General features: G+C 59.8%; 54 protein-coding genes and 1 riboswitch (2 of these 55 running past the window's edge). Of the genes, 31 read left to right on the top strand and 23 right to left on the bottom strand.

The window, feature by feature from the left end; all coding sequences use genetic code 11:
- Positions 1–373 carry the 3' end of an RNB domain-containing ribonuclease gene (locus tag B097_RS0101030; RefSeq protein WP_018580677.1) on the top strand. It extends 1,022 nt beyond the left edge of the window, so only the last 373 of its 1,395 coding nucleotides appear in the window; the start codon falls outside the window, past its left edge; it ends in the stop codon at positions 371–373.
- Here B097_RS0101030 and B097_RS0101025 read toward each other — a convergent pair.
- On the bottom strand, positions 370–1,626 hold the full coding sequence (locus tag B097_RS0101025; protein WP_018580676.1) for a galactokinase family protein: 1,257 nt from the start codon (positions 1,624–1,626) through the stop codon (positions 370–372). The genes B097_RS0101030 and B097_RS0101025 overlap by 4 nt on opposite strands.
- 90 nt (positions 1,627–1,716) lie before the next feature.
- On the opposite strand from B097_RS0101025, the gene B097_RS0101020 reads away from it, so the two are divergent.
- Positions 1,717–1,923, top strand: a complete 207-nt coding sequence (locus B097_RS0101020; RefSeq protein WP_018580675.1) for a hypothetical protein — start codon at positions 1,717–1,719, stop codon at positions 1,921–1,923.
- A gap of 39 nt (positions 1,924–1,962) precedes the next feature.
- On the opposite strand, the gene B097_RS0101015 is transcribed toward B097_RS0101020, so the two are convergent.
- On the bottom strand, positions 1,963–3,618 hold the full coding sequence (locus B097_RS0101015) for a CYTH and CHAD domain-containing protein (protein ID WP_018580674.1): 1,656 nt from the start codon (positions 3,616–3,618) through the stop codon (positions 1,963–1,965).
- A 66-nt stretch (positions 3,619–3,684) separates the two neighbouring features.
- Between B097_RS0101015 and B097_RS0101010 the strand changes: the two genes are divergently transcribed.
- Genes B097_RS0101010 through B097_RS0101000 form a run of 3 tightly spaced genes read left to right on the top strand, consistent with a single transcriptional unit; the run spans position 3,685 to position 8,393 of the window.
- A complete protein-coding gene (locus B097_RS0101010; protein ID WP_018580673.1) occupies positions 3,685–5,013 on the top strand; it encodes a glutamine synthetase family protein in 1,329 nt (442 codons plus the stop codon).
- A 13-nt stretch (positions 5,014–5,026) separates the two neighbouring features.
- Positions 5,027–8,062: a bifunctional [glutamine synthetase] adenylyltransferase/[glutamine synthetase]-adenylyl-L-tyrosine phosphorylase gene (locus B097_RS0101005; RefSeq protein ID WP_018580672.1), complete on the top strand. Its 3,036-nt coding sequence runs from the start codon at positions 5,027–5,029 to the stop codon at positions 8,060–8,062.
- A 40-nt stretch (positions 8,063–8,102) separates the two neighbouring features.
- Positions 8,103–8,393, top strand: coding sequence for a hypothetical protein (locus B097_RS0101000; RefSeq protein ID WP_026254211.1), 291 nt, complete (start codon positions 8,103–8,105; stop codon positions 8,391–8,393).
- A 16-nt stretch (positions 8,394–8,409) separates the two neighbouring features.
- On the opposite strand, the gene B097_RS0100995 is transcribed toward B097_RS0101000, so the two are convergent.
- Positions 8,410–9,783, bottom strand: a complete 1,374-nt coding sequence (locus B097_RS0100995; protein WP_018580670.1) for an MFS transporter — start codon at positions 9,781–9,783, stop codon at positions 8,410–8,412.
- An 80-nt stretch (positions 9,784–9,863) separates the two neighbouring features.
- On the opposite strand from B097_RS0100995, the gene thrC reads away from it, so the two are divergent.
- The 3 genes from thrC to B097_RS12245 are packed head-to-tail and all read left to right on the top strand — an operon-like array spanning position 9,864 to position 12,428.
- Entirely contained in the window at positions 9,864–11,309 is a 1,446-nt protein-coding gene (thrC, locus tag B097_RS0100990; protein ID WP_018580669.1) for a threonine synthase, read from the top strand.
- Between the two features lie 31 nt (positions 11,310–11,340).
- A complete protein-coding gene (locus B097_RS13775; RefSeq protein WP_018580668.1) occupies positions 11,341–11,475 on the top strand; it encodes a hypothetical protein in 135 nt (44 codons plus the stop codon).
- A complete protein-coding gene (locus B097_RS12245; RefSeq protein WP_244911201.1) occupies positions 11,475–12,428 on the top strand; it encodes a trypsin-like serine protease in 954 nt (317 codons plus the stop codon). Before B097_RS13775 ends, B097_RS12245 begins: the two co-directional genes overlap by 1 nt.
- Positions 12,429–12,654: 226 nt before the next feature.
- Here B097_RS12245 and B097_RS0100975 read toward each other — a convergent pair whose 3' ends face one another.
- Positions 12,655–13,389, bottom strand: coding sequence for a hypothetical protein (locus B097_RS0100975; protein WP_018580666.1), 735 nt, complete (start codon positions 13,387–13,389; stop codon positions 12,655–12,657).
- A 112-nt stretch (positions 13,390–13,501) separates the two neighbouring features.
- Between B097_RS0100975 and B097_RS0100970 the strand changes: the two genes are divergently transcribed.
- Positions 13,502–14,029 (top strand): NUDIX hydrolase, encoded by a 528-nt coding sequence (locus B097_RS0100970; protein ID WP_018580665.1) that lies wholly within the window; start codon positions 13,502–13,504, stop codon positions 14,027–14,029.
- A gap of 18 nt (positions 14,030–14,047) precedes the next feature.
- Positions 14,048–14,758, top strand: a complete 711-nt coding sequence (locus B097_RS0100965; RefSeq protein WP_018580664.1) for a PIG-L deacetylase family protein — start codon at positions 14,048–14,050, stop codon at positions 14,756–14,758.
- A 6-nt stretch (positions 14,759–14,764) separates the two neighbouring features.
- Here B097_RS0100965 and B097_RS0100960 read toward each other — a convergent pair whose 3' ends face one another.
- Positions 14,765–15,664, bottom strand: coding sequence for a hypothetical protein (locus B097_RS0100960; protein WP_147287048.1), 900 nt, complete (start codon positions 15,662–15,664; stop codon positions 14,765–14,767).
- The gene (locus tag B097_RS0100955) at positions 15,661–16,173 is read right to left on the bottom strand and encodes a cutinase family protein (RefSeq protein WP_147287046.1); all 513 of its coding nucleotides are present in this window, start codon (positions 16,171–16,173) and stop codon (positions 15,661–15,663) included. Before B097_RS0100955 ends, B097_RS0100960 begins: the two co-directional genes overlap by 4 nt.
- A gap of 142 nt (positions 16,174–16,315) precedes the next feature.
- On the opposite strand from B097_RS0100955, the gene B097_RS0100950 reads away from it, so the two are divergent.
- Positions 16,316–16,744, top strand: coding sequence for a pyridoxamine 5'-phosphate oxidase family protein (locus B097_RS0100950; protein WP_018580661.1), 429 nt, complete (start codon positions 16,316–16,318; stop codon positions 16,742–16,744).
- A gap of 72 nt (positions 16,745–16,816) precedes the next feature.
- Here the strand turns inward: B097_RS0100950 and B097_RS13415 are convergent, their stop codons facing one another.
- From B097_RS13415 to glnA, 3 genes are all read right to left on the bottom strand, one after another.
- Positions 16,817–17,500, bottom strand: a complete 684-nt coding sequence (locus B097_RS13415) for a type II toxin-antitoxin system death-on-curing family toxin (protein ID WP_018580660.1) — start codon at positions 17,498–17,500, stop codon at positions 16,817–16,819.
- On the bottom strand, positions 17,497–17,646 hold the full coding sequence (locus B097_RS13410; protein WP_155879205.1) for a hypothetical protein: 150 nt from the start codon (positions 17,644–17,646) through the stop codon (positions 17,497–17,499). Before B097_RS13410 ends, B097_RS13415 begins: the two co-directional genes overlap by 4 nt.
- Positions 17,647–17,836: 190 nt before the next feature.
- A complete protein-coding gene (gene glnA / locus B097_RS0100940) occupies positions 17,837–19,273 on the bottom strand; it encodes a type I glutamate--ammonia ligase (RefSeq protein ID WP_018580659.1) in 1,437 nt (478 codons plus the stop codon).
- 139 nt (positions 19,274–19,412) lie between these two features.
- On the opposite strand from glnA, the gene B097_RS0100935 reads away from it, so the two are divergent.
- Positions 19,413–19,889 carry an RDD family protein gene (locus B097_RS0100935; RefSeq protein ID WP_018580658.1) on the top strand — a complete coding sequence of 159 codons (477 nt, stop codon included), beginning with the start codon at positions 19,413–19,415 and terminating at the stop codon, positions 19,887–19,889.
- Between the two features lie 50 nt (positions 19,890–19,939).
- Entirely contained in the window at positions 19,940–21,529 is a 1,590-nt protein-coding gene (locus B097_RS0100930) for an aspartate:alanine exchanger family transporter (protein ID WP_018580657.1), read from the top strand.
- A 261-nt stretch (positions 21,530–21,790) separates the two neighbouring features.
- On the opposite strand, the gene B097_RS0100925 is transcribed toward B097_RS0100930, so the two are convergent.
- From B097_RS0100925 to sucB, 7 genes are all read right to left on the bottom strand, one after another.
- Entirely contained in the window at positions 21,791–22,579 is a 789-nt protein-coding gene (locus B097_RS0100925; protein WP_018580656.1) for a DUF4191 domain-containing protein, read from the bottom strand.
- A 76-nt stretch (positions 22,580–22,655) separates the two neighbouring features.
- Positions 22,656–23,705, bottom strand: a complete 1,050-nt coding sequence (gene lipA, locus B097_RS0100920; protein WP_026254210.1) for a lipoyl synthase — start codon at positions 23,703–23,705, stop codon at positions 22,656–22,658.
- Positions 23,706–23,750: 45 nt separating this feature from the next.
- Positions 23,751–24,542 (bottom strand): lipoyl(octanoyl) transferase LipB, encoded by a 792-nt coding sequence (lipB, locus tag B097_RS0100915; protein WP_018580654.1) that lies wholly within the window; start codon positions 24,540–24,542, stop codon positions 23,751–23,753.
- 11 nt (positions 24,543–24,553) lie between these two features.
- Positions 24,554–24,943, bottom strand: a complete 390-nt coding sequence (gcvH, locus tag B097_RS0100910) for a glycine cleavage system protein GcvH (protein ID WP_018580653.1) — start codon at positions 24,941–24,943, stop codon at positions 24,554–24,556.
- Positions 24,944–24,947: 4 nt separating this feature from the next.
- Complete coding sequence (gcvT, locus tag B097_RS0100905; RefSeq protein WP_018580652.1) at positions 24,948–26,018, bottom strand: glycine cleavage system aminomethyltransferase GcvT; 1,071 nt, start codon at positions 26,016–26,018, stop codon at positions 24,948–24,950.
- Positions 26,019–26,026: 8 nt separating this feature from the next.
- Positions 26,027–28,891, bottom strand: a complete 2,865-nt coding sequence (gcvP, locus tag B097_RS0100900; RefSeq protein ID WP_018580651.1) for an aminomethyl-transferring glycine dehydrogenase — start codon at positions 28,889–28,891, stop codon at positions 26,027–26,029.
- A gap of 148 nt (positions 28,892–29,039) precedes the next feature.
- Positions 29,040–31,181 carry a 2-oxoglutarate dehydrogenase, E2 component, dihydrolipoamide succinyltransferase gene (gene sucB, locus B097_RS0100895; RefSeq protein ID WP_020573050.1) on the bottom strand — a complete coding sequence of 714 codons (2,142 nt, stop codon included), beginning with the start codon at positions 31,179–31,181 and terminating at the stop codon, positions 29,040–29,042.
- Positions 31,182–31,319: 138 nt separating this feature from the next.
- Here sucB and B097_RS0100890 point away from each other — a divergent pair, with 138 nt between their 5' ends.
- Complete coding sequence (locus tag B097_RS0100890) at positions 31,320–31,712, top strand: hypothetical protein (RefSeq protein ID WP_018580650.1); 393 nt, start codon at positions 31,320–31,322, stop codon at positions 31,710–31,712.
- A gap of 4 nt (positions 31,713–31,716) precedes the next feature.
- Here B097_RS0100890 and B097_RS0100885 read toward each other — a convergent pair whose 3' ends face one another.
- On the bottom strand, positions 31,717–33,186 hold the full coding sequence (locus B097_RS0100885; protein WP_018580649.1) for a leucyl aminopeptidase: 1,470 nt from the start codon (positions 33,184–33,186) through the stop codon (positions 31,717–31,719).
- Between the two features lie 93 nt (positions 33,187–33,279).
- On the opposite strand from B097_RS0100885, the gene B097_RS0100880 reads away from it, so the two are divergent.
- A complete protein-coding gene (locus B097_RS0100880) occupies positions 33,280–34,383 on the top strand; it encodes a branched-chain amino acid aminotransferase (protein ID WP_026254208.1) in 1,104 nt (367 codons plus the stop codon).
- Between the two features lie 77 nt (positions 34,384–34,460).
- Here B097_RS0100880 and B097_RS12235 read toward each other — a convergent pair whose 3' ends face one another.
- Positions 34,461–35,465 carry a nicotinate-nucleotide--dimethylbenzimidazole phosphoribosyltransferase gene (locus tag B097_RS12235; protein WP_018580647.1) on the bottom strand — a complete coding sequence of 335 codons (1,005 nt, stop codon included), beginning with the start codon at positions 35,463–35,465 and terminating at the stop codon, positions 34,461–34,463.
- A 51-nt stretch (positions 35,466–35,516) separates the two neighbouring features.
- A complete protein-coding gene (locus tag B097_RS0100870; RefSeq protein ID WP_018580646.1) occupies positions 35,517–36,242 on the bottom strand; it encodes a DUF3043 domain-containing protein in 726 nt (241 codons plus the stop codon).
- Positions 36,243–36,416: 174 nt separating this feature from the next.
- On the opposite strand from B097_RS0100870, the gene B097_RS0100865 reads away from it, so the two are divergent.
- On the top strand, positions 36,417–36,761 hold the full coding sequence (locus B097_RS0100865; protein ID WP_018580645.1) for a HesB/IscA family protein: 345 nt from the start codon (positions 36,417–36,419) through the stop codon (positions 36,759–36,761).
- A gap of 102 nt (positions 36,762–36,863) precedes the next feature.
- On the top strand, positions 36,864–37,565 hold the full coding sequence (locus B097_RS0100860; RefSeq protein WP_018580644.1) for a DUF1266 domain-containing protein: 702 nt from the start codon (positions 36,864–36,866) through the stop codon (positions 37,563–37,565).
- On the opposite strand, the gene asnB is transcribed toward B097_RS0100860, so the two are convergent.
- Positions 37,562–39,490 carry an asparagine synthase (glutamine-hydrolyzing) gene (asnB, locus tag B097_RS0100855; protein WP_026254207.1) on the bottom strand — a complete coding sequence of 643 codons (1,929 nt, stop codon included), beginning with the start codon at positions 39,488–39,490 and terminating at the stop codon, positions 37,562–37,564. The genes B097_RS0100860 and asnB overlap by 4 nt on opposite strands.
- 528 nt (positions 39,491–40,018) lie before the next feature.
- Here asnB and ctaC point away from each other — a divergent pair.
- The 6 genes from ctaC (at position 40,019) to qcrB (ending at position 46,393) form a co-directional block, all read left to right on the top strand.
- Positions 40,019–41,113 (top strand): aa3-type cytochrome oxidase subunit II, encoded by a 1,095-nt coding sequence (gene ctaC / locus B097_RS0100850; protein ID WP_018580642.1) that lies wholly within the window; start codon positions 40,019–40,021, stop codon positions 41,111–41,113.
- 20 nt (positions 41,114–41,133) lie between these two features.
- Positions 41,134–41,565, top strand: a complete 432-nt coding sequence (ctaF, locus tag B097_RS0100845) for an aa3-type cytochrome oxidase subunit IV (RefSeq protein ID WP_018580641.1) — start codon at positions 41,134–41,136, stop codon at positions 41,563–41,565.
- Positions 41,566–42,036: 471 nt separating this feature from the next.
- The gene (gene ctaE / locus B097_RS0100840) at positions 42,037–42,657 is read left to right on the top strand and encodes an aa3-type cytochrome oxidase subunit III (RefSeq protein ID WP_018580640.1); all 621 of its coding nucleotides are present in this window, start codon (positions 42,037–42,039) and stop codon (positions 42,655–42,657) included.
- Positions 42,658–42,708: 51 nt separating this feature from the next.
- The gene (qcrC, locus tag B097_RS0100835) at positions 42,709–43,554 is read left to right on the top strand and encodes a cytochrome bc1 complex diheme cytochrome c subunit (protein ID WP_018580639.1); all 846 of its coding nucleotides are present in this window, start codon (positions 42,709–42,711) and stop codon (positions 43,552–43,554) included.
- Positions 43,551–44,774: a cytochrome bc1 complex Rieske iron-sulfur subunit gene (gene qcrA, locus B097_RS0100830; protein WP_018580638.1), complete on the top strand. Its 1,224-nt coding sequence runs from the start codon at positions 43,551–43,553 to the stop codon at positions 44,772–44,774. The genes qcrC and qcrA overlap by 4 nt, the downstream gene beginning before the upstream one ends.
- Positions 44,774–46,393, top strand: a complete 1,620-nt coding sequence (gene qcrB, locus B097_RS0100825) for a cytochrome bc1 complex cytochrome b subunit (protein WP_018580637.1) — start codon at positions 44,774–44,776, stop codon at positions 46,391–46,393. Before qcrA ends, qcrB begins: the two co-directional genes overlap by 1 nt.
- Positions 46,394–46,517: 124 nt before the next feature.
- Here qcrB and B097_RS0100820 read toward each other — a convergent pair whose 3' ends face one another.
- Genes B097_RS0100820 through B097_RS0100810 form a run of 3 tightly spaced genes read right to left on the bottom strand, consistent with a single transcriptional unit; the run spans position 46,518 to position 50,384 of the window.
- Entirely contained in the window at positions 46,518–47,468 is a 951-nt protein-coding gene (locus B097_RS0100820) for a LacI family DNA-binding transcriptional regulator (RefSeq protein ID WP_018580636.1), read from the bottom strand.
- 46 nt (positions 47,469–47,514) lie between these two features.
- The gene (locus B097_RS0100815; protein WP_018580635.1) at positions 47,515–49,005 is read right to left on the bottom strand and encodes a DASS family sodium-coupled anion symporter; all 1,491 of its coding nucleotides are present in this window, start codon (positions 49,003–49,005) and stop codon (positions 47,515–47,517) included.
- 20 nt (positions 49,006–49,025) lie between these two features.
- A complete protein-coding gene (locus B097_RS0100810) occupies positions 49,026–50,384 on the bottom strand; it encodes a class-II fumarase/aspartase family protein (protein ID WP_018580634.1) in 1,359 nt (452 codons plus the stop codon).
- 536 nt (positions 50,385–50,920) lie between these two features.
- A riboswitch (cyclic di-AMP (ydaO/yuaA leader) is annotated at positions 50,921–51,099 on the top strand.
- A 10-nt stretch (positions 51,100–51,109) separates the two neighbouring features.
- On the opposite strand from B097_RS0100810, the gene B097_RS0100805 reads away from it, so the two are divergent.
- The 8 genes from B097_RS0100805 to B097_RS0100770 all read left to right on the top strand — a co-directional run.
- Complete coding sequence (locus B097_RS0100805; RefSeq protein ID WP_018580633.1) at positions 51,110–51,853, top strand: C40 family peptidase; 744 nt, start codon at positions 51,110–51,112, stop codon at positions 51,851–51,853.
- A 308-nt stretch (positions 51,854–52,161) separates the two neighbouring features.
- Positions 52,162–53,208: a C40 family peptidase gene (locus B097_RS0100800; protein WP_018580632.1), complete on the top strand. Its 1,047-nt coding sequence runs from the start codon at positions 52,162–52,164 to the stop codon at positions 53,206–53,208.
- A gap of 12 nt (positions 53,209–53,220) precedes the next feature.
- On the top strand, positions 53,221–54,336 hold the full coding sequence (locus B097_RS0100795; protein ID WP_018580631.1) for a glycosyltransferase family 4 protein: 1,116 nt from the start codon (positions 53,221–53,223) through the stop codon (positions 54,334–54,336).
- A gap of 43 nt (positions 54,337–54,379) precedes the next feature.
- On the top strand, positions 54,380–55,351 hold the full coding sequence (locus B097_RS0100790) for an ROK family protein (protein WP_018580630.1): 972 nt from the start codon (positions 54,380–54,382) through the stop codon (positions 55,349–55,351).
- An 11-nt stretch (positions 55,352–55,362) separates the two neighbouring features.
- Positions 55,363–56,097, top strand: a complete 735-nt coding sequence (locus tag B097_RS0100785; RefSeq protein ID WP_018580629.1) for a lysophospholipid acyltransferase family protein — start codon at positions 55,363–55,365, stop codon at positions 56,095–56,097.
- 129 nt (positions 56,098–56,226) lie between these two features.
- A complete protein-coding gene (locus B097_RS0100780) occupies positions 56,227–57,387 on the top strand; it encodes an acyltransferase family protein (protein ID WP_018580628.1) in 1,161 nt (386 codons plus the stop codon).
- 6 nt (positions 57,388–57,393) lie between these two features.
- Positions 57,394–57,606, top strand: a complete 213-nt coding sequence (locus tag B097_RS12230; protein ID WP_018580627.1) for a hypothetical protein — start codon at positions 57,394–57,396, stop codon at positions 57,604–57,606.
- Positions 57,607–57,641: 35 nt separating this feature from the next.
- Positions 57,642–57,671, top strand: partial view of a polyadenylate-specific 3'-exoribonuclease AS gene (locus B097_RS0100770; RefSeq protein ID WP_018580626.1) — the beginning only. Its footprint extends 483 nt past the window's final position; the window shows 30 of its 513 coding nt (coding positions 1–30); its start codon is at positions 57,642–57,644; its stop codon lies off the right edge, out of view.

Below are 57,671 nucleotides of genomic sequence, written 5' to 3'. Positions count from 1 at the left end.
CCTGATCGATCGTTACGCTACCGAGGTCTGCCTGGCCATTTCCGCTTGTTCCGAGATCCCGGAGTGGGTCACCGCGGATGCAGCCCAGGTGGCCAAGACGATGGGGCGAACCTCCCAGCTGGCCAACGCGGTGGATCGCGCCTGCCTCAACCTCACCGAGGCCACCGTGTTGCAGCCGTGGGTGGGGCACAACTTCGATGGGGTGGTATTGCTTTCCGACGAAGGCCGCTCCACGTGTCGCATCTTTGTCAATGACCCGCCGGTGCTCGGCGAGTCTGTGGGGCATCCCGCCGAGGGCACCGAGACCAAGTTTTCGCTGATCAGGGCCGATGTTGAGGACCGTGAGGTCAGGTTCGCCTGGCCAGCAGACTAGGGCTTATCGACGAGGCCTGCCACCTGTCCGCGTGCGATGGGGAAGACGTGGAAGCCGTCGTCGGCAAGATCGGCCGCGAAGTTCTTGGACTTCTGGATGGGTGTAAAAGCGATGACTGCCTGGCTCATGCCGGCGGCTGCGGGTCGTGCGGCGACTGCTCCGCGTAGTGACATCAGTTGTACCAGCTCGTCAGGGGTTTCCAACCCGTGGGTGTGATACGGGGTGTCCAGCAGGTGGAAGAGGTCTTTGGTGTTGCGGGAGCGCAGCGCCTTGGCAACGGCGAGTGCGCGCAGCGTTTCGTTCTCGCTGAATTCTAGCCACGCCTTCGCCTCATCCACGGTGGGCATGCCTTCGGTGCCTTTAACCTGGCGGACTGCTTCGAGCCATTCCACGGTGCGCGGGGTAGCGTCCGGGATGGAGCGCAGCGAGTCGGTTCCGAAGTTCTGGCAGGCCTTGGTGATGAACGTACGACGATCGGCGATCACTTTGGCTTGAGAATCGTCGGCCTTGCCCAAGTCCTTGGCCACGGCGAAAACGTCCACGCCGGCGCGTTCCGGGTGGGGTGCTTGGGTGACGGAGCCATCGGCGTAGTCGATGACGGAGACGGTTTCGCCCTTGCCGCGCAGTGCGGTGGTGTGGCGGGCGCGCAGCACCGGCATCGAGGAGTACTGGTCCACTGCCTGGGTGCAGACTTCGGCGATGCGGCTGCGCAGAGGGGCTTCGTCGATATCGTCGTTGTCGGCCAGCAACGCCAGTGCGAGTGCGACGTCGGCGGCGTACATCGCTCCGAGGCCAGCGCCCAAAGGAATGTCGGACTCCACCGTGATGTTCAGGCCCGGGGTATCACGGGTCAGCATCTGGCGGCTCATCAACGTGTTAATGATTCCGCCGAAGCGTGTAGCGATTCCCAGCTCCTCCAGCACGGGTTCCGGTTCGGCGTCTGGGTCGGAGTGGCGGGCGGTCGCCCGTTCAGCGATGGCAGCCAAGGTGGTCTCGTCGTTAAGTTCCGTGCCATTGGCGGTGCGGAAAGTGACGCGGAGGGTGTCGTCGTCACGCGCGGAGAAAGCGACGGCGGCGCGCAGGTCCGACAATCCGACGATGGTCACGCCACCGTAGTGGTCGACGTTTTCGCCGATCAAGAGCCAGGTGGCGGGGGCGTCGGCAATCTGTGTCGGTGCGGTTCCGGTGAGTTCCTGGTGGGTGGCAGTGACGCGGTCAGCAGGGGAGGTGTCAGGGGCGGACCACAACGGCATAATAAACAGCTACCTTTCTTCGGACATGTACTGGCCCCCACACTACCAACGCTGGCGGGTACAGTGGAGGGCAAAAATAAAGGAGGAACTATGGCAGAGAAGTTTTATTACGACACCAAGACCGGCGAGGTCACCCAAGGCAAAGAAACCAACTGGGACGACCGCATGGGCCCCTACGACACCCGCGAAGAGGCCGAAAACGCGATGAAGATCGCAAACGAACGGACCAAGGCCGCCGACCGCAAGGACGAAGCCGACGACAACTGGGGCGAGCCGGCCTCCTGGGAAAAGAACTAGGGAAAAGAACTAGAACCTGCGGCGCCGGCCCGTTAGCGGCTAGCGCTTCTTCTTTTTCTTGTTCTTGATGCGGTCGAATGCCCGCTTGATATCGGCGATGACGTCGCTGTAGCCCTCCAAGGCTGCGGCGGCGTTTGTCATTTCTACCTGGTAGAGCATGCCGTAAGCGAAGGTGTCCTCACCGCGTTCGGCAGCGTCCTGCGCCAGACCGTGCAGGCGGTCGCGGGCGGTGACGGCGTCTTGGAAATCGCCTAGCTGGGACTGGAGCGTCTTGCACGCCTTGGCCAACTTGCCCGTCTTCAGCGAAGATGCCTCGCCCACCGCTTCGGCAGCGTAGCGCAGTTTCTTGGCGGTCTTGCGGGTGTCGTGGACATAGTTCTCGCGCTCATGCAGGGGAAGTTCTGGGTTGTCGTAGTTTTCCTGCACGCGGCCGTGGCGCTTCATTAGCTTTTTGTAGGCTTCCGCCAGCGAGGAGTAGAGCACCTCGGCGGTGCCGACTGGGTCAGCTGCGCCAGCTGCTGCGCCAGCTGCTGCGCCAGCTGCTGACGCAGCCGACTCGGCCGACACCGCCGACGCAGCCGACTCGGCCGACACCGCCGACGCGTTGGCGATGAGGTGGTCGATGGAATCCAGCAACGCCAGGTAGCGGTCCGAATCAAGGGCGCGGACAATGTCGGCGTGCGCGGCCTCGTACTCCTTGCGCATGTCATCGTGGATGTGGGCGCGGGCGGTGTCGTCGATCAGCCCAGTCGGGTCGGAATCGAGCAGGTCGTGGAAGCGTTCCTCCACTACTTCCGCGTCGCGCGCCACGCCGAGTACGCGCGCCAACTCCTTCAACTCGTTTTCAATGTGGCGCATCTGATCATGGGCCAGCACGCCTTCAAAAGTTTCCAACTGGCTGCGCAGCTCGCGGGTGGCCACGCGCATCTGGTGCACGGAATCCCACTCGTCGCGACGCACCTTCGGGTCCCACTCGATCAAGGAGTCACGGTTCGCCTTGATGGCCTCCACCACTGCGTAGGCGGGGTCCTCTTCATCCAGGGGCTCGCCGGCCAGGTGCGGTGGTAGGGGAGCGGACTCCACCGTGTCGCCCAACGCCGCGACCAGCTTCGAGGGGCTGGCAGACACCCGCGCCCCAGCCGAAATCAGGTGGGTGGTGGCGTTGCGGATCAGCTCAGTGCCTTCCTTGGTGCCGGGCATCTCTCCGGCTAGCTCTACTTCCCATTCGCGCCACGTCTGCTTCTGGCCGCCGGGCAGCAGGGACCAGGCGGTCACCCGGTCATCGCAGAACTCTGCAACGGGGGCGCCGGTATCGTTGAGAAGCGTGACCTCGCGGCGGTTATTGTCCACCTGGGCGATCGGCTCCAGCGGCAGGTTGCGCACAATCGCGCGCACCTGGGAAAGAATTTCGGGCGGGATCTCCGCCGGGTCGGTCGGTTCCGCCCCCAGCTCCAACCGGCCTTGGCTGGCCGGCATCTTGATGTGCCAGCCGTCATCTTTCCCGCCGGTGCGTCGTCTTAAAGTGATCTTGGCGCGGGTCAAGCGCAGGTCGCGGGTGTCGTAGTAGATGGCGGACAGGTGCTGCTCGGACGCCTCGCCCTCGGCGGCGACAGCGTCCAGGGCGGTCAAATCGGGGGTGGGGGTGGTGTCGTCGACGGCGAACTTCGCCTCAACTTCCAAAAATCCGTGTGTCATGGGGTCCTGCCTTTCGGGGTGCTTTTCCCATAATGCTAGTCGGCGCGAAACGCTACAGTCGGAGGTATGAATAGCCAACAGGAATATGTCCTTAGCACGGTTGAAGAACGTGGTATCCGATTCATCCGCCTCTGGTTTACTGACATCTCCGGCTCGCTGAAGTCTGTCATGATGAGCCCCAGCGAACTGGAAGGCGCGTTCGAGGAGGGCGTGGGTTTTGACGGTTCCTCCATCGAAGGCTTTTCCCGCATCAGCGAATCCGACACGCTGCTTTTGCCGGACCCCTCCACCTTCCAGATCCTGCCTTTCGACGCCGACGAGCCGGACCTGATTTCCGCGCGCATGTTTTGCGACATTTCCATGCCGGACGGCAACCCGTCCTTTTCCGATCCGCGTCACGTGTTGCGCCGTCAGGTGGACAAGGCTGCCGACGAAGGCTTCACCTGCAACGTGGGCCCAGAAATTGAGTTCTACCTGGTCAGCCGCGAGGATAAGGAGGAACCGGTCGACGACGGCGGCTACTTTGATCAGTCAGCGTATAACCGGGCGCCGAAGTTTCGTCGTGAAGCGATTCACGCCCTGGAGGCCATGGGCATCACCACGGAGTTTTCCCACCACGAAACCTCGCCGGGCCAGCAGGAGATCGACCTGCGGCACGCGGACGTGCTGACCATGGCCGACAACGTGGTCAGTTTCCGCTACCTGATCAAGACGGTGGCGGCGAATTCCGGCGTGCGCGCCACCTTCATGCCCAAGCCATTCCAGAAGCATGCGGGATCTGCGATGCACTCCCACTTCTCCCTCTTCGAGGGCAACGCCAACGCCTTCCATGATCCGGATGATGAGATTTCGCTGTCGATTACGGGCCGCCGTTTCATCGCGGGAATCCTGGTGCACGCGCACGAGATTTCCGCGGTGACTAACCAGTTCGTCAACTCCTATAAGCGCCTCGAGTTCGGCGCGGAGGCGCCGACCGCCGTGACCTGGGGTGTGTCCAACCGCTCGGCGCTGGTGCGCGTGCCGACGTACCGCCTGAACAAGCCCGCATCACGACGAGTGGAAGTGCGCTCCCCAGACTCTGGGGCCAACCCCTACTTGGCCTACGCCGCCATCTTGGCCGCGGGGTTGAAGGGGATCCGTGAGGAATACCCGCTGTCCGAACCCGCCGAAGACGATGTTTTTGCACTGACGCGCCGGGAACGCCGCGCCCTGGGCTACCGCGACCTGCCCGGCAGCCTGGATGAGGCGCTGCGCCACCTTGAAAAGTCTGAATTCATGGCGGAGGTGCTCGGCGAGCAGGTCTTCGAATACTTCCTGCGTTCCAAGTGGCGCGAATGGCGCGAGTACACCGACCAGATCACCGAATGGGAATTAGCCACCAACTTCAATATCTAAAGGAGCGATCGCTGTGGCACGCAGCAACCAACCATCCCCGGCCGTGCTGGGCCTGTCCAGCGAGCACGCCGCCGCCGACCTAGAGGCCTTAGGGTGGGACAGCGCCGCCATCCTCTGGACCCTCGCGGGCAGCGGTGACCCTGACCTCGCCTTAAATAATGCCCGCCGCTTACGCGACAACCTCGGCGCGGGCTACGGGGAGCTCTTGCAGGCGCTTCACGACGACGACACCTTCCGCACCCGTTTCATGGCGCTGCTCGGTGGATCCACCGCGCTGGGCGATCACCTGGCGGCGCACCCCGAACTATGGCGGGAGCTGCAGCGCCCTCGCCCCACGCGCGGGGAAATCTTCCAGGCGATGCTCGGTTCTGTCGGCGTGCAGGGGACGGGGCCGGGGACCTACCGCGCCGGGCTGGAGGGTAAGGACGCTAAGAACGCGCTACGGATGGCGTATCGCACGCTGATGATGCGCGTGGCCGCGGCCGACCTAGCCGGAACCTTTGCCGCGCGCAAAGGCTACGGGGCCGATGCACCGCGCGTCGAGTTCACCGAGGTCACCCAGTTGCTCACCGATATCGCCGATGCAGCACTGACCGCCGCCCTGGCCGTGGCGGTGCGCACCGTCTACGGAGACGAGGAACCAGACACTCGCCTGGGCGTGATCGCCATGGGGAAGTGCGGCGCGCAGGAGTTGAACTATATCTCTGACGTGGACGTCATCTTCGTCGCCGAACCCGCCACCACCAAGGCCACGCGCCTGGCCAGTGAGTTCAACCGCATCGGTTCCTCCTGCTTTTTCGAGGTGGACGCGAACCTGCGGCCCGAAGGCAAGTCCGGCGCCTTGGTCCGCACGGTGGAATCGCACGTGGCCTACTACAAACGCTGGGCTGAGACCTGGGAGTTCCAGGCACTGCTCAAGGCGCGCCCCATGACGGGCGACATGGAACTGGCCCACGAATACAAGCAGGCCATCGACCCGATGGTCTGGGAGGCCTCCACCCGCGACAGCTTCGTCGACGACGTGCAAGCCATGCGCCGCCGCGTGCTGGACAACGTGCCGCCGGACATGCGCGACCGCGAGCTCAAACTGGGCAACGGTGGCCTGCGCGACGTGGAGTTCGCCGTCCAGCTGCTGCAGCTAGTGCATGGGCGTTTCGACGAATCCCTGCGCGTGCTCAATACGGTGAAGGCGCTGCAGGCACTGTCGGACGGTGGCTATATCGGGCGTGACGACGCCGCCAGTCTGATCGAGGCCTACGAGTTCTTGCGCCTCCTCGAGCACCGCCTGCAGCTGCATCGTTTCCGCCGCACCCACGCGCTGCCCGCGGAGGATGACGTGGCGGCGCGCAAGTGGTTAGCTACCACCGTAGGGTTCACGGCCACGGTGACCAGAAGTGCCGTGGAGGAGATGGAGAAGCACCTGCGGGAGGTCCGCCGCCGCGTGTCCAACCTGCACGCGAAGCTGTTCTACCGCCCACTGCTGAACTCTGTGGCGCAGCTCAGCACGGATGCCGACGAGGCCTCCTTGAGCCCCGATTCAGCGAAGCTGCAGCTGGGCGCCCTTGGCTACAAGCATCCAGACCGCGCGCTGGAACACCTCAACGCCCTGGCCAAAGGGTCGAGCCGCAAGGCAAAACTGCAGGCCATCTTGTTGCCCACGCTCATGGAGTGGCTCGCCGCAACAGCGGACCCGGACGCCGGCCTGCTCAATTACCGCAAGCTGTCCGATGCAGCGTTCGACCGCACGTGGTTTTTGCGCATGCTTCGCGATGAGACGATCGTCGGCAAGCGCCTCATGACCATCCTGGGTACCTCGCCCTATACTGCGGACCTGATCATTCGCGCGCCGGACGTCGTAAAGCTGCTTGGCGACGGTGCGAAGCGCCCCAAGCTTCTGGATGCCGCTCCGGATCAGGTGTACAAGGCGATCATTTCTTCGTCGAAACGCCATCAAGACCCGGATAAGGCGGTCGATGTGGCGCGTGCTTTACGACGATCGGAGCTGGCGCGCATTGCGTCTGCCGATCTGCTGGGGCTGATCGACGTTCGCGAAGTGTGCGACGAACTGACCTGGGTGTGGCGTGCCGTGCTGCAGGCCGCGCTTCTTGCAGAGGTCCGCGCTGACCTGGTTGAACGTGGGGCGGAGGAGCCGCTGGCGCGGATCGCGGTGATCGGGATGGGGCGCCTGGGTGGTAATGAGCTGGGCTACGGTTCTGACGCGGACGTGATGATCGTGGCCGAACCTGCCGATGGAGTCGACGAGCCGGAGGCGCTGAACTGGACCACGAAGATCGTCGACCAGCTGCGCCGGCGCCTGGCGAAGCCGTCTGGGGATCCCGCCTTGGAGGTGGACCTTGGGCTGCGGCCGGAGGGCAGGTCGGGGCCTGTGGCGCGCACCATCGCGTCCTATGAGCGCTACTACAAGGAGTGGGGTGGCGTGTGGGAGAAGCAGGCGCTGCAACGCGCTACCCACGTGGCCGGTGATGAGGAATTGTCGACGCGGTTCCTGCAGACCATCGATAAGTTTCGCTACCCCTCGGGCGGGGCTAGCGAGGCCGATATCCGCGAGGTGCGCCGCATCAAAGCCCGGGTGGACAATGAACGCCTCCCGCGTGGCGCCGACCGCAACACCCACACCAAGCTGGGCCGCGGCGGCCTGACCGACGTGGAGTGGACCGTCCAGCTGATCACCATGATGCATGCCGACGAGTACCCCCAGCTGCACAACACCTCCACCTTGGAAGTGCTCGATTTCTTGGCCTCTGAGGAAGCGGCGGAGATCATCGACGCGGAGCAGGTGGAATCCTTGAAGGCTGCCTGGCTGCTGGCCACGGATGCCCGCAACGCCTTAGTGCTGGTGCGTGGTAAGCGTACTGATCAGTTGCCTAGCCCTGGGCCACAGTTGGCCCAAGTCGCCGGTGCTGTGGGTTATGATCCGCACAATAACCAGGAGTTTCTTGAGGACTACCTGCGCACTACGCGGCGCGCCCACCGCGTGGTGGAGGAAGTATTCTGGGGTGAGGAGCCGACGTTCGAATTCGAGGAGTAGGGGCCGTGCGCTGCGCCTCAAGCGTGCCTAGCATGGGGGCATGGCTGTAAATATGACAATCAACCTCGAAGACGCAACCTTTTCTGACCTTGTGGCCCTCGTGCAGGCCGCGGAGGTGGCAGGCGTGGACAAGCTGGCACCGCTGAAGCTGGAGGACTCCACACTATCGATCACCGTGACCACGCCCGGAGTCACGCGCTTCGGCGCGGACCAACCTCCAAGCCAGGGTGCCAACACGCAGCCGGATTCGGTGGGGCAGTTGGGGGATGCGGCGATCCGCAGCGTGATCGATATTTTGACGGGCAAGCAGGAACCACCGCGCCACAACTAACCTCCGGTGGGCGGGGTTAATCGTCGTGACGCGGCTCCTGCTCATCGACGATGACCACGGGGCCAGACGACGCGCGGGCCGCCTCGCCGCGCTTGAGAATCACCCGTGATGTGATCAGGCCGATCATGCCGATACCCCACACGACGAACACGGCAAGCCAGGCGAAGCGGAAATCGGCCCACTGGTACTCCAGCCCGTGGGAGGAGTAGTCCAGCAGCAGGCCCATCAACTGGGCGGCGAGCATCCCTGCGATGAAGCCACCCATGTTGGCCATTCCGGTGCCGGTGGCGACCACAGCGCGGGGCAGTTTCTCACGCACGGAATCGAAACCGTAGTTCGCGGCGGGGGTGAGAATGCCGATGAATAGCTGCATCACGATCACGGCCGCTAGGGTGCGCGGGGTCGGTGACCAGAAGAACACCACCCATCCGACGGTATGCACCAGCGAAAAGAAGATGCCGGCAAGCTCGCGGCGTTGCCCCGCGCGTGAGGACACCATGCCCATCAGCGGGCCGGCCAGGATCGTCACCGCGGTGTTGACCACAAGGACGATGCCGGCGACGGCCTCAGAAAGGCCCATGCCCAGCGTCATCAGAGGTACGCCCCACAACAGGGAGAAGACCAGCATGTAGACCATGGACACCCAGTGCAGGAAGAAGGCCTGCCAGCACACCGCGGAGCTAAACACGGTCTTCAACGAGCTGGACAGGCTCATGCGTTCTGCGCGTTGGCGAGCGGCGTTCTCCATGGCCTCGCCAGGCGAGCCCTCAGGCGCATCCGACACGGCAACGATGGCGGCCAAGCAGACCAGTACGCCAACCGCGCCTAGGCTCAAAAACGCGACGGTCCAGCCGGAGGTGTTCAGCAGCCACAGGAAGGGAACCGCGGATAGGAACTGGCCGATCTGACCTGCAGCAGAGGTGAGCTGGGTAAACAGCGGCGTTTTCTTCATGGGGAACCAGTAGGGCAAGATCCGCATGACGGAGAGGAAGCCGGTGGCGTCGCCAAGCCCGATCAGGACGCGGGCACCGATAGCGACCCAGTAGCTCGTCGTTAAGCCCAAGATCGTCTGCCCGGCAGCCATGATCAGCGCGCCGACGACCAGCATCTTCCGGGGACCGAAGCGGTCGATGAGCAGCCCCATCGGGATCTGCGCCAACGCGTATACGCCGATCTGCACCGCGGTAAACACGGCGATGCGCGACGCGTCCACGTCGAATCTTTCGATGGCGTCCACGCCAGCCACGCCGAAGGATGTGCGGCCCAAAATCGCCACGATGTACACGGCCAGCGCCGCCAACCACACCGTGAGGGCCTTCGTGGTGACGACTTCGCGCGGGTCCGGGCGCGATCCCGGTGTGGGCTCTGGTGTGGACGAGGAAGATGACATATCGTGCAACCCTAGTCCCGTCCCGCAATTACGCCAGCCAGGTGCCCCGCACGGGAGGCCGGCCACGTAAGCTAGTCACCGTGGATTACATTTCAACTCGCGATTCTTCCCGCACCCCATACAAGTTCACCGACATCCTGCTTGGCGGCCTCGCCCCTGATGGCGGCCTGTACATGCCGGTGAGTTACCCGGAGCTTAACGACGACACCCTGACCCAGTGGCGCGCGCTACTGGAGGAGAAGGGCTACGCGGAGTTGGCAGCTGAGGTGCTGAAACTCTTTATCGACGACATCCCGCACGAGGACATCGAAGCGATCACGGCGCGCGCTTACCGCACCCCGAAATTCAACACCGAGGAGATTGTGCCGGTCACGCGTGTCGACGAGCACCTGTTCATCGCGCACCTGTCGGATGGGCCGACGGCCGCTTTCAAGGACATGGCGATGCAGCTGCTGGGCGAACTGTTTGAATATGAGCTGGGCCGCCGCGGCGAGACCATTAATATTTTGGGCGCGACTTCGGGCGATACCGGTTCCTCTGCTGAGTACGCAATGCGCGGGCGCACCGGCATCCGCGTATTCATGCTGACCCCGGCCGGGCGGATGACGCCCTTCCAGCAGGCGCAGATGTTCGGCCTGGATGATCCGAATATTTTCAACATCGCCCTGGACGGCGTGTTTGATGACTGCCAGGATGTGGTCAAGGCAGTCAACGCTGACGCGGAGTTTAAGAAGAAGTACCGCATTGGTGCGGTCAACTCGATTAACTGGGCGCGTCTGTTGGCGCAGACCGTGTACTACATTTCCACGTGGCTGCGCGTGACTGACTCGAATGATCAGAAGGTCTCCTTCAGCGTGCCCACCGGTAACTTCGGTGATGTGTGCGCCGGCCACATCGCACGCCAGATGGGTCTGCCGATCGACCGCCTGATCGTGGCCACCAACGAAAATGACGTGCTGAATGACTTCTTCACCACCGGCAAGTACATCCCGCGTTCCGCCGCTGAAACGCTGGCGACATCCTCGCCGTCGATGGACATTTCCAAGGCGTCCAACTTCGAGCGTTTCGTGTATGACCTGCTGGACCGTGACGCGGTACGTATCGATGAACTCTTTGGCACGGCCGTGAACACGGGAGGGTTCTCGCTAGAAGACGATGCAACCTTGAACAAGGTGCGGGAGGAATTCGGGTTCTACTCCGGAAAGTCCACCCACTCTGACCGTGTGGCCACCATCAAGGACACCTTCGACCGCTTCGACATCATGATCGACCCGCACACCGCGGACGCCGTGAAGGTTGCGCGCGATTGGCAAGATGACACGGACACCCCGATCGTCGCCCTGGAGACCGCCCTGCCAGTGAAGTTCTCCGAGACCATCGTGGAGGCGACCGGGCAGGAACCTGAGACCCCGGAGCGCTTCGCCGATGTCATGGACGCTGGCCGCTTCGTCACCGATCTTCCCAACGATGCCGAGAAGGTGAAGGGATTCATCGCAGATTCCATCGCTAACTCGGACGTGAAATAGACAGCCCACGTACCAGAAAGGAACCAGCCTCATGGCACAGGAACAGTTTGCTGGACCCGAATACTTCACCGAGTTTGATCCAGAGAAGTTCGTGCGCGACCTGAAGATTCAGGCCGAAGAAGAAAAGAAGGACAAAGAGCAGAAGGCCAAAGAGCAAGGGGAATAGTGTCTGCCGCACGACATCGAGCAGGGGGCGACCAGTCCGGAGACAGGCTGACCTTATGGACTGCTCTGGCCGTGGTGGTCGCATTTGTCGTGGCCATCGTCGTGTGGTTAGGGGTAAGCACCCACGATAAAACCACGCCGACAGCCGAAGAAGCAGCGGCAATGCAGGCGGCACAGACCCCGCCGCCCGTGAACCCGGACATCATCCCCGAGTCCACTGTGCTGAGCCCGGCCGTTGCCCCGTGGGCTCCGGGCACTCTGATCCAGTCCACAAGTTTCTACCCAGAGCCGGGCGAGCCTTTCACCGCCCAGTCCTGCACCGTGGCCTTTAGCTTTACCGGTGAGGACGGACGCGCCTACGCGGTGACGGCGGGGCATTGCGGCAACGTCGGTGATTTGGTCTGGCCGACGAACGCGACCACCGCCAGGGACTACAGGGTAGAAGTGGGCACCTACGTCTATTCAGGCATGCACTCCGACGACTTATACGACGGGTACAAGGTGGACATCGGCATCATCGAGATCACCGATACGGAACGTTTCATGGATGTTGTCGGCGACCCGATCCCCACGGGCCTCGTGCGCGAACTCCACACCGAATTAGTGGACGTGTGCAAAACCGGCGGCACCACAGGCTACACGTGTGGACAGTTCGATCATCCCGACGGCGTTCAGATCGTTACTAACGACGATGGATCCACCATCGAAACAACTGGAGATTTAGCGACCGTCTGTGCCGCCAAGGGTGACTCTGGCGGACCCGTTTTTACCGAGGTCAACGGGCGCGCCGCGATCATCGGCGTGGTTTCTGGAACCGAGGCCGGCCTCAACGTGGATGATTGCGCCAGTGAAGAAGGCCAGAACATGATCATGGCGTACACCAACATGGATGCCACCTTCGACGTGATTAACCGAGTGGTTCCCGACGCCGCCTGGGTGGAACAACCCTGGTAGTACCTCACCCCGCGCGGTTTCTCCGCGTAGGGCTCCCGTATTTGCAAACCGATATAGTCCTCGGCCCATACTGCGTGAGGCCATTACGTTTTCAATAAGCGACCCGCACTATGTGGCGAGGACTATATCGGTTTGCGGGTTTGGGAGGGGAAGTCGAGCACTATGTGGCGAGGACTATATCGGTTTGCGCGAAAGTGGGGGCGCGGACGGAGGAGAGGGGAACCGATTACTTGTTCCAGCGGCGGTCGAAGGCTTCGTTGGCTGGTGATTCCTCGCGCTGGGGCTTGCCACCGTTTTCAAAGTCGACGACTTGGACAGATTCGGGGCCGTACAGGTTCAAAGAGACCAGTTCGATGTCCTTGTGTCCCGTGATAGCGGTCCACTTGTTCTCAATGGCGGCCTGCTCTGCTGGGGTGTCGGCGAACCAGGTGTAGAAGACGTGCTTGTCGTGGTTGCTGCCGGGCCAGTCGCGGATCGCTAAGGAATCGGCATCTGTTTCGATGGCATCGGTGATCATTTCGGCGATGTGTTCCGGGGGCAAGGAGCTGAAGCAGAATCCCCAGAAGTCCAGCTGCATGTTGTTCGGGGTCTCTAAGGCGAGGTTGGTCAGGCAGGTGCTGTTGAGCAGCTGGTCGATGTGCAGTGCAAGAGTTTGCGGATTGGCCACTGCCGTCTCGGTGAGAACACCTTCGAGGAGGAGTCCGGAGTCGGTTGACACTGCGGCGGGATCGTCGATAAGGGCCGTGTTCACCAAACCTAGCGTGGCCTTCGCGTCCGTGGGAAATTCGGGGGCGGGGGCCGCTTCCTCTTCTTTGGGGGCGCGTGTGGTTTTGCTGGAGGCCTCGTGGTTGACAAGTGTGATGATCAGGATGATCGCCAGGATCACCAAGATCCCGTAGCCCAGCACGAACGCCGCCGTGGGAATGCGGCGACGTTGTGGGGGCTGCGGTGCAGTGCTCATATTAGGTGGAAGTTTAGCGCAAGAACTGCGCTGCCTTGGCAACGCAAGGCCTCAACTAGACTGGTGTGCGTCTCACCCCGCCTAGAACCGCAGAAAGGTTTCCGTGTAGGTTATGCCGATTCCAGAGTTCATCGTCGAAACGCGAAAAAAGATTGGGCACGATCCGATGTGGATCCCCGCCGTGACAGCTGTCGTGCTGCGCGATTCCACCGACGATTCGCCGTGGGCCACCCCGGAGGTGCTGCTGGTACGGCGCGCCGACAACGATGCGTGGACGCCCGTGACCGGAATCTGCGACCCAGGGGAGGAGGCGCACGTGACGGCAGCGCGCGAAGTAGAGGAGGAAACCCGCATTAAGGCGACTCCGGCAGCGCTGTTGGGGGTGGGTGCGATCGGTCCTGTGGTGCATGACAATGGTGATCAGGCCAGCTACCAGTCCATCGCTATCCGCCTGGAGCCTGAGGATCCCGCCGCGGAGCCAGCGGTGGGCGATGATGAATCTGTTGAGGTGGGCTGGTTTTCTATTGCGCATATGCCGGTGAAGGATCCGCAGTTCCGCTTGATCATTGCTGATGCGGCGGCGCAGCGGAAGCATCCGCAGGCGTTTCGTCCGCGCATGGGCTTCACCAAGCGGAACTAAGCTCGCTACAATGGGGTCATGACAACAAATTCACCAGAAACCCTTACCGCTTTAGATACCACCGGCGTGGACCGCATCCTGTGCGTGGTCGCCCACCCGGATGACTTGGAATACGGCATCTCCGCAGCAGTGGCTGCCTGGACTAATGCCGGGATCACCGTGGACTACCTGCTGCTTACCGCCGGCGAGGCCGGAATGCAGCGCCCGCCGGAGGTGGTCGGACCGCTGCGCGCCCAGGAGCAGCGAGCGGCCTGCGACATCGTGGGCGCCAATGAGCTGCGCATTCTCGATTTCCCCGACGGTCTAATGGAATACGGCATTCCCGTGCGCCGCGCGATCGCCGAAGTGATCCGCGAACTTAAGCCCGATTGGGTGGTCACGTCCAACTTCGATCTGGAGGTACCGTGGGGCATCAACCACGTTGACCACCGCGTGACGGGCGAAGCCACCGCAGACGCCATCCGCGACGCCGGCAACAAGTGGCTTTTCGACGACCTCGGCGCCCCACACGCGGCCAGCAAGTTTTTGATCGGCGGGGTCGCAGATCCCACCCACTACGTCGATGTGGAAGGCGAATTTTTCGACAAGGGTGTTGAGTCCTTGGCTGCTCACAAGGAATACCTCGCCGACCTACCTGATCACCCCAGCCCGCAGGAAGTGTTGGAGGCCGTGACGCGCCCGGCTGGCGATTCGGAGTGCGCAGTCTGCTTCAAGGTCTGGGACATGTAGGCGGGGTTAGTCGTCGTGAAGCACCCCGTGGGTGACGGCCTCCAGCCATCGTTGCACGTAGCCTTGCCCGTGGAGGCCCTCGATGAGGTTGCCGCCTTTGTAATAACTCATGTGTTTCAGGCCGAAATCGCCCGCGAGCTGCGCGGTAACCACCGTGTTGGCTCGCTTCGGATCAGCAAGGGCTGCGTCCAATCCCGTGGTGGTGGCCACCGCGTTCATCAGCGCCGACGTTGCCTCACGCGTGGCGTATTGGCGCGCCTCGGTGGGTGTGGTCACCCGCGGGAGGTGGCCTGCATAAGAGACGTCTTTGTAGAGGGTTTCGGTGGCTTCGAGGGCATAGAGCGTATCGACGATCACCCTGATCCATGCGGCTGTATCCGGGGCGGAGTCCTCAAAAATTCCAGCGATGGCCTCTAGGAGCTCGCCTAAATATTCGGCGGTCACGGCCTTGTGCATGAGGTTGGGTAACGCGGAAATGGTGATGAGGCCGAAAAACTCAGCCGGTGTCAGCCCGTTGCCAGAATGCGTGTAGGCGATATCGCCGTAATTGGCGAGCTCCACGATGATCGCCGCGATCGCCGAGATCTGGGCTGGACCCATACCGGAAGCCTCGATGGCCTCTTCTAGCTCCACGCCGCTGAGGACCTGGTCCAGAAAATCCTTGAGAATGGGGCCCGACTGCATATCGCCAGGGCCTTCCATCTCAATGCGCGAAGCGTAGCCCGCGACCGCTTGGATTAAAGAGTCGTGGGGTGCGGAGCACGACAAGTCGCCCGAGTTGCACAGCGAGAACACTTTGCCCTCAAGGCCTGCGAAATCACGCTCACGCGGACCTGCCATTCCTTCCCGTTCGTGGTGCACGCCGGTTCCGCCACCATTGATGATCTCCCCGTTGCGGCCCATCACGTCAGGTGGGACGGGTCCGTACAGGTGTGAGGTTGCAGGTTCGGTGGGGTGCTCGTCGATACGCGCCCGCCCACCACCGCGGCACCTTGGGAATATCCGGAGAAGATGAATTTCGTGTCAGGACAGGATTTGGCAATCATCTCCACCTCGCCGATGGCAGTGTCGATGCCAGCCATGCGCGATTCTCCGAACGTGGACATTTCGAAGCCGAACTCATCGCCATGCAACGCGCTGATCGCCCCAAGAGAACTGGGGTAGGAAATGTTGTAGCCGCCGACATTGCGCGCCCCGAAAGTCTGCTGCAGCTCGTCGGCGGGGTTAAAACCATTGTCGAAAATCGGTTGGGGCACCGGGGTGTGGAAGCGTTTCGACATAACCGTGCCACCGGCTTGCAGCAGATGCAGCGGCCGGCACGAGGCTTGAATTTCTATGGCTTGAGCTGGTGCGACGCCAAGCTGGGCCGCGAGGATGAGCGCTACGGCCGCACTGCTTAATCTGGCCAGCTTCACGCGGGCGCCTTTCGTCGATACGTGCTTTCAGGGGAGTATAGGTGACCCTGCCGGTGCTTTGTCGAACTCAGCGATTAACAAATATAGGGGTAGAAATTGGCGATCGTCCCCAATAGCCTCACGCAAGTGACACAATAGACCTATGGCTAATAATGAAGAACCAATCACAGTCCTGTCCGACGAAGAATCCCTTGAGCGTATGGCGAGCCAGACCTTTGGTCGCCTAGTTGTGCAGCTCAAGGATGACGTGGAGATCTTCCCGGTGAACTTCGCGATCCACGAGGGCAAGTTCTACTTCCGCACCGCTGAAGGCACGAAGCTTTTCGGTGCCGCCCGCGACTCCAACCTCATCCTGGAAGCCGACAACGTTGACCACGAGGCAGGGGAGGCGTGGTCCGTCATCGTCCGCGGGCCTTCGCGCATTCTGACCAAGGCCGACGAGATCCTCGAAGCCGAAGAGTACGGCGTGAAGCCTTGGATCCCCACCCAGAAGTACAACTTCGTGGAGATCACCCCGCGCACCATCTCTGGGCGCGAGTTCCAGCTTGGTGAGGAACCGGAGCGCTACTAAAGCGCTACTTATCGACGACGCCCCGTGCCCTGGTGCGGCGTGGGGCAGCGGGGGCGTCGGAGATTCAACGGGTTAAATGCCGTTGGCAAGATCGGAATGATGGAGAAAACCCTGAACAGATAGCTCGAAGCTGCGGACTGTTTCGCTGTTATCTCGATGCTCAACAAGCGAGTAAATATGCTTAGCAAAATTCCTTGCTTCGGCGGGTGTCATAACAATTTTTAAAATTGAAGAATCTAGGTTGGCGAGATAAACGTAAACTAATGAAGTGCCGTCTGGGATTTTTCCCACCCCGACCATAGATTGTCCGAATTCCGATAGATTTCGCGAAATTTGAAACCCAGCGGGTAGCTTTCCGTAAATACCTAGCTGCGGATAAACGAATTGATGGAGGGTGTCAGCTATCTCTTCAATACTGCATCTACCTAGGGCAACACGGTGAACGAGGTCTTCGGCAGCATTGGTATTTAGCGGATTTGTGAAGCTGCCGATTGCATGATTCAGTCTTAGCATCAGCCAACAGCTCGCCCAGGCAGTGCGCTTATTTCCGTCGGCAAGAGTCTGAGTTGTTGCGAATGAATGGAGGAGCGCAGAAGCTTTTGTCCAAAGAGTCGGGAAAGCTTCTTGACCGAAGTACATCGTGGCAGGCCGAGCGACATTCGCTTCGAACTGGGCAGGTTGGGTTATGAGCGGCTCAAAACCGCAAGCAGCGGTGCCGGCGACAATGACATCGTCGCCGGACAGATAGTCGATCATGCCAGCCGTTTATTGAGTTCAGCAGACCATGCTGCGACCTCTTCACTGAGTTCTTCAATAAGAAGACGGCGAGCATCTGGAGTAGGTTCTAAATCAGTGGTATCTGGCTCGACCCGAATTTTCGCTATTTGGTCCGGAGTGCCCATTTTCTCATCTCCTTTCAGATATGTAATCAACATCCAGTTTAAAGGCTGGTACGTCGAATGACAACCAAGTCTTTCACGATCTGAAGGGAAGCCTAACGGGGCTCAATAGGGAGAAACTCCCCGTTAGATGTTGTCTAATTTCTTAGCCCGGTAAATGAGGGGGCTGTCCACCCACGGCAACCCCCGCAACCTAGCAATCGAAGTACAGCTCAAACTCCAGCGGAGTAGGGCGCACGCGTGCCGGCTGGATCTCGTTTTCGTACTTCATGTTGATGTACGTCTCGATCAGGTCCTGGGTGAACACGTCGCCTTCGGTGAGGAACTCGTTGTCTTCCTGCAGCGCAGCCAGCGATGCCTCTAGGGAGGTTGGCGCCTGCGGGATGGACTTCGCTTCCTCCGGTGGCAGCTCGTAGAGGTCCTTGTCCACCGGCTCGTGTGGTTCGATGCGGTTCTTGATGCCGTCCAGGCCAGCCATCAGCATGGCAGCAAAGCCCAGGTAGGGGTTGCCCGATGGGTCTGGTGCGCGGAACTCGATGCGCTTCGCCTTCGGGTTGTTGCCGGTGATCGGGATGCGCACGGCCGCAGACCGGTTGCGCTGGGAGTACACCAGGTTGATCGGGGCTTCGTAGCCCTTCACTAGGCGGTGGTAGGAGTTCAAGGTGGGGTTGGTGAACGCCAACACAGCACCGGCGTGCGCCAGGATGCCGCCGATGTACCAGCGGGCGATGTCGCTCAAACCGGCGTAACCGGATTCGTCGTAGAAGAGCGGCTCGCCGTCCTTCCACAGGGATTGGTGGACGTGCATGCCAGATCCATTGTCGTTGGCCAGCGGCTTCGGCATGAAAGTAGCCACCTTGCCGTACTGCGCTGCGGTCTGCTTGATCACGTACTTGAAGGACTGCAGATCGTCCGCCGCCGCCAGCAGGGTGTTGAAGCGGTAGTTGATCTCATTCTGCCCAGCGGTACCCACCTCGTGGTGGAAACGCTCCAAGTGGAAGCCGTTGTCGCGCAGGTTCTTTGCCATGGCGTCGCGCAGTTCCAACGTCTGATCGTACGGTGGAACAGGGAAGTAGCCGCCCTTCACACGGGTCTGGTTGCCCAGGTTCGGGGTGCCTGCCAGGGTGGTGTCGTTGCCGCGGTTCCACCAGCCTTCGTCGGAATCCACCTCATAGAAGGATTTGTTGGTGTCCGTGAAGTACTTCACCTTGTCGAAGATGAAGAACTCGGCCTCCGCGCCCATGGAGCAGCTGTCGGCGATGCCGGTGGACTGCAGGTACTCCTCCGCCTTCAGCGCCACGTTGCGCGGGTCGCGGGAGAACGGCTCGCGGGTGAAAGGATCGTTGACGAAGAACTTCATGTTCAGCGTCTTGGTAGAGCGGAACGGATCGATTTTGGCGGTTGCTGGATCCGGCAGCAGGATCATGTCGGACTCGTCGATCGTCGTAAAGCCGCGTATCGACGAACCATCGAACGCCAGGCCCTCTTCGGCTGCCTCCTCGTCGAATTCGCTGGCGGGCAAGGAGAAGTGCTGCTCGATGCCGGGGACATCGGTGAAGCGCACGTCGATAAATTCGACGTCTTCGTCCTTCATAAACTGGATCACGTCGCGCGCGGACTGAAACGTCATTACATTCTCCTGGGGCTTGCGGAAAGGGTACAGATATACTGTTTCCCGATTCTACAAACCAACCGCCGCCACGTCACAAAAATTTTGGCCGCTAGATATGGTTTTCAACACACTAAGTGTCCCGACTAGGCTTACACGCATGGCACAAGAAAAGCGCAGCTGGCTCGACGGACCCCAGATCGCGGGCGAGCACGACGACCCCCACGCACCTGGTAAGTGGCCCGGCGAAAGGATCGGGCTGCCTGAGACTGGTTCCGGCGCCCAAGCCTCCGTGGCTCGTCGCGCGGGCGCCGTAATGATCGACTGGGTTGTTGCGTCCATCATCGCCAACTTCTTGGTCTCCTTCACCTCGGTGCACATCGGCCGCGCTGGCACCCCCCTTTTAGTGTGGTTCATTATGGGAGTCCTCTGCGGCTGGCTCTTCGCGCGCACGCCCGGAATGGCGATTTTGGGCATGGGTGTTGCGCGTATCGACGTTCCCGGGGCCCAAGTGGGGCTGTGGCGTGCGGCGGTCCGCACTCTGTTGACCGCATTCGTGCTGCCTGCGGCCATGGTAGACACCGATGGGCGTGGTATGCACGATCGCGCGACTGGTACTACGGTTATACGTAGTTAAGCAAAACTTATGACACACCGCGTTTAAACTGAAGAGAAAGACAAGAGTCCGTGCTGCAGGCCCTCGCCGACAACCAGATCCTTCTACTAGCCCTCCTGGTGGGGTTGGGCATGTTGGTCGCACGGTTCCGCATCAAAGGAATCTCCCTGGGCGCGGCCGCGGTGCTGTTCGTCTCCCTGATTCTTACCGCCTATGCCTCCACGCAGGGGGTGGAGCTGCAGCTGTCCCACGACATTTCCACGTTGGGTTTGGTGCTTTTCGCTTTCTCCATCGGCATTACATCGGGGCCGAACTTCTTCCACACCCTGCGTACCTCTGTCGGTGAACTGGTGGGCTACGTGGTGGTCCTCGTCGTTACGGCTGCCGCGGGCCTAGGCGTGGGGCGGCTATTGGGCTTGGACATTGCGACGATCGCCGGTACCTTTGCCGGCGCAGTGACGAACACCCCGGCGTTGTCTGCTGCTGGCACTTCCTCGGGTGATGCTGCGGCCGCGACTGTTGGCTACGCGATCGCTTACATTTTTGGTGTGTTGGGCATGCTGGCCTTCGCGCTGCTGGCGCTAAGTAAACGCCGCGGGGATACCGACGCGCCAGACCCCGTGCTCAATCGCACGATCCTGGTGGAGCGCACCGACCGTCCCGTAGTCGAGGACGTGCAGAATTACGTCGGATCGGAGATGGTCTTTTCCCGTATCCAGCACGGCGCAGGCGGCACCATTGAGATCCCGCATGTGCACACCCCGCTGGATTATGGCGACTTGGTCACCATCGTTGGTACCGAGCACCAGATGAACCAAGCCATCGAGTACCTGGGTAAGCCGTCGAAACGCTCCCTGATGCTCGACCGCAAGGACCTCGACTTCCGACGAATGACCCTCTCCAATTCTGCGCTGGCGGGCAAATCGGTGCGCCAGATCGATGCTGAGATCGGGGAGCGCTTCGGTGGCTATACCTCCCGCATTCGCCGTGGCGATACAGACAAGGTCGCTGAGCAAGCGGAAAAGCTGCAGCTGGGTGACCGAGTGCGCATCGTCGCCCCGCACGAAAACATGGGGGAGATCGCTAATTACTTCGGCGACTCCTCCCGCGGGCTGACAGACATTAACCCCGTGGCCTTGGGCTTGGGCTTGGCGCTGGGTATTTTCCTTGGTGGTATTGCCATTCCGCTGCCAGGGGGAGGCACGTTCGCCATCGGTGCTGCGGCTGGTGCCCTGCTGGTTGGTTTGGTTTTTGGTCGTGTTGGTCGCATCGGTGCCTTTGTCACCGCTATCCCGCAGACCACCTGTGCGGTGTTGTCGGAACTTGGCTTGCTGATCTTCCTGGCAGCCGCCGGCACCACGGCGGGCGCGCGGATCCTGGACGCTTTCTCCGGCGGCTCCTGGCTGTCGATCCTGATCCTCGGCGCGGTGATTACCGTCATCTACGGTGCCGGTCTTTTCGTGGTGATGCGCTACATGTTCCGCATGGGCGGCACGAAACTGTCGGGCTTCCTCGCGGGTGCACAAACCCAGCCGGCTGTGCTGGCGTTCTCCAACGACCGCACCGGTGCCGATCCGCGCGTGGCCCTCGGCTACGCCATGGTGTACCCGGTGGCGATGATCGCCAAGATCCTCGTGGCCCAGGTCCTCGGCGGGTTCTAACGTTCCTCTGCGGCCCCGCGCTGCTGACCTCTTTTCTGCAAACCGATATAGTCCTCGCTACATAGTGCGACTAACTTATTGACAACCTATTGGTACCCCGCAGTATGGGCCGAGGACTATATCGGTTTGCGGTAACGGGGGAGAAGGAAGGGCAGCGGGGAACGAACCACACAAGCAAACAACCGCCCCATCGTTTCGACGATGGGGCGGTTCGGTTGTGAAGCGAGAAGAGGAGCTACACCGCGGAGGTTACTCGGGGCGTTACTTGCTGCGGCGTTCCTGCATGCGGCGCATGCGGCGGTTCATGCCGGCCATGTTCTGCGCCTGGTGTGGCATCGGACCCTTTGGCAGCCCGGCCATCTGGCCACCCTTCGCCGCATCCATTGCGTCCAGCTTGGCGGCGATGGAGTAGACCTCGTCCTTCTTGTAGTTGCGAGGAAGCTTGATCATTTCCTTCTGCAGCTTCTTCAAAGGGACCTGGCCTTCGCCTTCACCAACGCAGATCTCGTAGATGGGCACACCGGCCAGTAGGCGGTCGACGCGCTTGTTGGTTTTGTCCATCAGCGGCTTGAGGCGCTTGGGGTCACCCTCGCCAACAAGCACGACACCTGGGTTGCCCACCACGCGGTGAACAGTATCCATGGAGCGGTTCGCGGCAACACCGGTCTTGGTCACCCAAGCGATACCGACGGTGTTTTTCATGTTTTCCAGCGTCCAGCCGGCAGCACCTGGGGTGTCGCCGACTTCGTCGTACATGGAGCTTTCCAGGCGGCGGGTGAACACGAACATCGCCGCGACAAGGCCGAAGAGGATGCCGAAGATGAGGAACATCCACTCCAGGTTCAGCAGCAGGCCGATCACGAAGAAGACGGCGGCGACGACAACCACCGTCAGCACCATGTACGGCACCAGCTTGTTATCGCGCTTGCGCTGCAGCTTAAACGCCTGCCACATTTGGGAGAACGTCTGCTTGCGCTGGGCACGCTTTGCCTGGCGCTGTTCCTTCTTCGCCGCCTTCTCGGCAGCCTTTGCACTCTTCGACTCAGCCATGGACCCTACTTTAGCCAGACACTGGGAAAATGCGTAAATGCGCCACGGGTACAACTGTCTCGTGGCGCATTAACTTTTATGCGCGTGGTGCGCCGACGGGGTGATCCTTCGACGGGCCGTACTTATTCAGCAGGGTGGAGGCCTCCTGGGCGGTCGCACCCTGGGAGGTTTCCTTCAGGTGCTTCAGGTTCTCCGGCAGCTCGAGGCCACGGTGCTCCATCGCTTCGACGTAGAGCTTGCCGGCGCGGTACGACGAACGCACCAGCGGACCAGCCATCACAGCACCGAAGCCCATCTCGTAGGCGGCATCGCGGTACTCGATGAACTCTTCCGGCTTCACCCAACGGTCAATCGGGTGGTAGTTCGGGCCGGGGCGCAGGTACTGGGTGATGGTGATGATGTCGGTACCAGCATCGACCATGTCCTGCAGCGCCTGGAGAACTTCCTCGCGGGTTTCGCCCATGCCCAGGATCAGGTTGGACTTGGTGATCAGGCCGAAGTCGCGTGCCTGGCGGATCACGTCCAGCGAACGGTCATAGCGGAAGGCTGGGCGGATGCGGCGGAAGATGCGGGGCACGGTTTCCAGGTTGTGAGCGAAGACCTCGGGGCGGGCCTCAAAGACTTCTTGGAGCAAGTCAGGCTTGCCGGAAAAATCAGGGGTGAGGTTCTCCACGCCGGTGTGCGGGTTGAGTTCGTGAATCTTGCGCACCACCTCAGCGTAGAGCCATGCGCCCTCGTCTTCGAGGTCGTCGCGGGTCACGCCGGTGATGGTGGCGTAGTTCAGGTTCATTCCTTGCACAGACTCGGCCACGCGCTGCGGCTCTTCGACGTCCAGTGGCTCCGGCTTCGCGGAGTTGATCTGGCAGAAGTCACAGCGCCTCGAGCAGTTTGCACCACCGATCAGGAAGGTCGCCTCGCGCGATTCCCAGCATTCGTGAATGTTGGGGCAACCGGCTTCCTGACACACCGTGTGTAGGTCGGCGCCCTTCACCTTGTTCTTCATGTCCTCGTATTCGGGACCAGTCTTCACAGCGTTTCGAATCCAGCGCGGCTTGGACTCAATGGGGGTTTCCATGTTGCGCTTTTCGATGCGCAGGAGCCTACGTCCTTCAGGTGCAATAGTCACAAACTTCACCGTAGCTTTCTTTGAGGGGAGTGTCGAATATCATATTCACTTTTGATTGCTGCGGGGTGTACGCGGTAGGCCTTTGGTGGGATCGGGCATCGTTTTGAACGTGTGGTCAGCAACGATCAGCCGTCCTGCCAGCGCATCATCCAGCGCGGTCAGCAGCGGATCAGCAGCCTCTTCGGGGGTGACAACCCGGCCCAGTTCCAGGCTCATGGTCGTGTTGTCGGCATCGTCAATGCCACAGGCCACGATGTGCTCGTAGTACTCCAGTGTGTTGTTGCAGTTCAGTGCCAGTCCGTGCATGGTTACTCCGCGCGAGATACGGATGCCCAGGGCCGCAATCTTGCGGTCACGCGTCGGCGCCGTAGGATCCGCAGCGGCCACCTCAGAAGGCACCCACACGCCACTGCGCCCGTTGATCCGCCCGGCCGCGGTCACACCGGCCTGGCGCACCGTCTGGATAATGGCCTCCTCCAGGCGGCGCACATAGTCAACAACATCAACAGGATCCGCCAGCTTAATGATGGGGTAGACCACCAGCTGGCCCTCGCCGTGCCAGGTAATCCGTCCGCCGCGGTCCACATCAATCACGGGCAGCCCATTAGTAGGTCGATCCTCCGGCTGGGTGCGCTTGCCCGCGGTATAGATATTCGGGTGCTGTAACACCAGCACGGTGTCGGGCACGGCGTCGTCGGCACGCGCCTTGGCGATCTCGGCCTGCATCTCCCAGGCCTCTTGATAGTCCACGAGCCCCAGCCGACGCACGTCAAGCGGGTCGGATGAGGCTCTAATGGATTTGTCTGCGGGGAAGAACGGGTCACGCGGTGCGGTCATACCGCAACATTTTAGGCGACGCCGTTCGCCTCTGCGTATTCGTCGGCGGTCATCAGTGGGCCTACCTCTGTGACCTCGACTTCGAACAGCCAGCCCTCGCCGAATGGATCATTGTTGATCACCTCGTAGCCGTCGTGCACGGCGTCATTGACCGCGGTGACGGTGCCGGTGACAGGGCAGTACAGATCGGAAACACTCTTGGTGGATTCGACCTCACCGCAGGTTTCGCCGGCGGTGACCTGGTCGCCGACCTCTGGCAGCTCAGCGAAGACGACTTCGCCCAAGCGCTCGGTAGCAACGGAGGTGATGCCCACGCGCACGGTGGAACCTGCGGCGGCTTCTGGGGTGGAGTTGATCCACTCGTGGTCTTCGGAGTAGGAGAATTCCTGTGGCAAGCTCATCGGCTTAGTCCTTTCGAGAGTAAAACGGGGTTGTAGAAATAGTAAACGGATAACGGCGCCCGCGGATATCAATTTCGACATCAGTTCCGATCTGCGCATGTTCCGGATCCACATGCGCCAGCGCCACGGGGTAGCCCAGCGTCGGCGAAGGCTGCCCAGAGGTCACCACACCGATCTTCACATCGTTGAGGTACACCTCGGCACCGCTACGCGCAGCACGGCGCTGCTCAGAGGTCAGGCCCGCGATCACGAATTCCGGTTCGCGCTCCGTCAGGGCTTGCTTGCCGACGAAATCAGCGTCCTTCTTCGCAAACGCACGCGTCATCCCAGCCTCAACCGGGGTGACCTGCTCAGACAGCTCGTTGCCATAAAGGGGCATCGACGCCTCCAAGCGCAGCGAGTCACGCGCCGCCAGGCCACAGGGGGTGGCGCCGCGGGCCACATAGTCCCACACCACACCGGCATCCTCGGCGGAGACGTAGAGCTCGAAGCCGTCCTCGCCCGTATAACCGGTTCGCGCGACCAGCACATCCGTGCCCTGCAGGCTCATCGGCTCCGCGGAGTAGTAGGACAGCTTGTCGGGATCGTCATCAAGCAAAGGCTGCAGCAGCTCCACCGAGCCCGGGCCCTGCACCGCCACCAGCGCCGTGTCCGTGGACTGGTTATCCAGCCTGACATCGAAGCCCGCGGCGCGCTCATTGAACGCCTGCCACACCACATCGGTATTGGATGCGTTCGGCACCACCAAGAAATCCTCTTCGCCCAGGCGGTAGGTGATCAGGTCATCCAGAATCCCGCCGTCTTCGTCGACAAGCATGGAGTACTTCGCCTTGCCCAGCTTCAGGGTGCTTAACGACGAGATCAGCGCGTAATCCAGGAATGCGGCGGCATCGGGGCCGCTCACGGCGATCTCACCCATGTGGGAAAGGTCAAACACTCCGACGCCGGCGCGTACGGCGCGATGCTCGTCGAGCTCGTTGGCGTACTTCAGGGGCATGTCCCAGCCGCCGAAGTCAGTAAACGTGGCGCCGAGTTTTTCGTGGACGGCGTGTAAAGGTGATTGAGTCGCAGTCATAGTTGTGCTTAGTGTCCTTCCATATCGAAAGCTTCAGGGGGTGGGCAAGAGCATGCGAGGTTGCGGTCGCCGTAGGCGTCGTCGACGCGGCGCACTGGCGGGAAGTACTTCCAGCGGCGCAGACTGTCCACAGGGTAGGAGGCCTTCTCGCGGTCGAAGGAGTACTCCCACTCATTGCGGGTGACCGACAATGCGGTAAACGGTGCGTGCGCGATCACCGAGTCCTCGTAGGCCACAGTGCCGCCGATGATCTCCTGGATCTCCGCGCGGATCGTCTTCATCGCTGTGATGAAGCGGTCCAGCTCCTCCTTGTCCTCGGATTCGGTCGGCTCCACCATCAGGGTGCCTGCCACCGGGAAGGCCAGAGTAGGGGCGTGGAAACCGAAGTCCATCAGACGCTTGCACACGTCCAGCGCGGTCACACCGGAGGCATCGGTTAGCTCGCGCAGGTCCAAGATGCACTCATGACCCACCAAACCATTCGCGCCGGTGTAGAGGGTGGGGAAGTCGTCGGCAAGCGCCCGCGAAATGTAATTGGCACCCAGCACGGCGTGCGCGGTGGCGTGCGCCAGGCCCGCGGCACCCGTCATGGCGATATACGCCCACGAAATCTGCAGTACACCGGCCGAGCCATACTTGGTCGAAGCCACCGGAACACCCTCGCCAACCGGAACGGGGGCGGAAGCATCAACGGTGGTCGGGTCCGTCGGCAGGAATGGCACGAGGTGCTCCGCCACACCGATCGGACCCACGCCAGGCCCGCCGCCACCGTGCGGAATGGTGAACGTCTTGTGCAGATTCAGGTGCGAGACATCGCCGCCGAAATCGCCTGGCCGCGCAATACCGGTCAACGCGTTCATGTTCGCGCCATCGATATACACCTGGCCGCCGGCCGCATGCGCCTTGTCGCACACCTCGCGCACCTCTGGGTCAAACACGCCATGGGTCGACGGGTAGGTGATCATGATCGCCGCGACCTGCGGGCCATACTGCTGCAGCTTCTCATCCAAATCGGCAGTATCGATGGAACCATCGTCGGCTGTCTTCACCACCACAACGCGCAGGTTCGCAAGTGTTGCCGACGCCGCATTCGTACCATGCGCAGACGCCGGAATCAGGCAGATATCGCGGCCCATGTCCCCATTAGCCACGTGGTAGCGGCGGATCGCCAACAGGCCCGCCAACTCACCCTGTGAGCCCGCATTCGGCTGCACACTCACCTTCGCGTAACCCGTCAACTCCGCCAGCCACTGCTCAAGCTCCTCGATCAGCTCGCGCCAGCCCTCAGTGAACTCGTCCGGGGTGTACGGGTGCACGTCAGCAAAACCGGGCCACGTGATCGCTTCCAACCCGGCAGTCGGGTTCAGCTTCATCGTGCACGAACCCAGCGGAATCATCGCCCGGTCCAACGCCAAATCCTTATCGCCCAGCACACGGATATAACGCATCAGCTGCGTCTCAGAGTGATAGGTATTGAAGACCTCATGCTGCAACGGCATCTCAGCACGCTTCAGCTCCTCCGGCAGTTCATAAGAGTGATCGTCGGCAAGTACTGTGATCCCAAAACCACCCACCAGCGCAGCCAAGTCTTCCTCGGAGGTGCCCTCGCCGAAGCTCACCGCAACCGTGTCCGCATCCACCGCGCGCACCAGGTAGCCAGACTTCGCCAGCGTATCGACGATGCCCTCCGCCCGGCCTGGAACCTCCACCGCGACAGTGTCAAAGAAAGCATCGTGCTTAACGACGAGGCCAGCTTGCGCGATCGACGCCGCAAAACGCCCGGCCCAATCGTGAATATCGCGAGCAATCGCCTTCAGCCCCTCCGGGCCGTGGTACACCGCGTAGAAGGACGCCGTCACCGCAAGCAAGGCCTGCGCCGTACAAATATTACTGGTGGCGCGCTCGCGGCGAATGTGCTGCTCACGAGTCTGCAACGCCAAACGGTACGCCGGCATACCCTCCGCATCTACCGACACGCCCACCAGGCGGCCTGGCATCTGGCGCTTCAACTTATCCGTCACCGCCATGTAAGCTGCGTGCGGACCACCATAAAACAGGGGAACACCGAAACGCTGGGTCGAACCAACCACGATGTCCGCACCCAGCGCGCCGGGCGACTCTAGCAACATCAGCGCCAGCGGGTCAGCCGTGACCGTCGCCAAGCCGCCGCGACTGTGGATTGCATCGATGATCGGCTTCGGATCGACGATGTCACCCTCCGTACCCGGGTAGGCGATCACAACACCGACGAGATCTTCGCCAACAAGGGCTGAATCCAGCGCGGTGATCTCCACCTCAAGGTCGATGGCGCGGGCGCGTTCTGCGGCCACGGACAACACCTGCGGGTGCAGGCGCTTGTCCAAGATCACGCGGCGGCCCTTTTTTACCGCGCGGCTCATCAGGCCGACGGCCTCGGCAGCGGCAGATGCTTCGTCGAGAAGCGAGGCGTTGGACATGGGCAGGCCGGTCAATTCCTGGATCATCGTCTGGAAATTCAGCAGTGCTTCCAAGCGGCCTTGGGAGATTTCCGGCTGGTAGGGGGTGTAAGCGGTGTACCAGCCAGCATCTTCCACCACGCCGCGGCGGATCACTGGGGGAGTGATCGTCGTCGAAAAGCCTTGGCCATAAAAAGCCTTGAGCACCTTGTTTTTGCTGGCTAGTTCGCGCAACCGGTTCTGCGCTTCGTGCTCGGCTAGAGCTGGCGGCAGGTCGGTTGTGTCAGTGGCGGCAAGCCCGGGTGGAAGGGCGGCGTCCAGCAGCTCGTCGAGGCTGGCGTAGCCAATGTCACTGAGCATCTCGTCGCGCTGCTCGGCGGTGGGGCCGAGGTGGCGATGGATGAACGGTGACGATTCGGAAATGGGTGGCAGAGCCATACGCGTCTCCCTTAGTCGATGGGGATTGATTGACTTACACCCATCATATTCTGGTACCCATGTCACTGGCTACATATTGCCAAAACGCCCCTGCTCCATAGTGCTGGAGCAGGGGCGTTGGTGTGCGCCTTACGCGGCGTTGGAGGTGTTAGAGACCGAGGTCATCCTCAAAATCGCCGTTTTCGATGCGGTCCTTGATCGTGGTGACGAAGCGACCGGCATCTGCACCGTCGACCAGCTGGTGGTCATAGGTGAATGGCAGGTAGCACATCTGGCGGATAGCGATGGAGTCCACGCCATCCTCCGTGATGATCACTGGGCGCTTCTCAATCGCAGCGGTACCCAGGATGCCTGCCTGTGGAGGCGTGAGCACTGGAGTATCCAGCAGTGCGCCTTCGGAACCAATGTTGGTCACGGTGAAGGTTGCACCCGACAGGTCATCCGGACGCAGCTTCTTGTTGCGTGCGCGCTCTGCCAGATCAACGATGGCCTTAGCGATGTCCGCCAGGTTCATCTCGTGAGCACCCTTGATCACTGGCACCAGCAGACCCTGTGGGGTGTCCACGGCGATGCCGATGTTCACGGAGTCGTGGTAGGTGATCTCCTTCGCCTCAGCATCGTAGGATGCGTTGACGTTCGGGTGAGACACAAGAGCCTCAGCCGTAGCCTTCACGAAGAACGCCAGGTACGTGATGTTCACGCCGTGCTTTTCGACGAAGGCTGGCTTGACCTTCTTGCGCAGGTCAGCAACGCGGGTGACGTCGACTTCCTGCACGTGGGTGAGCTGGGCCGTGGTCTGCAGCGACTCCACCATCTTGGTCGCGGTGATCTCGCGGATGCGGTTGACCTTCTGGGTGGTGCCGATGAGCTCTGCCTTCTCCGGATCCACAGACTTGGTGGACCAGTTGGAGCGTGCGCCCTTCGGTGCAGCCTTCTCCTCAGCCTTCGGAGCGTCTGCGGATTCTGCAGCTGCAGAATCGCCCTTGGCCGCAGCCAGAACATCCTGCTTGCGGATGCGGCCACCGACGCCGGTGCCCTCGACGGAGTTCAGGTCTACGCCATGCTTGTCAGCCAGCTTGCGGACCAGCGGGGTGACATAAGGAACGTTGCCGGAGTTGTTGACCTTCTCAGAAGTAGCAGCCTGCTTTGGCTCCTCCTTCTTCTCGGTCTTCTCTTCCTTCTTGTCGGAGGCGTCAGCGTCCTCTTCCTTCTTTGGCTCTTCCTTGGCAGGAGCCTGTTCCTTCTCCTCGGACTCTTCCTTCTCCTCGGACTCGCCAGAGGCCGCGTCCGCATCGCCGATGCGTGCGATGACTTCACCGACCTCGACGGTGTCGTCTTCCTCGGCGAGGATTTCTACCAAGGTACCGGCGACTGGGGAGGGGATTTCGGTGTCGACCTTGTCGGTGGAGACCTCCAGCAGTGGCTCGTCGACCTCGACTTCGTCGCCGACTTCCTTCAGCCAGGTGGTGATGGTGCCCTCGGTAACGGACTCGCCGAGCTCAGGCATCTCAACATCGGTCGCGGAACCGGAGCCACCGGACTTCTTCTTTGGCTTGTCCTTGGCTGCCTCATCGACGGTGTCGTTCTCGTCCTTGGACTCGGCTTCCTCGATGGCTTCCTCGGAAGGTACGTCGCGGTCCTCTTCCTTGTCTTCGGACTCTTCCTTCTCCTCGGACTCGCCAGAGGCCGCGTCCGCGTCGCCGATGCGTGCGATGACTTCGCCAACCTCAACGGTGTCGTCTTCCTCGGCGAGGATTTCTACCAGGGTGCCTGCGACTGGGGATGGGATTTCGGTGTCGACCTTGTCGGTGGAGACCTCCAGCAGTGGCTCGTCGACCTCGACTTCGTCGCCGACTTCCTTCAGCCAGGTGGTGATGGTGCCCTCGGTAACGGACTCGCCGAGCTCAGGCATCTCAACATCGGTCGCGGAACCGGAGCCACCGGACTTCTTCTTTGGCTCCTCGTCCTTCTTCTCTTCGGCCTTCTCCTCAGCGTCGTCGGAGGCATCCTCTTCCGCAGCCTCGTCGTCCTTACCGGAGTCGGCTTCTTCGCCCTCGTCGCCAACAATTGCGATGACCTCGCCGACCTCGACAGTGTCATCTTCTTCTGCCTTGATTTCCAACAGCACGCCCGCGACAGGGGACGGAATCTCGGTGTCGACCTTGTCGGTAGAGACCTCGAGCAAAGGTTCGTCGACCTCGACCGTATCGCCGACTTCCTTCATCCACGTGGTGATTGTGCCTTCGGTGACGGATTCGCCCAGCTCGGGCATCTCAACAGAGTGCGCCATGTTTTGAGTCTCCTCGAAAATTAGTTAAACGGAAGCTTTATGTGTCCAGCGTACCTGTTGGCAAAACTTTGTGGGTATAAACCGGGGATAGTTGGGGCGGATTAAAACTACCCCCATACCTAAGTATGATGGATAACTGTGTTTAACCTTTTCGGACGAAAAAAGAACTCGTCACCCCTGCGCCCACCCCGCGCCCCAGGTGAAACGATCCGTGCCGAGGACAGCAGGTACCTCGCCGAGTGGGTCAAGGGTCGCGCCTTCGTCGAGGGCTTCATTGAGCCAGAAACCGTGGTTAACGAAATGTCCATCGTGCTTGTCGACGAAAACGGTGACCACACGCGGCGGCGCATCGGCGGGCCCAAAGGTATCGACGCCGCAGCGAAGCTGTTAAACATTCCGATCTACGACGTGGAAGAAACCGGTTACCCAGACCGGATGCGCCGCAAAATGGAGCAAGAACGTATCTTGCGCAAGCGCGCAGAACAGCGGGAACGCCGCGCCAAATTCGAGCGCGGCGAAAACCCAAACTAACTAGCTACACCAGGCTGCGCAGCACGTTGACGACGGAACGCACACCGTAACCGGTAGCGCGCTTCGGCGTGTAGCCGTGAGGGCTGCCACCGTTGAACGCTGGACCAGCAATGTCAACGTGGGCCCACTCGATGCCCTCGCCGACGAACGCCTCAATATAGCGGCCAGCAACAAGCATCCCAGCGAAGCGGGAATTGTGAGAGTTGCGCACATCTGCGATTGGGGACTTCAGATCCTCCGCAGTCTCCTCCGGAAGTGGCATCGCCCATGCTGGCTCACCGGCCTCACGAGCAGTCTGAGCCACGCGGTCGCGGAATTCATCAGAACCCATCACACCTGCAGTGCGCGCACCTAAAGCCACCAGCTGTGCGCCGGTGAGGGTGGATGCCTCGATCAGGAAGTCCGGCTTCTCCTCGGAGGCGCGTGCCAGGGCGTCGGCAAGCACAACGCGGCCCTCAGCATCGGTGTTGATGATCTCCGAGGTCTTGCCACCGTAGTGGGTAATCACATCGCCCGGGCGGGTGGCCCCACCGGAAGGCATATTCTCTGCCATGGACAGCCACGTGTCCACCTGTACCGGAAGATCCAGACGAGCTGCCGCGATGGTGGCGCCCAGCATCATGGCGGAGCCACCCATGTCGGAAATCATGTCTTCCATCTTCGAACCCGGCTTCAGCGAGATGCCGCCGGTATCAAAGGTGATGCCCTTGCCGACGAGGGCGACCTTCTTCTTCGCACGACGCGGAGCCCACGACAGATGTACAAGGCGTGGCGGGCGAACGGAACCCTTGCCCACGGCGATCAAGCCGCCAAAGCCGCCCTTTTCCAGAGCTTTCTCATCCAAGACATCGACCTTCAGACCGGCTTCCTTGCCGACGGACTGCACCAGTTCCGCGTAGACCTCCGGGTAGAGGTGGTTGGCAGGCGTGTTTACAAGGTCGCGAGCCAGGTTCACAGACTCGCACACGATCTGCGCCGCCACGAACTCGTCCTTGGCCGACTTTTCAGCCACCACCGTGATGGTGACTGGCTTGTCGTCCTTGGCCTTCTTGTCCTTCTTTTTGTCAGCAGACTTGAAGCCACCGTAGGAGTAACCGCCCAGCAGCAGGCCCTCGACGATGGGGGTCACACCGAACTCGGCGGAGATGACGGCCTCGCGCACGCCCTTGAGGGAGCGGCCAAGAACGCCCGCAGCGCGGCGCACGGCGTCGTCGTCAATCTCCTCAGCATCTCCCAGACCGAAAGCAATCACCAGTTGATCGTCGTGAAGCACGCGCGTGATCTCGCCGTGCTCACCGGTAGCGCCGACGCGCTCCAGTGCCTCAAGCAGGCCCTTCGGAACCAGCGCGGTAACGGGCACCTCTAAAGTTTCACCCTTCGTGACGGGGATGAGGAGAGTCTCCGGTTTCTTCGGTGCCTTCGTGGCGAACCCGAGGGTAAGGGTGGTTCCGGTGACAGGGAGAGTAAAGCTCATGGAAAATCCTTTCTTTTTCGTTTCAGACAAAAAACTCGTCGTACCTACGAGCATATCGACAACCACTGAACAGGCGCGAGTATGTTGGAGGGCATGACGTCTCTTGAATTTAAGGTCACGAAGACCGACAATCCCACAACCGGCAAGGAACTCGAAGAGATCCTCGCGAATCCACAATTCGGTAAGAAATTCACCGATCACATGATCACCATCGACTGGACCGAGGATCAAGGCTGGCACGACGCGCAGCTGCGTCCTTATGAATCCATCCCGATGGACCCGGCGACCACCGTGTTCCATTACGGCCAGGCCATCTTTGAAGGGCTGAAGGCCTACCGCCAGCCAGACGGCACCATCGCCACCTTCCGCCCGGAATCAAATGCGGAGCGCATGAAGGATTCCGCGCGACGCATGGCCATGCCGGAACTACCCACCGAGGTCTTCCTGGAAGCGCTGCGCTTGCTTGTCGACGCCGACCAGGCCTGGGTGCCCGCAGCCGGGGGAGAGGCCAGCCTCTACCTGCGCCCCTTCATGATCTCCACGGAGGTCTCCTTGGGTGTCTCACCAGCGGATTCCTACCGTTTCTTCGTTATCGCTTCGCCATCCGGCGCCTATTTCAAGGGCGGCCTGAAGCCAGTCAGCGTGTGGCTGTCGGAAGACTACACCCGCGCTGCACCAGGTGGTACCGGTGCGGCGAAGTTTGCTGGCAACTATGCTGCCTCCCTGCTGGCGCAGGCTCAAGCAGAGGAGAAGGGCTGCGACCAGGTGGTGTGGCTTGACGGTATCGAGCACAACTACATCGAAGAGATGGGCGGCATGAACCTTATGTTCGTCTACGGCTCCGGCGATGACGCCACGGTAGTCACCCCGGCTCTGTCGGGCTCCCTGCTGCCAGGCATTACCCGCGATTCCTTGCTGCAGGTAGCGCGCGACCTGGGCTACAAGACGGAGGAGCGCCGTATTCACAAGCAGGAATGGGCCGACGACGCCCGCTCCGGTGCGATGAGCGAAGCCATGGCGTGCGGCACCGCAGCGGTGATCACCCCGGTCGGCCGCGTGCTGAGCAACCACGGCGAGTTCCAGGTAAACAACAATGAGCCTGGTGAGATCACCATGGCGATGCGCGAGCGACTGACCGGCATTCAGCACGGCGTGGTCGAGGATACCCACGGTTGGGTGTACCCGCTGGTCAAGTAGCTCGCTTTCCGACGATCCCCGAGGACACCCCCTCAAGAGACTTTCACGCTAACCCCGCGGCCACCCATACCGCGGGGTTATTCGTCGTGCACGCCTAGTTCGTCGGAAATAAGTTGAGCAGCTGAATTCAGCAGTGGCAGCGCAGCGAGCGCGCCAGCTCCTTGGCCCGTCGACATGTCCAAGGCAATCAGCGGAGTCAGATCAAGGGCCTGCAGGCTGATCAGGTGGCAGGGTTCGGGGGAGAGTTGGCCAGCGATGAGCCAGTCCTTGGTTCCTGGGGCCATCCGCTCTGCTACATAGGCAGCAACGGCGGGGTAGGCGCCGTCGATAAGCACTGGTGTACGCCGAACCGCTGCCTGCGCAATCAATCCGACGAGGGTGACGAAGCACGGCGCGGAGATGGCGGTGAGAACGGCGGGGAGATCATCACGGAACGTGCGAACCCGGAACATGGCGTCGCGGATCACGGCGACCTTGGTTTTCCACGCTTCGTCGTTAATGCCGGAACCTGGACCGACTGCGACGACCGGCTCGGTGCGTGTTAATGCACCGAAGACGGCGGCGGCCACGGTGGTATTACCCACCCCGAGGTCAGCTGGGATGATCACATCGGCGCCTGCATCAATTTCCTGATCAGCCAAACGCTGACCAATTTCGATCGCGCGCTGGAACTGCTCCGACGTCATCGCATCTTCCACATCGATTGCGCCGCTAGAGCGAGCAACCCGCTCTTCGCCCCATGCGTCACGATCAAGGGAGACGTCTACCAGCCGCACTGCAGCTCCGGCCGCGCGCGCCATCGTGTGAACTGGCCCGCCGCCGGCCTGAATCTCCTCGGCCTGTGCGACAGAGGCCTCCTGCGGGTACGCGGAAATGCCACGCGCGGCAATACCGTGATCGCCAGCAACCACGATGGTGCGGGCCTGCTCGAAAGGGGAGGGGCTGTCATTGCCCTGGCAAGCGGCAATCCAAGCTGCTGCGTCGCGCAGGCGCCCAAAGGAAGCGCCGCGGGGAGTGGACGCAACAGCGGCAGAGACCTGGGAACGAATGGCCTCATTGGGGCTGGTGACAGCGTCAAACACCTGAGCTCACTCTCCAAAACGTGGTGGGGTTGATGGAACTACCATACAAGCTTAGACGGTTGCGCCGATTTCAACCTGCGGCTTCGGTGTGCGCCATTTCCGCGGTTGGGATGCGCGCGAGTAGGCGTACATGCCGGTGCCGAATCCAATATTTGTCGCGTTCGGGAACTTCTCCCGCGTAGCCTTGTTCGCAGACTTGCCGATATAGAGGCCTTCACCAAACAGAGCCAGAATCAGCACCATCGAACCGCCGGTGACAAAGACCGACAGGGCAGGGAACCAGGAGCTCAACACCATCACGATCAGCAGCGTAATCATCAACGGCATGGCCCAGTTGGTGAAGAAACGGCGCGAGTCCACCCAGTCACGGATATAACGGCGCTCCTCGCCGCGGTCGCGCTCCATCAGGAACCGCTCATCGCCCTCGTTCATGCGACGCTGGATTTCCCGGTTCTGCTCCCGGTTCTCTTCGCGATTCTTCTTTTTATATTCGCGCCATTCTTCCTTCGTCATGGACTTCTTCAGTTCCTTATGACGCTGCGCGGCCTCCGCAGGGCTCAACGCGTTGGGGTCGCGGACGACACCGCGAGCGATTTCTTGTTCGCGGCGCTTCGGCGTGGGTTTACCCTTCGGCGGGGTATAGCCCTTTGGCAGGGGACGCTCGTCGCTTGTCGACGAGGTTGCCTCCGCCGCATTGTCTGGTGTTTCCGAGTCGCCCAAGCCCATCGCGGTGCTACCGGATTTCGAGTCATCTGATTTCTGCCAGGGAAGTTTCACGCCTTCTAGGCTACAAGGAGGGCGTGAAAATCGGGAATACGGGTCGTATCATAGGCGTTGTGCTCGTTAAGGCCCTACCGCTTCTGACCGAAGGGGTGTACTGTTTAGTGCACACTAGGGGTTAACCCGGGCCAGACCGTTTTAAACACAAGGTTCATTTTTAAGGAGACCACAATGACCGCACCTACCTCCTCCACCGGTGTCATCCTCAGCGACGAAGCTGCCGCCAAGGCAAAAGCCCTGCTTGACCAGGAAGGTCGCGACGATCTCTCCCTCCGTATCGCCGTCCAGCCTGGTGGCTGCGCTGGCCTGCGTTACCAGCTCTACTTCGATGACCGCGAGCTCGACGGGGACAAGGAAGATTTCGTCGGTGGCGTCCGCCTGGTGGTCGACAAGATGAGTGTCCCTTACCTCGCCGGTGCAACCATCGATTTCTCTGACACCATCGAGGCACAGGGCTTTACCATCGACAACCCAAACGCTGGCGGCTCCTGCGCTTGCGGCGACTCCTTCAACTAAAGCCACCGTTTTCTAAGATCCCGCCCACGGTTTCCCATAGGGGGAGGCGTGAGGCGGGTTATTTTCGTTCATGCCCCCGTGGGGCCCAGCAGAGAAAAGTTTATGCAGCAGGTCTACGATTTTGCCCGCGAGCGTGGGATTAGCAGTTTCGATGAGTTCATGAATGTCGACACCACAGACATCCGTAGCTACCGCACGATCATGCCGGATACGCTGCGCTATTCCGACGACTATGACCCCGTAGTTGGATTCGGTTTCGCACTGAGTTTTCCGCAAGCCACTCAAGGCTTCACCCGCACCGTCAACGGCCCAGAGAATCTCACCGGCTTATGGGGTAGGAAGCAGCGCTCCCAGCTGAAGGGATTGCTGCGCGATTCCTGGGGAGTGCACAACGCCGAAGATTTCTACTCCGCCTTCGATCACATTTCATCTGGTGCGGATCCTTCTGCCGCGGAGCTCGGCGAGAGGGCACAGACCGGCGTCGATACGCTTCCCGGCGGCCACCTACTTTTGCCACCACGCGTACCGAACTCTCTTGCCGCGTGGGATCTGCGCCGGCTAGCCACACTGGCCTATATCGGGTGCTCACTGGAGTGGGCCAGCGTGGAACAAATGTCGGAAGTGCTGGCCGACATCGCGCGGTCTGCCCGCCGCGAATACGCCAGCTGGCGCGAGTTCAATGAGGCCTACCACGTGGCGTTGGCCCTGCACTCGGAGGGTTCGCACGCCGCGTGGATGGACTTGCTCTACATGAACTACTTCGAGCGCGTGCCAGAATCGCCCTGGCTACGCCTCGAGTTTTAGAGATCGACCGGATAATCCTTGTGCTCGATCTGCGGATCGATCCGCTTTTCGACGAAGATCCCGTGCCACACCATGAAGGCCAGAACGGTCCAGAGACGACGGGAGTGATCGGAGACCCCGTCGCGGTGTTCCTTGAGCATCTCCAAGACCTCAGGCTTGTTGAAGATGTCGTCAGTGCCGGACTCCTTGATAGTGTCCTGCGCCCAGCCGAATAGTTCGTCGCCCGCTAACCAGTGGCGCATCGGCACTGGGAAACCGAGCTTCTTGCGGTGCAGTACGTGTGCGGGGACGATCTGCTCAAGCGCTCGTCGTAAAGCGTACTTCGTTGTGCCTTTGGCAATCTTGAGATCATGCGGGATGGTCTGGGCGACCTCGAAGACCTCCTTGTCCAAGAAAGGCACGCGCAGTTCAAGCGAGTTAGCCATATTGATCTTGTCGGCCTTGACCAGAATGTCGCCGCGCATCCACGTGAACAGGTCCAGATGCTGCATGCGAGCCACCGGATCCATGCCGGCAGCCTCCGAAGCGGCATAAATCGGAGCGGTGACTTCGCGGTGGTCCCACTCGCGCTTCGCCCACGGCAGGACACGTTGCAGCTGCTCCCAATTGAAGTTGCGGGCATTGCCGTAGTAACGCGTCTCCATCTTCTGGCTGCCGCGCTCCAGCAGCGACTTGCCCTTCATGCCGTCAGGCAAGATGCGCGACAGCTGACCCAGACCCTTCCGCAGTGGGTCGGGGACCTTGTCGAAAGGCGCAAGCGACAGTGGCTCCTTATAGATGGTGTAGCCGCCGAACAGTTCGTCGGCGCCCTCGCCGGACAGCACTACCTTGACGTGCTTGCGAGCCTCTTGGGCCACGAAGAAGAGGGGGACCAGAGAAGGGTCTGCGACGGGATCGTCGAGGTACCACATGATCTTGGGGATAGCATCCGCGTATTCCTCCGGCGAAACAATCTTGACGATGTGCTCCGCCCCAATCGCCTCTGCCGATTCGGCCGCGACATCGACCTCCGAATAGCCTTCCCGCTCAAAGCCGGTGGTGAAGGTCAGAAGGTTCGGGTTGTGCTTCTTCGCCAGCGCGGCGATGGCAGTAGAGTCAATACCGCCGGAGAGGAACGAGCCCACGGTCACGTCTGCGCGCATGTGCTTTTCGACGGAATCATCGAGTACTCGTGCAATTCGATCAAACAGCGCCTGCTCCGAACCCTTCGGTACCGGGGTGGTCTGGAACTGAGGCTTGAAGTAGCGGACTGCGTTGACCTCTTCGCCGGCCTTCAAAGTGACGTGGCAGCCCGACTCCACGCGGCGGATCTCCTTGTGGAGTGACTCGGGTTCTGGAACATACTGCAGATCGACATAGTGCTCGATTGCGCGCTTATCAAGGTCCAGACCTAGACCGATCGCGTCTGCCATCTCGAGGATGGACTTCTTCTCAGACGCGAAGACCGTGCCGGCTTCGGTGGTGGCATAGTAGAGCGGCTTGATGCCGAACTGGTCACGAGCCGCGAACAGAGTCTGCGTCTCTGTATCCCAAATCAAAAATGCGAACATGCCCCGCAGATGGTTGACCACGTCCGCACCCCAGTGGTGGTAGCCGACAACAATGGTTTCGGAGTCACCAGACGTCTTGAACTCGTATCCCGCTGCCTGAAGCTGAGCGCGCAGTTCGACGAAGTTATAGATTTCACCGTTGAACACCAAGGTGTAACGCTCAGGTGCGTCTACGGGGCCCCATTGGAGTGGTTGATGGGAGTGGGCCAGGTCGATGATGGCGAGGCGATTGAAGCCAAATACGACAGAATCATCGTGCCACGTACCCGCGCCGTCAGGGCCCCGGTGACGCATGCAGGGCAAACCCTGCTCGACGGCGTCGACAAAGTCGCCTGCGTTTCCGCGACTGGTCAGCATTCCTAGTAGACCGCACATAGTGTAAAAACCGCTCCTATATATAAGGCATAGAACGACGGGGAAACGCCCCGAGTTCAAAGTTCACTAAAGCAGTCTACGCGCATACTAGGAGGGAAGCGGTTACGAAGGGCCCGCGCCCGCAAGACTTAAGGAAATACCTTCCATGAAGACTTGAATCGGAGAGAACAAACTGAGTGAAAAGATTGAGGCGGGGGCAGGCTGACGAGCGCGATCAACGGGACCAAAAGCGACCCTTTTCCACTTCCACCTTTAGCTGGCACCCAATTGGGGGCCAACTTTAGGTGGAGAAAAAATCGCCCAAATATGTCGTAGGTCACCCAAAGTGTTGGGTGATGGTGGCGTTTGTGGGGGTAGAAGTGCCACTGCCTGTAGTTTGACGGCAAAGGCATAATCCCCGTTCAGGTATCGAAAGTTTGATCTTTTCGAACGAATTAAAGGCGGGCGCTCAGTGAACTATTCTGTGTATGTAGTAATACTCGAATTCTGTTCGAGACTTTTGTTGTGTGGACAGGAAGGCAGACACACGTGGAAATGCGAAACAATCGTGGCTTCGCGCGCAAGTTTGGCGCCATTAGCGCAATTGCGCTCGGTGGCCTTGCGCTTGCGGGTTGTGATGTGGCGGCCCCGAAGGCTCTCTCCAACGCTTTGGCAATGGGCTGGCCGGACCCCATCACTCCTGAGGGGCAGAGCATGTATAACTTCTGGATCTGGGTGTGGGTGACCGCTTGGGTGATTGGCATCATCATGTGGGCCATCTTCCTCGTGTCGATCTTCCGCTGGAACCGCAAGCGCCGCGAGAAGCAGGGTGCGGGAGAATTCCCGAAGCAGCTGCAGTACAACATCCCACTCGAGTTGGTTCTGACTATCGCGCCTATCGTCATTGTGATGGTGCTGTTCTTCTTCACTGTTCAGACTCAGCAGAAGGTCATCGCGAAGGATAAGAACCCTGAGGTTATCGTCGATGTCACTGCGTTCCAGTGGAACTGGAAGTTTGGTTACGCGAACGTTTCTGGTGAACTCTCCGGAACCGGCCAGGATTATGTCGGTACCGACGAAGAGCGTCAGGCGGCAGCGGACGAGACCCGCTTCGACGCAGAGGGTGTCGCTAACCCGAACCCAATCCACGGACAGTCCAAGGGTGACCAGTCCTACCTGAACTTCAACCAGATCGAGACCATCGGTTCGACTGAGGAAGTACCAGTTCTGGTTCTTCCGGTAGATACGCCGATTGAGTTCCGTCTGGCATCTGGCGACGTTTCCCACGCATTCTGGGTTCCAGAGTTCCTGTTCAAGCGTGACGCTTATGCTCACCCAGAGGTCAACCAGCAGGAGCGTAGCTTCCAGGTTGAGTCGATTGATGAGACCGGTGCATTCGTCGGTCGCTGTGCAGAGATGTGCGGTACATACCACGCCATGATGAACTTCGAGTTGCGCGTTGTTGAGCGTGACCAGTTCAACCAGTACATGCAGTTCCGCCAGGACAACCCTGAGGCGCCGAACTCCGAGGCACTGGCAGCGATCGGTGAGGCACCATACGCAACGTCGACCCACCCATTCGTTTCCGAGCGCGACGGTACTCGCGACGAGAATAACTACGTCGACAACAACGCGCGAGTTTAAGAAGGGCTAGGTAATTACAAATGGGACCATCAGCAAAACTTTTCTACGGCCTCGCGGCCTTCCTGGGTGTCATGGCTGTTCTCTATGCCTTCGGCACCAGCTGGATCAGTGACGATGCTTACCTGTTCGGGTACGAGTGGGCTGGCGGCGTTGCACTTATCCTCGCTACCGTGATGTCTTTGATGATCGGTGCATACCTGCACTTCACCGAGCGTCGTGCCGACGTCCTTCCTGAAGACTGGGAAGAGGCGGAGATCGAAGATGGCGCAGGCGTGCTGGGCTTCTTCGCCCCACACTCCATCTGGCCGCTGGCTATGGCGGGCTCCATCTTCTTCCTGGGTCTTGGCATTGCTTTCTGGCAGCTATGGCTCGTCGTCTTCGGTGCAGTGTGCCTCATCTGGTCGACCACCATGCTGAACCTTCAGTTCTCCATTCCGAGGGAAAAGCACTAGGTCTTCACTCGCTACGAGTAGTGCGGCCGTTGCCTTCTGCGGCCGCAGAACCCGGGCACCATCACGCGAATGTGGTGGTGCCCGGTTTTTGCATGAATGGGGGTAATTCCGAGACTCAATCTTTAGATACCAAAGCTTCGGGGTCAACCGAAAGTAGGGAACCAGCGGAAATATACCCCCTGCTTTTGTTAAGTCGATCACAGGCAGGAACCTAAACTCGCTTCCAAAATGCGGACTCTGCCGCCGGGATCGGGCAGTGCCGAGATATTGAAAAGTGGGCGCACTAAAACTTAAACGGTTGACCAGCAATAACACCGCGTCGTATGAAAGCATCAAAAAGTTCCCGGCGCCTTAAAAATGTTTTCTACAACTTTCGTTGGGTCTAAAAGTGCTGGTACTTGGGGTGTTCACAGAATTCTTTCGGGGGTGAACAAGGTGACTTTAGGCATGAAACCGGCCATACTTACATGCGTGACGAGCGCAATTTCTAATGACAATACGGCTGCGCAGCAACAGCGTGTGCCCGTGCTGAACCGACCAAACATGGTCAGCGTGGGTACCATCCTGTTTCTTGCGCAGGAATTGATGTTCTTCGCTGGGCTCTTCGCGATGTACTTCACATCGCGTGCGAATGGCATGGCGACAGGTGACTGGGCGGTTCAGACCGCAAATCTGAACGTGACTTACGGTTTGATTATCACCGTAATCCTGGTCACCTCCTCCATCACCTCGCAGTTCGGCGTCTTCGCAGCGGAAAGGGGTGACGTTTACGGACTGAGGAAATGGTTCACCATCACGATCATTCTCGGCGTAATCTTCCTGGGCTTGGTTGCCTTCGAGTGGTACGAGATGATCCACCATGGTGTAACTGTCCAAAGCAGTGTCTATGGTTCGGTGTTCTACATCATCACCGGCTTCCACATGGCTCACGTGACTGCAGGCATCATCGCCTTCATCGTCGTGATGCTTCGTGTGTCGAAGTCGAAGTTCACACCGGCACAGGCAACTGCCGCAATGGTGACCTCCTACTACTGGCACTTCGTCGACGTGATCTGGGTCGGCGTGTTCATCACCTTGTACCTAGTCCAGTAATGACCATTGGGTCTGAAAACGAATCAATACATAGTCGCTAAAGGGAAAAAGATGGAAAAGAACCCGAAGAAGGTGCGCAACCGCAAGGTTCGTCGCACAGTCGCCGGTGCCGCGGCCCTGACCGTTGGCCTGACCGGCGCAGGCATCTTGGCCTCGGCTCTGACCCCTGACGCGCAGGTTGCGACGGCTCAGCGTGATGAGCAAGCATTGATCCAAGAGGGCAAGGACCTCTACGACGTTGCTTGCATCACCTGCCATGGCGCGAACCTGCAAGGTGTCAAGGACCGTGGCCCTTCGCTGATCGGCGTCGGCGAGGGTGCCGTGTACTTCCAGGTGCACTCCGGCCGCATGCCGATGATGTCGAACGATGCTCAGGCAGAGCGTAAGCAGCCTCGCTACACCGAGCAGCAGTCGCTCGCTCTTGCCGCATATGTCGCCGCTAACGGCGGTGGCCCAGAGCTGGTGTACAACGAAGACGGCACCCTCGCAATGGAGGAGTTGCGCGGTAAGAACTACAACGGACAGATTCAGTCTGAAGACGTCGCCCGCGGCGGCGAGCTGTTCCGTACCAACTGCGCGTCCTGCCACAACTTCACTGGCCGTGGCGGCGCTTTGTCCTCCGGTAAGTACGCGCCTGTGCTTGACCCTGCCAACGAGCAGGAGATCTACCAGGCTATGCTGACCGGCCCGCAGAACATGCCGAAGTTCTCTGATCGCCAGCTGACCGCTGACGAGAAGAAGGACATCATTGCCTTTGTGAAGTCCTCGAAGGAGACTCCAAGCCCTTCGGGATACGCACTCGGCGGCCTTGGACCTGTCTCTGAGGGTCTTGCTATGTGGATGATTGGCGTCACTTTGATCGGCGCCGCTGCTATGTGGATTGGATCGCGCTCATGAGTAACGACGTAAACAAGAATTACACCGACCGCGAGCTCGACGCGATGTCCAATGCTGAGCTGGCAACGCTCGGCACCGAGATGGATGACGTAACCATTGCGTACCGCAAGGAACGTTTCCCCATCGAAAACGACCCAGCGGAGAAGCGTGCAGCTGCCGGAATCAACATCTGGCTAGCAGTCTCGATCATCTCTGGTATCGCCTTCTTGGCTGTATACCTCTTCTGGCCGTGGGAGCCTAAGTTCCACGGTGACGAAGGCCTGGGCGTGTTCTCTCTGTACACTCCTCTTCTGGGTCTCACTTCCGGTTTGGCTCTTCTCGGCCTGGGTGTCGCAATTATCCAGTACGTGAAGAAGTTCATTCCTGAAGAGGTAGCAGTGCAGCGCCGCCATGACGGTTACTCGTCGGAAGTCGACCGCCGCACCACTACCGCTTTGCTGACCGACGCGTGGGAGACTTCCACGCTTGGTCGTCGCAACGTGATGAAGGGTCTCCTCGGCGGTGCCGGTCTCCTCGCAGGCCTGGTCATCATCGCCCCACTGGGTGGTGCGATCAAGGATCCATGGCGTCCACGCCACGAGATGAACTACAACGGCGACGGAACCCTGTGGACCTCTGGTTGGGATCTTCACGACCAGGGTGTCAAGCTGTACCTCGCACGTGACACCGGCGCGATTGCCGAGAAGCACGAAGGCGAGTCCGGTAGCCATTACTCCACAACTGGTGTTTCCCGTCTGGTCCGTGTTCGTCCGGAGGAGATCGCAGCCGCAGGTATGGAAACCGTATACCCACTGGCTGCAGAAGACGTCAACGATGGCGATCTCTACGATCCGTCCCGTGATGTCTACGAGAACCACATGCACTCCATCCACGGTCCTCGTAACTCTGTCATGCTGATCCGTCTGCGTTCCGACGATGCAGCAAAGGTCATCGAACGTGAAGGTCAAGAAGACTTCCACTACGGCGACTACTACGCGTACTCCAAGATCTGTACGCACATCGGTTGCCCGACCTCGCTGTACGAAGCACAGACCAACCGTATTCTTTGCCCGTGCCACCAGTCGCAGTTCGACGCACTGCAGCACGGCAAGCCAGTCTTCGGCCCAGCAGCGCGTGCACTTCCACAGCTGCCACTGGAGGTTGACGAAGACGGTTACCTCATCGCCCGTGGCAACTTCATCGAGCCACTCGGCCCTGCTTTCTGGGAGCGTAAGTCGTAATGAGCACTAAATTAGGAAAAGCCGCGAACGCTGTTGATTCGCGCACGACAATCGCGGGCTTTCTGCGCCCGCAGCTGAACAAGGTATTCCCGACTCACTGGTCGTTCATGCTTGGTGAGGTAGCTCTCTATAGCTTCATCATCTTGCTGCTAACGGGTATCTACCTGGCGCTGTTCTTTGATCCTTCGATTACGAAGATCATCTACGACGGCGCATACCTACCACTGAATGGCGTGGAAATGTCCCGCGCCTACGCAACGGCCCTTGACATCTCCTTCGAGGTGCGAGGCGGCCTCTTTGTCCGCCAGATGCACCACTGGGCAGCTCTGCTGTTCATGATGTCCATGGTGGCGCACATGATGCGTATCTTCTTCACCGGTGCGTTCCGTCGTCCACGTGAAGCTAACTGGATCATCGGTTGCACCCTGATCCTGCTGGGCATGGTCGAAGGCTTCATGGGTTACTCCCTGCCAGACGACCTGCTCTCCGGCGTTGGTCTGCGTATTATGTCTGCGATCATCCTGGCTGTCCCAATTCTGGGCACCTGGGTCCACTGGGCTATCTTCGGTGGCGACTTCCCGTCCGATCTGATGCTGGACCGTTTCTACATCCTGCACGTGCTGGTCCTGCCTGGTCTGATCCTGGCGCTAATCGCGGCACACGTCCTGCTGGTCTGGTACCAGAAGCACACCCAGTTCCCTGGCCCTGGCCGCACCGAGAACAACGTTGTCGGCATCCGCATTATGCCGGTCTTCGCAACGAAGGCTATCGGTATGGGTCTGATCGTGTTCGCAGTGCTGGCAGCAATGGCAGGCCTTACCACCATTAACGCCATTTGGAACATTGGTCCTTACAACCCATCGCAGGTCTCTGCAGGTTCTCAGCCTGATATCTACATGCTGTGGACTGACGGCGCAGCACGTGTTATGCCGGCATGGGAGCTCTACATCGGTAACTACACGATCCCTGGCGCATTCTGGGTGGTCGTCATGGCCCTGATCATGGTGGTCCTCCTGTTTGCTTACCCATGGATCGAAAAGAAGTCCACCGGCGACAACGCTCACCACAACCTGCTGCAGCGTCCTCGTGACGTTCCAGTTCGTACCGGCATCGGTGTCATGGGTATCGTGTTCTTCCTGCTGCTGACTCTTTCCGGTGGTAACGACCTGTTCGCATACCACTTCCAGATCTCGCTGAACGCGATGACCTGGGTCGGTCGAATCGGTCTGATTGTGCTGCCTCCGATCGCGTACTTCCTGACGTACCGCATCTGTGTTGGCTTGCAGCGCTCCGACCGTGAGGTTCTGGAGCACGGCATCGAGACCGGTGTTATCAAGAAGCTGCCAAACGGTGCCTTCGTCGAGATCCACCAGCCGCTGGCAACTGACGCTGAGGGTAACGCTATCCCGCTCGAGTACACGGGCGCTCGCGTTCCGAAGCAGATGAACCAGCTTGGTTACTCTGACTCCGAAACCTCCGGCATGTTCAAGGCAGATGATCCAGAGCTCATGGCACGTCGCGCACAGATCAAGCGCGAGAACCACCATGAGGAAATGGAAGCCCTGCGCCGCATCAACGAGGAGAATCGCCGCGAAGACGAGCAAAAGGGTCTCAACTAGCCCACGCTAATGAATAAGCGCTCACAGCGACCGCCCTGCCCTCACAATGAGGGACAGGGCGGTCCTCTTATCTATATGCGGTAATCAAGATCGCCCTGTGGAGACCATGTATGTTGTCGAGAGATTATGAGAGAGATCCACGAGAGATGAGTGCTCCAGGGAGGAAAAGCCGCTCGGGCGCTCCTGTCCCATCCATGAGGCCGCGTAGAATCCGGACCGCCTCTGTCCCCATCGTGGCGCGAGGAGGCGTGAAACAGGTAATGCCAGGGCCGATCAGGGAGTACCACTCCGGATCACCATATGCTGCTACTCCAACGTCATCTGGGATTCTTAAACCTCGGTCTTTTAACTCTGCCGCGACGCCGGCCATAAGCCTAGGGGAGCCGACGATGAGAGAATCTGCGCCGTCGTCAAGTGCTTGTGCCGTTAACTTTCGACCGGAGGCCGCCGTGTAATTGCCATAATGTAGCTGTGCCTCGGGAGCAGATGCGAGAATTCCTCCGGCGCGGGTGGATGTGGTGGATAAGCGAGCGTCGCCTAGGAGAGCGTGGACGCGCTGGTATCCAGATGAGACCGCCATCGCACTGAGATCACGGAAGCCCGCGAAATCATCACAAGCCACGAGAGCGGCGTTGTCTCCTAGCTCATCGCGCGTCAGTTGGACCGAAGGAATGTCGTGGATGGTGCTGAGGCCTGGGACTGGCACATGGATGAGTCCGGCGACCCTTTGCGCGTCCAGAGTCGCTAAAGCGCGCTCTTGTTGCTCGACATCCGGTGCAGCATAAACGAGTAGATGGTAATTAGCTTTAGCCAACTCAGCATGGATAACCTCCGTAGCCTCGGAATAGAATTCGTTGATAAGGTCCGGAAGAATCACTCCCACCAAGTTGGTGCGCTTACTACGCAAGGCCTGGCCATAGGGGTCGGGGCGATAACCCAACTGCCGTGCTGCAGTTGTTACCTTTTCGCGTGTGGCCTTTGAGACGGAACCGCGCCCCGACAATGCGCGGGACGCGGTTCCGTAGCCAACCCCGGCGGCCTCAGCGACATCACGGAGGCTGGGGCGGTTAGTCATGGTGGCGGCTCCTGTGGTTCGACGGGATCAGCCGTCAATTGTAGTCTCACCAGATGCCGATGAGGTTCATCCAGGCTCCACCCACGACAATCCAAATGCTCAGCGACACCACACCAGCGATTGCTGCTGTGCGCCACCATTCTCCGACGGTGATGTAGTTGAGGCCGAATAGTGTTGGTGACGCGCAGCCAGCGTATTGGGTTAGAGAAGTAAACAGGTTTGACGTGTAGGCCAGCAGAAGGGCTGCCAGTAGCGGGGGAGCGCCGAGCGCAATAGCTGCGCCAAGGAATGCGATATACATCGCGGAAATATGCGCCGTCGCCGAGGCAAAAAGATAGTGGCTGAAGAAGTAGATGAGAACCAACAGAACAAGCGCTGGAATCCAGTGGATGTCGCCTAAGCCTGAAGCGATGAGCTCGGAGATCCAGCCAATAAAGCCGTAGGCCGAGAGGGCTGTTGCCATCATGTAGAGCACCGCAAACCAGACCATGGTATCCCAGGCTGCGTGCTCATGGGTGATGTCTGACCAAGTCAGCACTCCAGCGATGAGTAATACGATGACTCCGACGAATGCAGTGGTGGTCGCTGATATTCCGAATACAAGGTCTCCGACCGTCCACAGCAGCAGTAATAAGACGAACGTCGCGGTAAGAACCTTCTCTCCGTACGTTAATGGGCCGAAACTATCTACTTCTCGGGCGGCCATCGCTTTGACCTCTGGCGTATCTTTCAACTCTGGAGGATAGACCTTGTAGACAACCCAGGGTACGACGATGAGAGCAACCAACCCTGGAACTATCGCTCCGAGTGCCCAGTTTGTCCAGGTTAGTTCGACGCCGACTTCGCCGGCGAGGGAAGCCATCAGTGGGTTTCCGGCCATCGCTGTTAAAAACATGGCACATGTGATCGCGTTGACTTGTCCAACGTTGAGGGCAAGAAACGCTCCGGCACGTCGCCGAGTGGGCCCCGGCTGGGAGTCGTATGTGAGAGCGACAGAACGCATTACCGGGGCCATGATGCCGCCGCCTCGAGCTGTCGCGGAGGGGATTGCGGGTGCAAGGACTAAGTCCGCTAGGGCGAGGCCGTAGGCGACACCTAACATTTTGCCGCCGACCTTGGAAACAAACCAGTAGGCTAAACGACGACCAAGGCCTGTCTTAATGAAACCACGGGAGATAAGGAAGGCCATGACGATGAGCCAGATCGTGCCGTTGGCAAAACCCATTAGCGCATAAGGCTCGCCAGGCTCCCCGGCAGTCAGGGGTAGAAGGCCCGTAAGTACCCCAATGATCATGCCGATGATCGTCACCGCACCCATTGGCATAGGCTTAAGAATGATGGCGACAATAGTGGCAACGAAGAGGCCAAACATGCGCCAGGCCTCCGCAGAGAGTTCCGCAGGATGCGGCGAGAACCACAGTGCTATAAAGATAGCGGCCGGCACTCCGAAACCCACGACGAGATTTTTCCAATGGCTGGGCGCGGGTGCGGAGACCGTTGTCGGCGAGTCATCAGCGGTGGTTGTTGAGGTACTCATGAGCGTTACTTCCTTAGCTGCTAGTTACGCGAAGCGTTCCAGCGTCCGACGGCAGTCTCCACGATGCCGGTGGCTTCGCCAACGTAGTCTGCTGGTTCAACAAATTTCTCTGGCAAGAGGTCAGCTACGCCGTGCTGCTCGGCGATAATGGGCAGCTCCTCATGCAGCGTCGTCTGAGTCTCGCGAGCCTTGGTTGCCGCTTCATACACGAGATCGTGCGCCTTTTCCCGTCCCATTGCGGGAGACAATTGCATCATCTGTGCTTCCGCCATGATGAGACCACCGTCAAAATTCAAGTTAGAGCGCATACGTTCCGCATTGACGCGCATGCCCTCAGCGACGATGATCGCCTCATCGAGAGATGCGCCGGCGAGGTTACCGAGAGTAGGAATGATTAGCCACTCGCCCTGCCACTCACCGGCGGCAGGCTCATGACCGGACTCTTGCAGGCGTGGAAGCGAGGACGCCAGCGCCCCCGCGACCGTTGCGATACCGATCATAAGCTCGGAAGAAATAGGGTTGACCTTCTGTGGCATTGTCGAAGAGGCGCCACGGTGAGAGTCGTAGGGTTCAAGTACCTCACCTACCTCTGTGCGGGAGAGATCCACGATGTTGCGTCCCAACTTGGCTACGGTTCCGCTAATCGACGAGCACATCCAGCCATAGTCACCGAGCACGTCACGCCCAACGTGCCAGGGAACAACTGGGTCCGAAAGCCCTAAGATTTCAGCCATGTCGCGGCGTACTCGGGGCGCGGACTTGCCTTGTGCGGCGTTGTTACCACCCGCGCCGAAGAGGGAGATGACCTTCACTCGGGCAAGAGCTTGAGACAGGCGTTCACGCTGGCGGCGAACTTGTTCGAGATAGGTGGCCAAGGTGGCACCGAATGTCGTTGGGATAGCTTGCTGCGCGTGCGTCCGTCCCGGCATAACTGTGGTCTTGTGTTCCTCGGCACGTGCAGCGAGGGCATCTCCGAAACGTACGAGTTGCTCGTCGATAGCTTCAAGGGAAGCGCTCATCTGCAGGGCCAGGCCAGTGTCCATGATGTCCTGGGTGGTGGCGCCATAGTGGACGCGTCCATTCGGGCCCTCGGGTAGATGGGCGGAGATCTGTCGAACCAGCCCCAGGATTGGATAGCCGACATTTTTCGCGTCGGCCCAGAGCTTTTCGCGGTCGATGTTTTCCAATACTGCGGCTTCATTGATTGCGGAAGCGTCTTCCTCGGTGATGACACCGTTGCGAGCTTGCGCGCTCGCTAGGGCGCGTTCTGTAACAAGCCACGATTCGATAGTTGCGTCCGATGAGAAGATCTCAAGCTGGCGAGTGTTACCTGCATACTGCCAAAGCTGTGAGAAGGGGGCCTTGTCGGTGGGATACATAGTGATGACTCCTAATGTAGAAAACCAATTGGATACGATTCCAACGTAGAATTGGAATCGTATCCAAAATGTGCACCGAAGGGAAGGCGGAGTGCGCAAAGTCACGAATGTTGGCCAGGGAATTCATTTGGCTCGGCTTAGGAGTCCTGCTTCCGTTGGGGCTAGATAACGGAACGGTAAAAACTGGTGTTTATGGTCGACGTATCGGGCCCTGGAGTCCCGCGTTACCGCCCAAAAGGTAGCCAAACCTGATCTATGTGAGAAACGTCACACTGCTGATTGAATCTTCGAAATTTAATGAAACTTAGTTTGCGAAGGTCTTGAGTTGGTTAACTGCCGTCCCGGAAGGCGCAGGTCACAACGTTTTTACAAAGCCGAGCTTGAAAGTTTTAGTGACATGCCAATTAGCGAAAAGAAAGTGATTGCCGCAAAAAAATAAATGACAGAAAGATAACGGGCGCGTCACTGGACAAACTTTGTTGCAGTTTCGTAACCTTATCGAGACATTGCGACCAACCGGACGCAAAGTACGAACTGAACATATATTGCCGAATCTCGTTCGGGCATCAACGCCAGAGCGGGAGCCGGGGACCCAATTGATATCCCTGGGGTGAATTCCTTAGTAGGGCAGGCTCCGCCTGGAGCTGCAAATAAGGAAAGGTGATTTCCTCACCGAACCCGTCAGCTAACTCGGTAGGCATTGCAGGAAGATATGGAGATTATTCGTGGCTAAGCACCGTCGCCAGGACAAGAACACTACACGCAAGGTCGCTGCAGTTTCCGCAGCGGTCATGGGCTCGACGCTCCTGGTACCAGCTACCGCGTCCGCAGCTGAGGTTACCGTCCCAGGTACCCCTGTTTCCTTCGACGTTCCAGGTATTGAGAACGTTCCAGGTATTGAGAACATCCCAGGTATCCAGCAGTGGATCCCTTCCATCCAGACCAACAACGCGTACTACGGCGATGTGCGTTCCGCTATCTCCCAGGTCCGTGCCATCCCCGGCGCAACCCAGATCCCAGGCTTCGCAGCTTTCCTGGATCAGCTTGAGGCACAGCACGCACCTGCACCAGCTACCTATGCAGCTGCCGCAGCGGCTCCAGCGCCAGCGCCAGTCGCTCAGCAGTCCACCGGCCAGAAGATCGTGGACATCGCACGTTCGAAGATCGGATCCCCTTACGTCTACGGTGCAGCGGGCCCTAACGCCTTCGACTGCTCCGGCTTCACCTCCTGGGTCTATGCTCAGGCGGGTAAGAGCATCCCACGCACCTCCGGTGCTCAGGCAGCAGACGGCCAGAAGATTCCTCTGGACCAGATCCAGCCAGGCGACATCGTCGTTTACTACGGTGGCGCATCCCACGTTGCTATCTACGCGGGCAACGGTGTCATGATCGACGCACTGAACTCCGGCACCCCAGTGGCTGAGCGTCCACTGCACTACATGCCAATTCACTCGGTCGTCCGTTACTAAGTGATTTTTTTAACCTACGTCCCTCGGGCGTAGCGACGACCCACCGGGCACCCCTTCCCAAAACGCAGCAAGACAGCTTTGCGTGTGGTGAAGGGGTGCTTGCTTTTTGGGCCGAAGTTAACCGGCGGTATCACAGCACGTTGACAGGGTTTTCGGAGGTGGCAGAGTTGCGACTGTAGCAGGTGTGATTTGGGCGCAAATTCAGTTCGAAGGCACTTTGCTGAACACGTTAGAAGCGCTATAGTTACTTGGGTTAGCATCTCGTTTGACTTAGCGAAATTTAAGTTTCTTTTTCAAGAGAGGATACTGTGGCCAAGCATCGCGCACGGAAGCGTTCTCGTTTCACCTCCCTGGTCCCGCCACTTGCGGCAGCGGTCGTCGCAACCAACGTTGCACTACCGTCGTCGAACGCCCAAGACGTTGACGGTTTGATCTCGCAAATGGAAGACGTCTCTACCGAGGCCGGTGCCAAAAACGAAGAGGTCAAGCAGCTTGAGGAAGACGTCAAGCGCGCGCAGGAGAGCTTGGATCGCCTCAGTGCCGAAGCGGACGCAGCGAACGCGGCAGTTGCATCTGCCGCGGGAACCCGAAATAGCTTCCAGGACGACGTAGATGGTGTTGCGGTGTCGAAGTACCGCAACGTCCAGAACGATCCGCTCATCTCCACTTTGGAATCGGGCAACCCGCAGACCGTCATTGACCGCGCTGCTTACCTCGGCGCGATTTCCCGTAACACGGAGCGCACCTTGGCCCAGCTGCAGGATGCGAACATGACAGCTGTGCAGAAGGCGAACGCCGCCAACATTGCGGTAGCGGAAGCGGAGTTCTACCGCAACCAGCTGGACGCGAAGCTTCGACAGCTTGATCAGGAGCGCCAAGAGCTCGAGGCTCAGGTCCGCGAGATCGAGAACCAGGTGAATTCCCTGGAGGGCGCTGAACGTGATCAGTGGCTGAATAAGAATGACCCAATCGCGAACCCGCTGCCTGATCTTGCATCCTTGGACGGTAACCCATTGGCAGGCGGAGTCGTCGCCGCGGCGATGAGCAAGCTTGGTTCGCCGTACGGCTGGGGAGCTGCAGGGCCAAATCAGTTCGACTGCTCGGGGCTGATGTACTGGTCCTACGCGCAGAACGGCAAGTCCATTCCGCGTACCTCGCAAGCTCAGCTGGCCGGTGGTCAGTCGGTGCCACTATCGCAGCTGCAGCCAGGTGACATCATCGGCTACTACCCAGGTGTGACCCACGTCGGCATGTACATCGGCAACGGCCAGGTTGTACACGCATCGGACTATGGCATTCCTGTGCAGGTAGTGCCGTATGACTCGATGCCGATTCAGGGCGCTTCCCGCTACTAAGCTGCGTCTGCAATGGCAACGCTGCTTGTGACGAATGACTACCCACCAACTGTTGGTGGGATTCAGTCGTACTTGCGGGACTTCCTTTCCACGGTGGATCCAGATGAAATTATGGTGTTCGCTTCCACCCAAGACACCCAAGCAGCTGCCGAGTATGACGCCGCCAGCGCCTACCGTACAGTCCGGTGGCCGCGATCTGTCATGCTGCCAACGCCCGCAACAGTCGCGCGGATGCAAGAGCTCATCCGCAAACACAAGATTGAAACAGTGTGGTTTGGTGCCGCCGCGCCCTTGGCCTTAATGGGCGCCGCGGCGAAGCGTGCCGGGGCAACACGAGTGATCGCCACGACTCATGGCCATGAGGTGGGGTGGTCGATGCTTCCTTTCGCACGCCAGGCGTTGACGTTCATCGGACGACATGCGGATATAGTCACCTATATTTCCCAGTACACATTAAATCGATTCCGCAGCGCCTTCGGCCCCTCGCCGCGATATGTACATCTTCCTAGCGGGGTTAACACTGATTTCTTCCGGCCGGCCACCAAGAACGAGGTTGCTAAGACACGTCAGAAATGGTCCCTCGGTGGTGGCCCGGTCATTGTGTGTGCATCGCGCCTGGTTCCTCGCAAGGGGCAGGACCAACTGATCCGGTGTATGCCACAGATCCTTGAGAGTTTCCCAGACGCCCACCTTGTCATCGTCGGCAGGGGCCGGTACCGCGCCGCACTTGAAGCCTTGGCTGCGGACATATCGCACGCAGTCATGTTTACTGGGGCGGTCTCTTCCGAGGACATGCGTGACTTGGTCGCAGCCGCAGATATCTTTGCGATGCCCGCCCGCACGCGTGGGGGCGGGCTCGATGTGGAAGGCCTCGGCATCGTGTACTTGGAGGCCCAGGCGTGTGGCGTCCCTGTCATCGCCGGCAACTCGGGTGGCGCGCCTGAAACGGTCACCCCTGAGACCGGGCTGGTCGTCGATGGGGCCGATACCTGCGAGATTACATCAGCCATTGTGTCGCTTCTCGACGATCCACTGCGCCGTGCGCGTCTAGGCCAAGCAGGCCGAGCCCACGTGCTTGAGCATTGGACCTGGGACCTGATGGGGCAACGGTTGAACAGCCTGCTCTAATGCGGGTTGTTCATACTCTCAATCACTGGGCAAGATACTGTAGATGGTTATGGAATTCTCACCTCCTTCCAGTGGTGTGCTCACAGTCGGTTTTGACATCGGGGGCACAAACACCCGCGCCGGTGTTGTCACGGCGTCGGGCAAAATTATTGACCATGCGTCGGTACGCACCCCCGAGACGGCCGCGGAGATGGAAGAAGCCATCGTCGAGTTGACGGAAAGGCTGCGCGCCCGCCACGAGATCGCGGCCGTTGGCGTAGCGGCAGCAGGCTTTCTCGATACTGCTGGCGAGATCATCCGTTTCGCGCCACACCTTCCGTGGCGCAACGATGCGCCAGTGCGCGCGATCCTGCAGGAGGCCATCGGCCTTCCGGTAACCCTCGAGCATGACGCGAATGCCGCGGCCTGGGGTGAATATCGTTTTGGCGCGGCCAAAGATATTGAAACGTGGGTGCTGTTCGCGGTGGGCACTGGCATCGGTACCACGTTGATGCACCGTGGTGAGATCTATCGCGGGGCCTATGGCACTGCGCCGGAATTCGGGCATATTACTGTGGTCCCCGGGGGTCGGGTGTGCTCCTGCGGTAAGCAGGGGTGTTTGGAGCGTTACGCGTCGGGGACAGCCTTGATTGATACGGCTGTGGAGATTGCTACACAAGGCTGTTACGAGTACACCACGCTGTATCGGCGCGTCGTCGGAAAGCGTGCAACGGGCGACGACATCATGAAGGCTGCCCGTAACGGGGACTCGCTTGGGCAGGCGACGGTGGACAATTTCGCAGAGTGGTTGGGCCAGGGGCTATCCATCGTGGCTGATGTCTTAGACCCAGAGCTCATCGTGCTTGGGGGAGGGGTCAGCGAGGACGCGGACATGTTCCTTCCTAAGGCAGAAGAACACCTGGCATCGAATATCGTTGGGGCGGGCTTCCGGCCGTTGCCCCGGGTTGTCGTCGCTGAGATGGGGCCGGAGGCGGGTATGATCGGTGTGTCTGATCTCGCCCGTAACAGCCTGTGAGGAGCAGCCCTGTGCAAAACAAGTGGTACTGGTTCTATAAGCATATTCTTCTTGGACCATTGGCATGGGTGTGGAGCCGGCCCGACATCGACGGGCTAGAGAATATCCCGAGCGAGGGCCCAGCGATCATCGCCTCTAATCACCAGTCGGTGTATGACTCATTCGTTTTTCCGCTTGTGTGTGAAAGGCAGCTGACCTTCCCGGCGAAGGGCGAGTATTTCACCACCCCTGGATTGAAGGGGCGGTTGCAAAAATGGTTCTTTACCTCGGTCGGTCAAGTCCCCGTCCATAGGGGTGAGGAAGGCGCGGGTGACAATATGCTCAAGGCTGCCCACGAGGTCCTCGATCGTGGTGATTTATTCGGGATTTATCCTGAGGGTACGCGGGCACCAGACAAGCGCATTTACAAGGGAAAGACGGGCATGGCTCGTGTGGCGATGAGCTCCGGGGCTCCCGTCGTGCCTTTGGGCATGATCAACTCCGCGGATGCGAACCCGATCGGTTCGTACATCATCAGGCCGGTCAAGGTGAAGATGCGCGTGGGTGAGGCGATTGACCCACACGAGTGGGCGCGCGCCAATGGATATGATCCAGACTCCAACGAAGTCATGCGCCCATTTACTGACTATGTGATGAAAAAGCTGACCGAGCTTACCGGGTTCGACTACGTCGATATGTACGCCGGCGACGTGAAAAAGTCCCTTGAGGAAGGCAAAGGCTACCCACCAGAGGCGCGTCGACGCTAGCTTTTCGCCCCTTTTCCTGCGCGTGGTGTGCAGAAATTGTTTGGTTTCCGCAGGTGAACGCGGTAGCATTACACATGTTTTCAACATAGTGCTAACAGGGGCAGCGCAGGATAGGCGGGAGGCAGGACCATGACCAAGCGTTTAGCATGGCCGGACGTCGCCAAAGGTTTATCCATCATCGGCGTGTGCGTGCTACATGTCACCTTGCTTGTTCCGGGCTCCAAAGACACGTTGCTGTGGCAGGCCAATACTCTGCTTGACCCCCTGCGCATGCCACTATTTTTCTTGGTGAGTGGCCTTTTCTCAAGCAAGGTCTTGAACTTTAGCCTGGGCGAGCTGTTCCGACGGCGCCTCTGGTTTTTCATTATCCCGTACCTCATCTGGGTGCCCATCGAAGTCACGGTGACCAATGAGATGCGGCAGCTCGCCGGCATCTCGCAACCGTTTACGCTCATGGAACACCTGGGCCTGATCGCGACCGGCCGCAACATGGCCTGGTTCCTCTACGCGTTGGTGCTGTTTAACCTTGCCCTGTGGCTAACGAAGAAGCTGCCGTGGTGGGGCACAGTGCNGGTGGCGCTCAGCCCAATACTGCTGATTCAGCTTCACCACGATGTTCCGATCGTGGCGAAGGCAATCATGTACTTACCGATCTTCCTGGCCGGTACCTACCTACGTCACCCGATCAAGCGCTTTGCGACGACCGCCCTGACACCGACGCGGCTCATGTTCGCACTGGCGGGCTACCTGTCTGCGGTGGCGTTTGTGATCGCGTGGAACAACTTCATCGGAGAGAACTACTCGGTCACTGTCCCAGTGCCTTTGATCGGCGACCTTGACCACTCGGCGCTACAGCTTCTGGTGAACCAGCTGCATTACATGCTGATGCTCCCGGCTGGTGTCGTCCTTGCCGTCGCTCTGGCCCAGGTTCCGGGCCTGTCGCGCGGATTGCAATTCCTGGGTCGCAACACGCTGCCGATCTACTTGGGTCATCCGATTATGCTGACACTGCTGATTTCCTTCCCGCGAGAGATCTACGACCTCCCCATCGGAATGGAGGGGACCGGGTTCTGGATGTCCACCCACGTGTGGATCGTCCTCAGCCTTGTCGCGTGTGCTATCGGCGGGGTGGGCATGTGGCTGCTCGGCAAGATCCCTGGACTACGCTGGACCCTGTATCCGCCGAAGCTTCCGGAACCGGCGCAGACACGTAAGACAGTACCGTCTGCTCAGTCAGTCGCCCACAGCGACAGTGACCAGACACAGCGGGCACAAGCAGAAGGGAATTAACGACGAATGGGCCGCTCCATTGTCATCAAGGTCATCATCGCAGCTGCTCTTTTCGTGGCGTATATCGTCGCGGCGGGACTTGGGGTGCCGAATACGATCACTGGCCCCGTCTTTTGCATCGCCATCGCGCTGGTGTTGTTCTTTCCGACGAAACGTCAGAACCCTGACACGGCAGATAAAGTAGAGACGGCAGACAACGTAGTCGATTCCACCCCTTAAAGCACAAGACTAGAAATGTGAGTGTGCCTAACTCCATGAGGTACTTCTACGACACCGAGTTCATC

Origin of the sequence: Corynebacterium pilosum DSM 20521 = CIP 103422 (genome assembly GCF_000373805.1) — a bacterium.
Classification (GTDB): Bacteria; Actinomycetota; Actinomycetes; order Mycobacteriales; family Mycobacteriaceae; genus Corynebacterium; species Corynebacterium pilosum.
The sequence above is the reverse complement of the archived record's forward strand: the minus strand, read 5'-3'. Positions and strand labels throughout refer to the sequence as shown.

What these genes read in the sequence shown, in the direction of transcription:
- B097_RS0101025 (WP_018580676.1), bottom strand. Translation starts at nt 1,626, where the DNA reads ATGCCGTTGTGGTCCGCCCCTGACACCTCCCCTGCTGACCGCGTCACT.
- B097_RS0101020 (WP_018580675.1), top strand. Translation starts at nt 1,717, where the DNA reads ATGGCAGAGAAGTTTTATTACGACACCAAGACCGGCGAGGTCACCCAA.
- B097_RS0101015 (WP_018580674.1), bottom strand. Translation starts at nt 3,618, where the DNA reads ATGACACACGGATTTTTGGAAGTTGAGGCGAAGTTCGCCGTCGACGAC.
- B097_RS0101010 (WP_018580673.1), top strand. Translation starts at nt 3,685, where the DNA reads ATGAATAGCCAACAGGAATATGTCCTTAGCACGGTTGAAGAACGTGGT.
- B097_RS0101000 (WP_026254211.1), top strand. Translation starts at nt 8,103, where the DNA reads ATGGCTGTAAATATGACAATCAACCTCGAAGACGCAACCTTTTCTGAC.
- B097_RS0100995 (WP_018580670.1), bottom strand. Translation starts at nt 9,783, where the DNA reads ATGTCATCTTCCTCGTCCACACCAGAGCCCACACCGGGATCGCGCCCG.
- B097_RS13775 (WP_018580668.1), top strand. Translation starts at nt 11,341, where the DNA reads ATGGCACAGGAACAGTTTGCTGGACCCGAATACTTCACCGAGTTTGAT.
- B097_RS0100975 (WP_018580666.1), bottom strand. Translation starts at nt 13,389, where the DNA reads ATGAGCACTGCACCGCAGCCCCCACAACGTCGCCGCATTCCCACGGCG.
- B097_RS0100970 (WP_018580665.1), top strand. Translation starts at nt 13,502, where the DNA reads ATGCCGATTCCAGAGTTCATCGTCGAAACGCGAAAAAAGATTGGGCAC.
- B097_RS0100965 (WP_018580664.1), top strand. Translation starts at nt 14,048, where the DNA reads ATGACAACAAATTCACCAGAAACCCTTACCGCTTTAGATACCACCGGC.
- B097_RS0100950 (WP_018580661.1), top strand. Translation starts at nt 16,316, where the DNA reads ATGGCTAATAATGAAGAACCAATCACAGTCCTGTCCGACGAAGAATCC.
- B097_RS13415 (WP_018580660.1), bottom strand. Translation starts at nt 17,500, where the DNA reads ATGATCGACTATCTGTCCGGCGACGATGTCATTGTCGCCGGCACCGCT.
- B097_RS13410 (WP_155879205.1), bottom strand. Translation starts at nt 17,646, where the DNA reads ATGGGCACTCCGGACCAAATAGCGAAAATTCGGGTCGAGCCAGATACC.
- glnA (WP_018580659.1), bottom strand. Translation starts at nt 19,273, where the DNA reads ATGACGTTTCAGTCCGCGCGCGACGTGATCCAGTTTATGAAGGACGAA.
- B097_RS0100935 (WP_018580658.1), top strand. Translation starts at nt 19,413, where the DNA reads ATGGCACAAGAAAAGCGCAGCTGGCTCGACGGACCCCAGATCGCGGGC.
- B097_RS0100925 (WP_018580656.1), bottom strand. Translation starts at nt 22,579, where the DNA reads ATGGCTGAGTCGAAGAGTGCAAAGGCTGCCGAGAAGGCGGCGAAGAAG.
- lipB (WP_018580654.1), bottom strand. Translation starts at nt 24,542, where the DNA reads ATGACCGCACCGCGTGACCCGTTCTTCCCCGCAGACAAATCCATTAGA.
- gcvH (WP_018580653.1), bottom strand. Translation starts at nt 24,943, where the DNA reads ATGAGCTTGCCACAGGAATTCTCCTACTCCGAAGACCACGAGTGGATC.
- gcvT (WP_018580652.1), bottom strand. Translation starts at nt 26,018, where the DNA reads ATGACTGCGACTCAATCACCTTTACACGCCGTCCACGAAAAACTCGGC.
- gcvP (WP_018580651.1), bottom strand. Translation starts at nt 28,891, where the DNA reads ATGGCTCTGCCACCCATTTCCGAATCGTCACCGTTCATCCATCGCCAC.
- sucB (WP_020573050.1), bottom strand. Translation starts at nt 31,181, where the DNA reads ATGGCGCACTCTGTTGAGATGCCCGAGCTGGGCGAATCCGTCACCGAA.
- B097_RS0100885 (WP_018580649.1), bottom strand. Translation starts at nt 33,186, where the DNA reads ATGAGCTTTACTCTCCCTGTCACCGGAACCACCCTTACCCTCGGGTTC.
- B097_RS0100880 (WP_026254208.1), top strand. Translation starts at nt 33,280, where the DNA reads ATGACGTCTCTTGAATTTAAGGTCACGAAGACCGACAATCCCACAACC.
- B097_RS0100865 (WP_018580645.1), top strand. Translation starts at nt 36,417, where the DNA reads ATGACCGCACCTACCTCCTCCACCGGTGTCATCCTCAGCGACGAAGCT.
- B097_RS0100860 (WP_018580644.1), top strand. Translation starts at nt 36,864, where the DNA reads ATGCAGCAGGTCTACGATTTTGCCCGCGAGCGTGGGATTAGCAGTTTC.
- asnB (WP_026254207.1), bottom strand. Translation starts at nt 39,490, where the DNA reads ATGTGCGGTCTACTAGGAATGCTGACCAGTCGCGGAAACGCAGGCGAC.
- ctaF (WP_018580641.1), top strand. Translation starts at nt 41,134, where the DNA reads ATGGGACCATCAGCAAAACTTTTCTACGGCCTCGCGGCCTTCCTGGGT.
- qcrC (WP_018580639.1), top strand. Translation starts at nt 42,709, where the DNA reads ATGGAAAAGAACCCGAAGAAGGTGCGCAACCGCAAGGTTCGTCGCACA.
- qcrA (WP_018580638.1), top strand. Translation starts at nt 43,551, where the DNA reads ATGAGTAACGACGTAAACAAGAATTACACCGACCGCGAGCTCGACGCG.
- qcrB (WP_018580637.1), top strand. Translation starts at nt 44,774, where the DNA reads ATGAGCACTAAATTAGGAAAAGCCGCGAACGCTGTTGATTCGCGCACG.
- B097_RS0100820 (WP_018580636.1), bottom strand. Translation starts at nt 47,468, where the DNA reads ATGACTAACCGCCCCAGCCTCCGTGATGTCGCTGAGGCCGCCGGGGTT.
- B097_RS0100815 (WP_018580635.1), bottom strand. Translation starts at nt 49,005, where the DNA reads ATGAGTACCTCAACAACCACCGCTGATGACTCGCCGACAACGGTCTCC.
- B097_RS0100810 (WP_018580634.1), bottom strand. Translation starts at nt 50,384, where the DNA reads ATGTATCCCACCGACAAGGCCCCCTTCTCACAGCTTTGGCAGTATGCA.
- B097_RS0100795 (WP_018580631.1), top strand. Translation starts at nt 53,221, where the DNA reads ATGGCAACGCTGCTTGTGACGAATGACTACCCACCAACTGTTGGTGGG.
- B097_RS0100790 (WP_018580630.1), top strand. Translation starts at nt 54,380, where the DNA reads ATGGTTATGGAATTCTCACCTCCTTCCAGTGGTGTGCTCACAGTCGGT.
- B097_RS12230 (WP_018580627.1), top strand. Translation starts at nt 57,394, where the DNA reads ATGGGCCGCTCCATTGTCATCAAGGTCATCATCGCAGCTGCTCTTTTC.